The sequence below is a fragment of the Pseudoalteromonas porphyrae genome (assembly GCF_001298125.1).
GTDB classification, from domain to species: domain Bacteria; phylum Pseudomonadota; class Gammaproteobacteria; order Enterobacterales; family Alteromonadaceae; genus Pseudoalteromonas; species Pseudoalteromonas neustonica.
This window is the reverse complement of sequence record NZ_LHPH01000008.1, coordinates 1-57671: the sequence shown is the minus strand read 5'-3', so window position 1 is coordinate 57671 and position 57671 is coordinate 1. Positions and strand designations below refer to the sequence as shown.

Below are 57671 nucleotides of genomic sequence, written 5' to 3'. Positions count from 1 at the left end.
ACAAAACCAATTACCAAGGTGAAAAATCATCCATAGGTGAAAGCGTACAATTTGGCCAACCGGTTATAGAACTTGCTGTGCTGGAGAATATGCAAGTAAAAGCACAAATCGATGAGCCCGATAGCGGTAAAATAACGCCCGGGCAAACGGTTAAAATTACCATTGATGGTAGTACTGAGTTAGTTGTTTCAGGAAAGGTAAAAAGCTTAGGCCGTGTGTTTAGAGAAAAATCATACCAAGATAAACGCCGTATTGTAGATGCAATTATCAGTATTGATAACCTTGATATTAGCGCAATAAGACCAGGCCTAACAGCACGCTTAGAGATAACCACCGCATTACTTGCACAGGCTTTAAGTATCCCTTTAGCTAGCTTACAGTATGATTTACAAGGACCCTTTGTTGAGACTACGGAGAATAATAAACAATTGATAGAGATTAGCCATTTCACTGATAATCTCGCCGTGATTAAAAGCGGTTTACAACAAGGTGATGAGGTGAAATTATGAAAATCCGTTTTGTATTGAGCTTAATTACCACTGCGCTTATATTAAGTGGTTGTTCTAAAGAAAATAAAGTTCAAAATGAGCTGACTTATACCGTCAGCACACATAGCTTTAAAACCGAAGTTGAAGCCAAGGGCCATTTAGTTGCTGCAAACGAAACCCTTATAGTTGCCCCTGCATCAAGTCAAGGACCGCAAACTTTAGCGTGGTTAATGCCTGAGTATAGCCAAGTCAAAAAAGGCGAAGTGATTGCGCGTTTTGATGGGGAGAAAATGCGCCGTCAAAGTCAAAAAATTACCAATCAAACCGCCATGGCTGATGAAGACTTAACGCAAAAGTCAGGCGCAATAGAAAAAGATAAAACAATTTTAAATCATGACATTGTATTGGTTAGTGAAGAAAAACAGTTTGCCGAAGACTATTCAATCGAAGATGAACGCATTATCTCCAAGCTAGAGATCTTAGAGTCACAACAAAATGTTGAGTTTTTAAATGCAAAACATAATTACTATGACTGGCAGGTCGAACGCTTTGAACAAGGCGCAACTGGCGAATTAATGCTGTTAAAAATGAGAAAAGATCAACATCAACAAAAATTAGCATCTTTAAATACTAACTTATCACAACTTGAAATAGTTGCCCCCCATGATGGCTTACTAACCCATGACACTAATTGGCGTGGTGAAAAACCCCGAGCTGGTGAAACGCTATGGCCAGGGCAAAAGATTGCAGCGTTACCCGATGTCAGCCAAATGCAACTAATCCTTTATGTATCTGAGCGTGAGGCCATTGATTTAGCAGTGGGTCAAACTCTAACATTTAAGCTTATCGCTTTACCTGATCAACAATTTAGCGGTGAATTAATTGAAGTGTCTCCTTTTCCAAAATCTATTAAACGTGGCGATCCACAAAAATATTACGAATTAAAAGCAAATATTAATGAACAAAGCGCTGCATTACGACCAGGTTTGAAACTCAACGCACATATTTTGGTTACCCCAGAAAGCGAACGCTTAATAGTACCAAAACAAAGCGTATTTACTGAACAAAATGCCCATTATGTTTACACCGAAGTACACAATGAGTTTATTAAAACCACTGTAAAATTAGGCAAACATAATTTAAGCCACGTTGAAATAGTTGAAGGTGTCGCCTCTGGTAATGTGATCTCCTTAATTAATATGAAGGACGCCCAATGAAATATTTGAGTTTATTTATCGACACCACGTTAGAGCTTGCGCAGCATAAATTACGTACCTTGCTGACTCTATTAGGAATGATTTTTGGTGTGGGTGCCGTTATTGCGATGCTCAATATTGGTGAAGGTGCAGAGCAAGAAGCAATGAAAATGATTGACTCTATGGGCTTGTATAACTTAATTGTTAATGCAAAAGAATTTGATGAAAAGGAATTAAAAGAACAACGTAAACACTCTGCAGGTTTGAACCTTCGAGATGCTCAAGTCGCTCATGCGTCACTGCCTTTCATCACTGATTATGCGGCGCAAAAAACAATTGAGACATACCATATTTTTAGTCAATACAATAAAAGCGATGCGTCCGCTGTTGGTGTTAGTGCAAACTTTTTTGAATTATCACACTTCCAAATTTTTTCCGGTCGTGTTTTAAATCAAAACGATCAACAACAGTTTGCACAAGTGGCTATGTTAGGCGCAAATACCGCCAAACAACTTTTTCCATTAGGTGACGCCCTTGGGCAACAAATTAAAATCAATCACCTCTGGTTTAAAGTCATTGGCATTTTACAATCTCCCTATTTAAAAAAGAAAGAGTTTCAAGGTGTGAAACTAGGCAATGAACAAAATCAAGTGTTTATCCCTCTAAGTACGGCGCTACACCGCTTTAAAAGCGGTTTACTCGATAGTGAAGTAACCAGCTTAAAACTGGCGATTGATAAGTCTGTAGACCCCATTATCGCAGCCCAAGCATTAGAACATCTGCTGCAAAATCGTCACAGTGATATTGATGATTTTGAATTAGTCATTCCAGCCGCTTTATTAGCACAGCAAAAACAAACCCAACAAATATTTAATATCGTTATGTCGTGCGTTGCAGGTATTTCATTGCTCGTTGGAGGGATTGGTATTATGAATATTATGCTTGCAACTGTACTTGAGCGAACCAAAGAAATTGGTTTATTACGTGCTATCGGCGCGACACAAAAAGATATCCGCATACAATTTATTGCTGAAAGCTTCACTATTTCTATTTTGGGTGGTTTATTAGGCGTTGTCTTTGGTATTGGTTTATCTGAAATTATTTCAATCTATTCTCAGTGGGCTGTATCTTGGTCCATGACCGCTATTGTATTGTCTTTTAGTATTTGTGCATTAGTAGGGCTTATATTTGGCGTATACCCTGCAATTAAAGCGTCACAGCTTGATCCTATCGAAGCCCTACAAAGTGATTAATTACTGCAGGTAAACTCACATTCTCCCTCGCGAATTAACAATGAAATTGTTAGCATAGCGTTATTCTAAAAAGAGAGTAACGCTATGAATCATTCATCTCATGCTTTAGTTGTTGAAGGTGGCGCTATGCGTGGGATATTTGCCACGGGTGTACTTGATGCTTTTTTGACTGCCCAATATCAACCTTTTAACCGCTGTTTTGGTGTGTCTGCAGGCGCAACCAACATCGCCGCTTATTTGTGTAAACAACCCAAGCGAAATCACAAAGTAATTACCGATTACTCTTGCAGGCCTGAGTTTATAAATTTATCACGATTTATTCGTGGCGGGCACTTGTTCGATTTAGATTGGTTATGGCAACAGACTATTAAAGATATTCGCCTTGATTTAACAACGTTTCATAATCAATCATGCGATTTTTATATTGTCGCCACTGCAATTGAAAATGGCGAAGCCCAATATTTAAAAGCCACAGCTAAGCAATTAGAACAACAACTTAAAGCATCATGCGCTATTCCAATTGCCTATCGAGATTTTCCGTCTATTGGTGGATTAAAGATGACCGACGGTGGAGTTGCCGATTCAATTCCTATTCGTAAAGCGTATGAAATGGGTGCTAATGAAGTAACCGTGATACTTTCTCAACCGCTTGGCTATCGAAAAAAACCAAATAAAACACCTTGGCTTACAAAACATATTTACAAAGATTACCCTGCACTTATTCGCGCTACGTTAGCACGCACTGAAAACTACAATGCCAGTATCGACTTTATTCACAACCCGCCAGCTAACTGTAAAATAAACATCATTGCACCACCTAAAAACTTCAAAGTTGGTCGTACAACCACTAACACAAAGAAATTAGCTGATGGTTATTTGATGGGCTTTAATGCTGGTCAAAATTACTTAAGCCGTATTTTAGTCACTTAAAAACCAAACTCTTTGTTAGCAACAAAATCCGGGGAATATTATCAATTAAGTGACGTTCTAAGTAGTTTTAGTACCAAATACACAACCGTGTACTTGGTACTCTATCAAGGTAATATTAGATTTTATGTTTAAGTTTAGGTCTACTATATTTTAAATTCATTTACTTGCTGCTGTAACGTCGCTGCCAATATTGCTAACTCCTGAGATGCTTGCGCATTTTGCTGTGAACTTTCACTAACAGACAAAATACTTGCGCTGAACTCATTAATATTACTACTTAGCTCATGCGCAACCATTTTTTGCTCTTCTGTCGCTGTTGACACTTGGGTATTCATATCTGCAATTTGAGTGACCTCTTGATTTATCTCACTTAATACTTGAGACGAATACTGCGCATGGTCAACACTTTCTTGGGCACTGCTTTCAGCATTTCCCATCGACGCAGCGGCTTGTTGCGCCATTTCCTGTAATTTAGTGATCATTTCATTGATACTTGCTGTTGCCTTTTGGGTGTTATGGGCAAGCTGCCTTACTTCATCCGCAACAACAGCAAAGCCTCGTCCTGAATCCCCCGCTCGTGCAGCTTCAATTGCTGCGTTAAGGGCTAATAAATTAGTTTGTTCTGCAACGCCTTGAATCATCATAACAACTTGATTAATATCGTTTGTTTGCGTATTTAATTCATTTATAAGTTGAGTATTATCATTGACTAAATGTGACAACGTTTTTATTGATTCTATGTTATCTGCAACTGCTTGTTGTCCTTGTTGTGCTTTAGTGTCTGCGTTTGTAGCTTTATCAGATGTTGCAAGTGCATTTTGAGCCACCTGCTCAATCGCACTACTCATTTGCGTGATCGCGGTTGCTATCATCGCTGATTGTTGCTCTTGCTCTGTTGCTGTCGTCGCTACTTGATCGCTAATCGAGTTCATTTGTTCAGCAGCAGACGATAAAGTCATTGTCGCGCCCGAAACGTCCGTTACTAACGTATGAATTCTTGCCACCATGTTATTAAAATGTGTTGCTGTTTCAGCAATTTCATCTTCACCCTGAACATTAGCTCGTAATCTCAGATCTGCATCATTTGCAATTTCAGATATTGTGTTACGTAATGACATAAGTGGATTATGAATTGATCGGTATATAAAATAGGCAATCGTCAATAAAATCAATACAAGTAATACAACTGACACTTCCATTATTAAGCTCGTCACTTCATAGCTGTCATTTGCTTGATCTTTGAAGCTATTGGCCTCGTGTAATTGTAATTCTATTAAGGCTTGATAACTTGTACTCAAAGGGTCAAATACATTATAGAGATCACTCACAAATTGTTGCTGAGACACAGATTGAAATTCTTCGTTTGTAATACTATCGAGTAGGTTTTTCAGGTGTGCTTGAACAGGCAAAAGTTTGTTTTCTACGACACTCACTAAGCGCCGCTCTTCATCCGTTAAGTTAGTACTAAGATATGCTTGCCATTCGCTATCTGCAGTATTTTTTGCATCGTTCACTGCACTCAAAAAGTCAGGCTTTGGAATATTTCCTGCTCTATACTTATGAAATAAGTCAACAATATTCACAGCATAATTATCTGACACATTCTTTATTTGCTTAAGTGGAACAACCCTGTCTTCGTATAAATCATCGATTCCTACAACTAAGCTTCCCATTGTATTTATAGAAAATACAGCCGTTAAAATAAATATCAGTACTGGCAGTATTGCCAGTACTCCTAATCGGGTTCGTACTGAGTAATTATTAAGCATAGCGTTCCAAATTTACTTCTATTATTAGAAAAGTATAATACTAATTTTAAAACACACTGGTTTTTTTGCTAATTAAATTATAATAAATTCATCACTAAACTAAACCTACGAATATTTTGCTATAGTATGTTAACTATTATTGACTTACGACTGAACTATGGCTTTCTCATCTTTATTACGCTATACGCTTTATTTATTGTTATTGCTCCCTTTCGCCGCGCAAGCTAATAATGCAGTTGTTAATCTTCATTTAGCCCGACCGAGTATTGTAGAATCACCCACAAATCAATACATTCATGCTTTACTAACACAAAGCTTTGCTAAGGTAGGCAAAGAAGTTAACTTTATTTACTCAATTAAGCCCATGAATAAAAAAAGGATCACTGGAGAGCTTTATAAGCCCGGTGGAATTAATTTAGCCTGGTTATCTATAGAGCCTAGCGCACACAATGATCTACTTCACACATCCTCCCCCTTGTATAAAGGGATACATGGCAAACGCCTATTGATGATTAATAAAAACCAGCAGGCAATCTTCAAAAGGATTTCGTCGCTTAATCAATTAAAGCCGCTCGTAGGGTTACAAAAACAAAGCTGGTCCGACTATAAAGTACTCAAACGAAGTGGCTTAACCGTCAATGGTGAACTAAGTTATAAAAGCATGATAAAAGCATTAGACACAAACCTTGGTGATTATTTCCCTCGCTCTGTGTCCGCAATTGAAGCCGAACTTGCAAAACAAAAACATGTAGATTTAATGATTGAACCAACAATTATGTTGCAATACCCCAGTCATTATTACTTTTATACACACAATAGAAATAAAGATTTATTAATATTACTTGAATCAGGCTTAACTCAGTTACAACAAAGTGGTGAGTTTGAGTTGCTTTATCAACGCTTTTTTGGCGAAAAGGAAAAACGCTTAAATTTATCATCAAGGAAAGTATTTAACTTAGAATAAAAGGCTTAGTTATGGTTACTACTTTGATACGTACGCTTTCCTATCTCGTTGTTTTTATATTAGGTTTTGGTTCTGGTATGTATGCTCTACCCATTATCACTGCGCCGACCTCTCCTAGTAAACTGGAACTAGCAACACATGCTCAAAAGGCAATTTATAGCGGTGAATTTAAAGAAGACCTAGAAGGATCTGATGCATTGCATTTTGGTACGGGTGAAGTTCGTTTAACTAAGCGGATGATTTCGTTTGCGGGCAAATTAAGTCCCGGACCTGACTACCAGCTTTACCTCGCTAATAAATTTATTGATAATGAAACTGAATTTTTAGCACACAAGGGAAGCTTCACACGGGTAGGCAGCGTCAAAACATTTGATGGTTTTATGGTCAAAGTGCCACAAGGCATTAATATTGCTGACTTTAATACCGTTATTATTTGGTGCGAAAGCTTCAATGAATTTATTACAGCTACGCAATATCAATAAGCTGCTAAAAATTAGCGGCTTGGTTCAAAGCCGTCGTAGTGAGGTAATTGTGCATCAAACTCCTCCCAATTAGCTTTAGAACTACAAAAATTGTGGCTAATAGGTCGCTGTGTTATGTCACTATCGAGAATACCTAAGCGTAGTCTTAGACGCGTTATATCGGCTAAGTTTTCACTGTAAACAGGTGAGCCACATTTACTACAAAAATACCGATTTCGACCCGGTTTAAACTCAAACATGCTCAGAGAGTCTTGCCCTTTAGTAATGGTAAAATCGCTTCGCGCTACAAACCCATTAGTTGCATATGCTGTTCCGCTTGATTTTCGACACAAAGAGCAATGACAATGAATAATGCTGCTGATAGGGCCATCGATTTTAATCGCTATTTTTTTACACAAGCAACTTCCTTTGTACATTTACTTTCCCCTATATTTTTTAAAAAATATAACATAAGTAATTATTTTAATGTACAAAAAAAGCCGCCTTTGGAGAGGGCGGCTTTGGAAAATAGCAATCATGGGTGGAAACTGCTAAATCAAGAGCTTTTATGCCACAGCAGCGTCGTTATCACTGTGGCGAATTAAATAATCAAACGCGCCAAGACTCGCGGTTGCACCGCTGCCCATCGCGATGATTATTTGTTTAAAAGGTGTCGTGGTTACATCACCGGCACCAAACACACCGGGTAAAGATGTTGATCCCTTTGCGTCGATTTCTATCTCACCAAATCGTGTTAATGACACATCACTGTTTTTAAGCCACTCTGTATTTGGTATAAGCCCTATTTGCACAAAAATACCTGCAAGACTTATCATTTTGCTCTCACCCGATTCGCGATCAGTGTAGCTAAGCCCCGTTACACGCTTGCCGTCACCTAGCACCGCAGTAGTTTGTGCATTTTTTATAATCGTAATATTCTTTAAACTATTCGCTTTTCGTATGAGTACTTCATCAGCACGTAATGTGTTAGCAAATTCTAAAACTGTGACATGTTCTACGATATTCGCTAAATCAATTGCCGCTTCAATACCTGAGTTACCACCACCGATCACCGCAACCGATTTACCTTTAAATAGCGGTCCATCACAGTGCGGGCAATAAGCAACGCCATGTCCACGATATTGGCTCTCCCCAGGCACATTCATTTCGCGCCAGCGAGCACCTGTTGCAAGTACTAAGGATTTAGCACTTAACACTGCGCCATTTTCTAAAGTGATGTCATAGCCATTGTTATAACTTAGCCCTACAGCACGTTGATTATTCATTACATCCACATTATATTCTTTAACGTGTTCTTCAAGTTGGGCAACAAGTTTGGGGCCTTCTGTTGCTTTGATCGATATAAAATTCTCTATACTTAATGTATCCGCCACTTGACCACCAAAACGTTCAGCAACAATACCGGTATTCAAGCCTTTGCGCGCGGCATAGATGGCTGCGGATGCACCTGCAGGGCCACCACCGACCACTAATACATCAAATTGCTCTTTTTCGTTCAGCGATTGAGCTTGACGAACGCCTGCCTTACTATCAACTTTATTTAAAATCGTACTAAGCGTCATTGCCCCTTGACTAAATAGTTGTCCATTTAAGTACACTGCGGGCACGGCGAGGATATTTCGTTGTTCCACTTCGTCTTGAAATAACGCACCGTCTACCATAGTGGCGGTGATCAGAGGATTAAGAGCTGCCATTAAATTAAGTGCTTGAACGACTTGCGGGCATGTCTGGCAACTCAATGAAATATATACTTCAAAATTCAGTGGTTCACTCAACGAACTTATCTGCGCACGCTGCTCATCAGAGACCTTACTGGGATGGCCGCCACTGTGAAGTAAAGCCAGCACTAAACTTGTAAACTCATGCCCCATAGGTACACCCGCAAAGGTTATTTGGGTTTCTTTTATGGGTGAGTACACCGTCATTGAAGGACGACGTACATCGTTATCTGGGTTATTTCGTACTAAAAATTGATTACTTAATGATGCGATGTCATTCGCTAGGTTTTCTAATTCTGTTGACTTTTTGCTGTCATCCAAAGCGATAAGCAGCTCAACAGGATCTGTTATAGATTCAAAGTGGCTTTTTAATTGATTTTTTATGTTTGTGTCTAACATGGCTTAGCCTTCGTTTTCAGCAAAAGGGTGCCCATCATCACGCTAATGTGCTTAATAAAGTTGTGATGATGGGCGTTTTGGAACACATTAATTATGTGCAACCATATATTTAGATTTTGCCAACTAAATCAAGAGACGGCGCAAGAGTCTCTTCACCTGGCTGCCATGATGCAGGACAAACTTCGCCATCATGTGTTGCAATATATTGCGCTGCTTGTACTTTGCGTACGAGTTCTTTTGCACTGCGGCCAATGCCTAAATCATGAGTTTCGATGATTTTTATTTCACCTTCAGGGTTCATTACAAACGTACCACGTAACGCCAAACCTTCTTCTTCAATCATCACACCAAAACTGCGTGTAATACGCCCTGTTGGATCGCCAATCATTGGATAAGTGATTTTGCCGATAGTGTCTGACGTATCGTGCCACGCTTTGTGCGTAAAATGTGTATCTGTAGAAACAGAATAAACTTCAACACCCATTTCTTGTAATTGTGCGTAATGATCTGCTACATCGCCTAATTCTGTTGGGCATACAAATGTAAAATCGGCCGGGTAAAAGAAGAAAATTGACCATTTACCTAATACATCTTTCTCGCTTAGTTCAACAAAATCACCATTGTGATAAGCCGTAGCGTTGAATGGTTGTAGTTTTGTATTAATCAATGAAGTGCTCATAGTATTCCTCATGGGTATTTAAATAAAAAATAACAACACACTGTGTGTTGGCTTGAGACATACAATAGAGCGTTTGCTTAAATTAATAAAATTGATTGTTTGGATTGATGTAATCGAATATACAGATTGAACTTCCTGCTTATAACGATCGTATACGGGATATGGGCATGCTTTTAAGTTAGCGTTTTTCAATTTCTAAATGGTACAATGGTGTGTTAAATTTGTATTAATAACTCCGTGTAAGGTAAGCCATGAACAAATTTGTTAATCATATTCAGTTAGGTTATTTAGGCCTCGTGCCATTTTTAGGCTGTGTTGGATGGCCTTTACTCGTTGGTAGTAACCAATTTAACATACAATTTTTTACCTTTTATAGTATTGCAATATTAGCGTTTATGGCGGGGAATTTATGGCATGCAGGAAATCAACGTTACAGCGATGCTTTAAAAGCCGTGATACCCGTTATACCACTTGGGTTTTTAGCTTTCGTACCACAAACAGTCACTTTAATATGGTTAGCTGTTAGTTTTTGGCTAGTGTTCTTTTTTGAGAAGTCGAACCCACAATGGCAAACCTACCATGCAGATTATCAAAAAATGCGTTTTGTGTTAACTTCTGTGGTTTTTGTCTGTCACACTTTTGTGATCGGAATAAGTTTATATCCTAACTAACTCGCCCTTTAAAGCGGTTTCATGTACCATCCGCGCACTGCTTTTTAGGATAACTTATGATAGATAAACTTCGTCAACAGCTTGATCAACTCGGTGAAAACTACGTTGAAAAAAATGCCAATTTCAAAATTAAAGTAATCCCTTTCTTTTGTGCCATACACATAAAAAAAGACCATAAGAGTGAAGGCCGACTATCATTTTATTCTAATCAATGGCTTGAAATTGCTTTAGTGGTAATGTTTTTACTGTTTGGTTTGATGATTTTTGATACAGAATCCGGTTTTACAGACGGGCCAATCCAGATTGCGTTTGCTGTATTAATCACTTTTAACTTGATCATAAAACAAATTGCTATTGAAGGCTTAAAAACCCGACTCGCTTTATGCCCTATTAGAGAAAAACCATAATATTTGCTAAAGAGGCTTCGCGAAACAGACATTTTAGTACTATATATAAGGTATAAAAATAACTTTTTTGGCTTTAAATGAAGCATACCAATTGGCTTATCTGTATTTGGGTTGTGGTGTTCATTTGCACATATTTTTTACTTTCTCATGAGCAATCACAATTCGACACGATTGAAGAGTTATTCTGGGCGGGTATCTCTGTTTCACTCACGTTGCAAGTTTATTCCTCTTTAGGTAATAGGGTCTTAATAGGCGCATGGATTTTATATTGCTCAGGACTGATATTTGATTTACTAGATGACTTGTTAGATGCACAGATGTTTCCTTTTCTGATCTTTGATACTACGTTCAAGCATGTTGGTTTCCTATTAACGTGTGCAGGATTGTTTTCGTTAATCACAGAAAAACGCGCAACAATAAAAAAGCTCAATATTGAAATTCAAACCCGTCAAACTTTGCAAGAACAACTGGAATTTGAAGCAAGTCACGACAAACTTACCGCCTTGGGTAACCGACGCGCCTGCTTTGCACGCTTTGATGAACTTAAAGAACACTTTCATCTCATCTATTACTTTGATTTAGATAACTTTAAGTTTGCTAATGATAATTATGGTCATCAATGTGGTGATGAAATTTTAGTTGATTTTGCACAACGCCTTAGTAAGCACTTTACTAAACAAAATTGCTTTCGCCTAGGTGGCGACGAGTTTATCGCTTTTTGTGATGATGAAAATCCTAACATAGATGAACTAAGAATATACTTAACGGCTTTTATGCAACAATATAAAGTTGGTGTGAGTATTGGTTTTGCAGAGCTAAATAACGACGATAACCCCGATCATCTTCTGCATATAGCAGATCAAAATATGTATCGAGATAAAACCAGTAAATCAATGCGTCAGCGCTGTCGAGAAAACGACAGCTAACTTTGTTATATACCCAAGCCACCTCAAGATGCAGAATTCAGCGTTTCACAGAGGCTTAATATCAAGGCGTTACTTTGTAGGAATGGCCGCCCCTTTTAAGAAGGAACAACGATGAGAGTAAGTCGCTGTGAAAAGCCCAACGGGTTGGTTTAAAAGCGATTTATACTGCGTTATTGATTTTAACAATAGAACCACTATTACTTGTAATCAATGCCTTGCCTAAATCACTTTTAATTCCAACGACGCTCGCATCTTGAGGTGGTTTGGGTATACTGGCGCAATCTTGTGTTAAGAAACCATAATTCATGTATTTAAACCCTAACTGGCGTATTCTCACTGTAGGTGATGGTGACCTTTCTTTTTCACATGCGTTATATCGTGCAATTAAACCTAAGAAACTCATTGCCTCAACTTATGATGATGAGCATACAATTAAAACCAAATACACTGACAATGCATTCAGTGACCTTACTGATAATAAAGTAACCGTATTAACTCATTTTGATGTAACGAATAAAGATACATGGCGTCGTTTGAATAATGACACGTTTGACGTCATTATTTTTCAATTTCCGCTGATCCCAGCATTTGCAGGAAAAACTGCTTTTGTTGAAAATACTCAAAAAAATAGCCTAAACACATTAAACCGTGCGTTGTTACACCAATTTATTAAATACGCTTGCGAACTTGCTCTGGATAAATCAGGGCCGATGCTTTGCTATATTACCTCTAAAGATGTGAAGCCCTACTTACATTGGAATATTGAGGGCAGCTTAGTTGCTGGGCTAGATGCGAGTTACTTAGGTAAAATACCTTTTGATATTTCCAAATTCCCTGGCTATAAAATTCGCAATGTTGATAGAGATAAACACGTTAAAGATACCAGTGGTATCACTTATATTTTTAGCCCAAAAAGCAATGCAGATCTTAAGTCAATACTGACCTACCCTGACTACTTAACAGATAATCACTGTGCGCTATGTCGAGCGGGCCCTTTTCATGGCAACGAAGATCACCAAAAACATATTAATGCAAAAAAACATCAGCAAATGCTAGCTTTAGAGCATGAATGGAAAAACTGGTTAACTCATTTTAATAACAAGGAAGAGCTATGAACTTTGTCATCGTCGGAACCAATTTTATCAGCGATACGCTACTGAGTGCGGCACAAACCCTACCTGAATTTAACTTATATGGCGTATGCTCAAGAGCAACAAGCAGCGGTGAAGCATTTTTAATAAAGCATAACCACCATAATGCAAAAGTGTTTACCACTATAGAGCAAGTTTGTAATGATGAAAATGTCGATGTAGTTTATATAGCTGCGCCAAATAGCCTGCATAAATCCTATGCCATTAGCTGCTTAGAATCGCAGAAGCACGTACTTGGCGAAAAACCTTCTGCGGCGAATAGTCATGAGTTAAAAGATATTATTTGCGCCGCTAAAAAACACAACCGCCTCTATATGGAAGCAATGATGACGACGCATCTGCCTAATTTTGAAATCATTAAAAATGCTTTACACAAAATTGGGCCTCCTCGTAAATACATTGGTCAATACAGTCAATATTCGTCTCGTTACGATAGGTATAAAAGTGGTGAACGCCCAAATACATTTTTACCTGAATTCGCCAACGGCGCGCTTGTCGATTTAGGTATTTATCCGCTGTATATTTTAATTGCACTGTGGGGTGCACCCAAGAGTGTACAGGCTAGTGGGGTATTACTGGAGACTGGTGTTGATGGCGCTGGCGATCTATTACTCAATTACGATGATAGACAAGCGGTGATCAGTTATTCAAAGATCTCCCAAGGAGATAACTTTACCGAAATTCAAGGTGAAAAAGGCAGGCTACGCATTGAAGCCGTGTCGCAGCTTAAACGCGTTCAGTTTATAGCGAATGACGGTACTGTTGAGGAACTATCAAAACCATTTGATACACACTTTATGCGCTATGAAGTTGCCCACTTTATTAAAACGGTTAATTCGCAGTTGTGTGAGTCACCAATTAATACGCATCAATTATCGCTCGATGTAATGACCGTGCTCGATAATGCACGTAAGCAATTAGGTGTGAGCTACCCAAATGATAAATCAAAAGTGTAATCTAATCGGTTATCTTTTAAAGAGTTTATTGTTTGCTAACGGTTTAAATTAACGCAGGGGCTAGCAGTACTGTGCCCCTTTCCTAGCCTCATTAATTACCGCCAAAACGGTCACCATTTTTAATCGCAAAACCTTACTACCACTAGTAAAAAAAGGTAAAATGACTAAAACATTACTCTTTGGTTTAAGGATTGCAATGCCGCGTACAATCTCCCCTTTTTTTCTCGCTATTATTTGTGTATTACTGGCAATGGTCACTTTGCAATCTGGTATTTCTATTGCTAAAAACCTTTTTCCTATTATTGGCCCAGAAGGCACTACAGCCCTGCGCCTCGGTTTTTCTGCCATCATTTTATGCTTAGTGTTTAAACCATGGAAAGCATTTCCTCGTCTAGGTCAACGCCTTCCTATTGTTATTTATGGTTTAAGTTTAGGCGGGATGAACATACTATTTTTTCATGCTATTGAGCGTATTCCGCTTGGAATTGGTGTCGCATTGGAATTTACAGGGCCTTTAGCTGTCGCGCTATTATCATCGAGACGAAAACGCGACCTGTTTTGGGTTGGCTGTGCTATTGCCGGGATTTTTATGCTTCTTCCTGATATGACCGGTGAAGAAAGCCTTGATCCTATAGGTGTTTTACTCGCTCTTGGTGCAGGAGCATGTTGGGCGGGTTATATTTTATTTGGTAAAAAAACAGGTAATCAAGGCTCTGGAGGCATGACAGTAGCACTTGGAATGAGTGTAGCCGCCATTGTATTAGTCCCCTATGGTGCAATATCACAAGGTGCTGCATTACTCACCTGGGAAGTGATACCGTTAGGTTTGTTAGTCGCAGTGATGTCGAGCGCCTTGCCTTATACGCTTGAGATGGTGGCATTACGTAACATGCCTGCACAGGGTTTTAGTATTATGATGAGTTTAGAGCCTGCAATTGCTGCAATGGCAGGGTTTATGATTTTAAGTGAACTCTTAAGCATTTGGCAATGGTTAGCTATTTTACTTGTCATTATTGCATCTGTGGGTAGCTCATTATCCGTTAAGCAAGAACCTGCACCTAAAGAGCAAGTATGATTGGCTAATCTGATACTATAATTTCTACTAATAGCACGATAATCTCTCTGGAACAGGCACATACGACCAATTACATACAAGGATGTTAAAATGTTGAACTGGTTAAAAACACATTATCCAAGAGTATCTGGCACACATTAGCTATGATAATCATAATGCTTGTTGCTGGCCCTGAAATCATGATTAGTATGGAGTTAATGGCTATAGTTGAAGTGTTAGGCGCTTCAACATTCGTTGCAATGTATTTTAGCGGGTTAAAATTATTTATTTGTAATTGTTGGAATAGGTTTAAGACATTTGAATCCCATTCTTTTTTCTTTATCCCGTCATTTGATGCTTTAAAACAAATGCCCTCTCTTTTTATTCACGCAATACCCGAGCGCACTATTGTAATTGCTTATCTCTGTGTTCTTATTGGCTGCACATTATGCCTTTATATTAATATTGCTTTCCCGACAACCACAGGCTAACCACATAAAAAGGCTCTAAGTGAGCCTTGATTAGGGTCTGTTGAACTTTGCGGATTAAAATTTGTTAAACCGCGAGGCGATTTGATCACGGTGCAAGGTTTGGAATCGAGTGGGCTAAGTAAAAACCGAGCAAAGCGTGTGCGTCCTGCTCACGCCCCTTACCTAAATACCAGACAGGCTGTCTGCAAATTTAACCTTGAAAGGTCAACAGACCCTAATAAACAATACGGTTTCCCCCTGCATTTTTAGCTCGATACATCGCCTGATCCGCATATTGAATTAGCTGCATATCGCTCGTTCCATTCTCAGGGTAGCTTGCAATGCCAATACTACTTGATAGATCTAAAATTAAGCTTTCAATTTTAAATGGGTGCTTACATTGCACACAGATTTTTTCAGCAATATTATAAATATACTCCCGTTCACTTATACCATTGAGTAACACAACAAATTCGTCACCGCCTAGGCGTCCAACGGTGTCAGAGCTTCTAACACAACTCAATAATCGCTGCGAAATACTTTGTAATAACTTATCGCCAATGAGATGGCCATGGGTATCATTAACATCCTTAAAACCGTCTATATCAATAAATAACAACGATAACTCTACTGCGCTGCGATCGGCCTTTGTTAAGGCATGTTGGATACGATCAAGTAATAACATTCTATTTGGCAGGCCTGTAAGTTGGTCGTGCCCAACCATATATTGAAGCTGCTTTTCAAACTCTTTACGCTCAGTAATATCATGCGCAACTGCAATTCTAACTTGGTGTAGCTCAGACCATCTAACAGACCACAGTATATGTAATACTTGCCCATCTTTACGCACCCAGCGATTTTCAAATCGTGGCCTTGACTCCCCCGATAATAAAACTTCAACCGTGTCGTGGGTGATATCATGATCATCTTTATAAACAAAATCGATCATTGGCTTACCTATCACTTCACTTGGAAGGTAACCAAAGATATTTTCAAATGCAGCACTAACAAAAACAAAATGACCTTTTTTATCAACAACACAGACCGCATCTAGCATCAACTCGAGTACATCTGTTAGACAAAATAATTCATTATTTTTCATTCAGCCATTTTTCCTGTTTAGAATTCGTAGTTTGGTCTACCGTAATCCATGTAGTAAGCAATGCGAAGCTAAGCTTATTTATAGTTTATTATAGAGTAAATTACATATCTTAAACGTACTTTTACTGTTTAACCTCATAATAAGAATCGAATTATAAAATAATGATATGTTGCTCTATATACCCAAGCCACCTCAATATGCAGAATTCAGCGTTTCAAAGGGGCTTAATATCAAGGCATTACTTTGCAATAATGGCCGTCCCTTTTAATAAGTAACAACGATGAGATAAAGTGCCTGTGAAACGCCCAAACGGTTGGTTAAAATAAATAACGCACTTTAAAGGTAAACTGGTCTTGATCGCGTTCTTGCCATAACGTATTTAAGTTACGTAACCATTTATGGGAGCCTACATCATCATCGAAGCTCGCACAACCTCGGTTGTATACTAAATAAATATCAGAATACGCACCTAACTTATAACGTAGCTTTATTTGACTTGTAAAGCGTTGATCAGTAAAGCTATTGTCTATACCTACTTGTTTATTTAGCTGGTTTTGTGAAATATCGTATACTGAATCTGTTTTAGCATCTAAAATAACCCATTGGAAAATAAAGCTTAATTCCAAATTATCGGTAATTAAACCGGCTGCATTCAAATAGCTAACATAAAATTTACGGTCAAACTGCGTAACTTGATCTGGGTCGGTACCAATCACTAACCCGTCACCAATTCGGTAAAATTGGTTGAATTTAACGCTCCAGTTATGATGCGGCATCCATGTCATATCAACGGCGTATTGCTGCGCTAGTCCATCAATACCTTCTTCGTCTAACTGGAAGCTGGCAGCCCAACTAAACTCCCCAGTATAAGGACTACCATAAAAGAGTCGGCTACTAAGTGTGCTGTTACTTTGATAAAGCCCTACACCACGACCAATTAAATCATCCCACCCTGATGTAAAGTACTTAAGTGATGCACTGGCCGTTGCACCATTATCTAAAATAAATGATGCTGTATAAGCTTGTAATGCAGGGAGCTTTAAACCGTTATCGGTACTTTGATAACTGGTATCAATGCTGTGTTTCACTTGGTTTATAAAACCGTCAGAGTAATTAACCGCATGATTATAATTAAGTTCAGTTACTCGCCAGTTATTACGCTGTTTATAACCTAAATCATTATTTTCAAATTGATCATCAAGGCGTAAATAGTCACCTGCAAGGCTTACATTTGGATTAAACTGGTATTTAACATTAGCGCTTAAGCCATAACCTTGTTGATCAATTTCTTGAGTACCATAATCAACTTTACCTTGTTTAATATCTGAAAATAACAGCGCACTTTGTAAAGACCACGTTTCACTTTGATATTGGCTGTCAAATGCCGCTGTTTTTGCTTCACGTGCTAACCAAGGTCGTTCTGTTTGTGTCACTAGCAGCCCTGATTGCCAGTTATCCTGGCGAAAACGTGCTCGACCCACATAAAATTCTTTGCCTGCATCTGATTCTAAATCGTCTTCATGTACCGCAAAACCTGCAAATTGCCAATGCTCACCTTGGTGGACAAAACGCCCGGCAGCATCAATCGGTGTTATCTGCTCTGTACCATCATCACTACCCGCACCAATACGTCGCGTATGAATAAGCCGCGTATTTTGCTCTGCTGTTACATTTAGCACACCAATATCTTGAGTGAAAAACGCTCGTTTATCTGTCGTTAGAGTTTCAACTGTGGAATAGTTAACTACCAACTCATCGCTATCTACTTGACCAAAATCAGGGTTAACCGCCACACTCAATTTTTGATGATGATCGGGTTTGTAAATTAAATCAAAGCCGATATCGATATTATTGTCGTCAGCAATAAAGTTTTGCTCAGACGTTATGTAAGGCACAAATGACCACTGCTGAGAAGTAGGGATCTGGGCCAGTACTTTCGGCATATTTAAATAAAAATCACTCTTACCCGTAGTCTGCTGTTGCGACCCATAGATATGGTTTTTCGCTAATTCATATAATTGTAAAGACACCCCCACGCTCGCCAAATCTTGTTCATCACGGTTTGGCCTAAATGAAACCGTTTGCCAAGGGATAAAAATTTCATTCGTCCAGTAATCAGGGTACTCATAAAAAGCTGACTGCCATACGCCATCCCAATCGAAGTCAGTGGTTAATTGCGGTGTTAATACAGCATCTTGAATGCCTCCACCTAATGTGGCCGAAAACTGATAGGCGCCACTGCCATCCCCTGAAAAATCTATCACAAAACGGTTAAAATCAGCTTGCATAAAGCCATCTTGTAGGTTGTATTGCTTTTTACGGTCGCCTTCTTTTTGAAAGTTTTTAAAACCAATATAAATGCCCTCTTCAGTGGTGAATACGAGTCCCTGTACTTTGTTTTGAGTTACTTCCAGTGTGGCGGGGACTACTTTAAAGAAGTCATGATAAGCCGTCGCGTTATGCCATTGAACCTCGTTCAACTGACCATCTATTTTTATATCTTCTGCGATCACAGACTGGCTCACCAACAAGGCGGCCGACACACTTACTAACGTTTTCATCATTGCATTTACTTTGTGTAATTATTTTCTTTATAAGAACAAAAATACGTGCATAAAAATCTGATTTTTTACTGAATAAAGATGACTAGTCCCTTATCTTTATTGACTTTTATCTGAATAGCGGTATGTTTAGGTGGATTCAAACTGGTAACAAAAAAATGCAGTCAATAGATATAAATAACAACCAAGATCCAACAGCCGAGAAAGTAACTATCTATTATTTTGATGACTTTGCTTTTGACGCACAGCACGATGAACTTAAAAATATTGCAAGCAATCTTGTACAGAAACTAGAGCCTCAAGTTGCACATTTATTGCGGTTGTTTTTAGCCAGCCCAGATCAAGTGATCTCAAAAGAGCTGATCCAACAAAGCTTATGGCCTAACACGGTGGTTGAGCAAAACAGTTTGTATCAAATATTAACTAAATTACGCCGTGTCTTAAATGATTCAACCAAGTCACCTAAGTGTATTAAAACTGTGCCTAAAAAAGGCTATCGGTTTATTGCCAATGTAAGCACTGAGCTGCCAAAACCACTTGCAGATATAATTCCAACAACTAAAAATGAAAAATCTTTAAACCAACCCCCAACTCGATGGATGTGGTTACTCCCTGTAATAATTGTGTGTTTTAGTGCCTATGCATTTTTTAATAGCGATGAACCCGAAATAAAAGTCCCACTTTATCATCTCGAAGATGTCAGTTACGCATTAGGGTTAGAGTTTGATGTAGACGCTCACCCACATGCAGATTTGCTCGCCTACATTAAAGATATAAAAACACTCACGATTAGTAATAAGCAAGGTACTGTGTTATTTCAGCAGCCAAGCACCTATCGTGCTGCAAAGCCTAGTTGGCAAAAAGAAGGAAAATTGCTGGCCTATTGGCAATACCGAGAAGATCAATGCGATTTAAAAATAATCACCCCGCAAGGTGCTATCGCACACAATGGCCCAGCCATCTCGTGTGAATTAGCACAAAAACCTGTTTGGAAAAACAGTAAAGAACTTATTTTAACCATTAAACAACACGGTACTTTAGTCCCGTATTTATATAGATTAACTAATAATGCTCTTATTCCCTTGCCTTTAAAGTTACCTCAAAACAGCATCTATAAAGGCGCTTTAAATGCATGGAATGACAAAACATATTATTTATTAAATCATAAAGACCACACTAGCAGTTTGATTGAGCTAAGCGGTCGTACTGTACTCAACTGGGATTTTCCAATTTGGCTTGCAACGTTTGATCCACAGCAACAAACAATTGTCAGTAACGATGTCAGTCAGCGTCACGGCTTAATAGCAACACGACTAGATAAAACACACTACCCAATATTTAGCACCGCGCAGGGCCTATTTAGCAGTATCTCAATTGATCATGCTGGTGATATGTATACTGCCATTGAGAGCTGGCAGGTAAATATTCGTGATAAAGACAATTTACCTATTTTTTCAACATCAAGCATTGACTACTTACCCGTAAGTAACGCTTTAGGCGAAACTGCATTTATGTCGCGACGCAGCGGTATTTGTGAAGTCTATTTACACAGTGAAAATAACGTCACGCGCTTATCGCAACATAAAGGCTATGAGTATGTGCAATTTTTAGAATGGCGACCTGATCTATCCATGCTAGTTTCAAACCGTGATATGGATATTGCTCTGTACGATCGCCAAGGTATGGTACAACAATTTACCAGCGCACTTGATCAGTCAATTAAAAATTTAGGATGGTATAACGCGGACACACTCTATGCATTTGATGGTAAAACGGTGCATTTATATAATCTGCAAGGTCGCTTACTTTCATCTATTAGTCTTGACGCACAACTTGCTTACTATAATGTTTATAATTCAAGCTGGCTCATCCTTAAAAATAATCAGTTGTTCAATTTAACTGAGCTGACTAATAACATGTTCTTTGGTAATAAATTGACTGATAAACAGCTCGCAAACAGCGTTACTTTAACCAATAAACAATTTAATCAATTTCATAATATACGTATAAAGAACAATAATTTGTATTGGCAATCATCATGGTCAAAGCGCGATCATATTTGGCAATTGAATTTAGCCACTCAACAGATAACTAAAGTGGCCAAAGGCAATTTGATTTGGCATTTTGATATAAACGCCAATGAGGAGCTCACTATTGCTAAAATGGAAGCGCTAGAGGGCGATATTAAACGCTTAACCACCGTTAATTAACTGATCTTGCAGTTAAAAGGACTTAGCGATACACCTGAAATAACTGCTTTACATTTACTTTAGCCTGTAACTTAGCGGCAATTAAATACAACCCAGCTAATTTTCGGTGTATAAAGAGCGCATCAACCGGCGGGGTATGCCACTGCTGTGCATCTGTACTCATTGCCATACCTGCATTTTTCAAACGCATTGCAAGATCACTACTGCCAAAATCATATGCCTGCTCACTTCGTAGTGGCTCACACGCTAACATAAACAAATCAAGTACGTTGTTTTTATAGCTATCAACAATGTCATCTTGAAAATAACCAATAGCCACTGCTGCACTAAAAGCACTCTGGCGATCATTATTACTGGCGGCACTTAAAAGCGCACGATACCCATCGCTGAGCTTATCAGGTACTTCTCGAGTTGCCCCAAAATCAAGTAGCACGATGCGCTCTGAGGCTATTTGATACTGAAAATTAGCGAAGTTAGGATCTGTTTGCATCAGTTTAAAATCAAACAAATCATGGAAAAATAGCGAAATCAAATCACTCGCAATATGGTCGCGTTGAGCTTGAGTCAAACTGTCTAACTCCTCAATCGGCTGTGCCTCAACATACTCCATTGCTAAAATTTTTTTTGTACTGTACTGCTCATATAAAGCAGGCACAATATAGCGTGGTTCGTTCGCTAATAACGAGCCAAAACGTTGCAAATAACTGCCTTCTAGCTGGTAATCCGCCTCAGCGAGTAGCTGCTTTTTGGCTTCTGCCACTAAGGGTTTAATATCAAGGTCTTTAGGCAGTAAACGCGATAGAGTAAGCAAGGTCATCACATTATCAACGTCACTTTGTACGCTTTGTGCAATTCCTGGGTATTGAATTTTTACAGCCAGCTTATTTCCTTGCTCAGTAACCGCATGATGAACTTGACCAATTGACGCTGCTGCAAACGGCCGTAATTCAATATGAGAAAGGGTATCAATCCAATTATCGCCCCACTGCGTTTTTAAAACGCCAATCAGCTGCTTATGCGGCATAGGGTTAGCATCGGCTCTGAGCATCGCCAATAATTTCGCTAATTCTGGGCTCAGTAAATCACCGGCATCCATTGATAATAGCTGCCCCAACTTCATTGCAGCACCACGTAAATGTGCCAGCTGTTTAGCTAAATGCTCAATGTTCTTAGGTTGAAGCAACAAGTTTTTATTATTCCATGACTCGCCTTTGAGCGCGCCCTTCGCACCGGACACCAGCATATTGCCAGCCACTTTTCCTGCCATTGAACCTAGTTTTGCAAACCGTGAAAATCGTGATGTGGGAATTGCACGCTCTTTAGTCATTATAAGTCCTAAAATTTTGAAGTCCTACGTTATTAATACACAAGCTTATGCTGTCGAAACACATTTAAAATTCCGAAAAATTAAAGCTCAACGACTTAAGATCACGTTGATGTAGAAGGTAAAACATCTTTGTTTTTACTGGATAAATAAAATACCCACACAAAAAATATCATAAAAATTAAATCATTAAGCCCATAGATACTATAAAAAACACCAGCTAGAATATCCTCTGAGTAAACGGCCTTTACGCTGTTTTCACTATGCCACAGAATCCAAATAACAACATAAATCAGCTTTTCGACAGCAAAAACAGCCGAAATCCACTTCGCGCTTGAATTACTCAAACCAATGCAAAGATACGCAAGCCCCCACATTACAATCATGAGAAGCCCAAAATTAGACATCACTACGGGATCCGCACTATTAATTGCCGTATTTGTAAAACCACGTGAAAATACCACAACACTGAAGTTCATAAGTGCTGCTAATATAAATCCCCTTTTAATTAATGTATTCTCCATATTTTCCTCTTTCGTTTAATAGCCAGTGAGTTCGGCATAGCCTTTGCCATTAAAGCCGCCAGTCGCTTTAACTCGTCCTTCCCAATATTCTATTGATAATTGGTTTCGAGAGTCCTTTGTAATGCTTTCAATAATGATGGCTTCGCTATTAGCTAATTGGACTTGCCATTTACTTGGGTAATCTCGATTACCCAAACTCACAGTATTAATCACTGTCAATGTAATATCTTGTTGAGGAATTTGAGTTACCTTGCCATTGGCCGAAATTTTACTCCCACTGCAATAATCATAACCTTGATCATCACCACGAATGCAAAACAGCATTAAGCCTTTTTTGTCACCTGATTGACTGCCAACAAGGCTAAACCAATCCCAGCCGCGCTGTTGTTTATCTAGTAAACTGGCAGACCATTCTCTGTCATACCATGCATTTCCCGTGACGCTGTAATGATTGCCCGCAAAAGTTAGCTTGCCAGTTACATTCAAAAATGGGTAACTATAATAATACGATGCATGACCACTTTGCGTTTTTTGGCTGTAACCATTATCACCATGCAAAGTAAGTGGGCTTTGCGCTAATGTCAGTTCAACAGCATAACCCTCTTGCTCAGCTGATAAAGTTAAAGGCAAAAATGTGTTCTCATTACTTTTTAACTGCCAGTTATCAATTGAAGCATTAAACGGCGAGCTTGTTACACTCGCCTGACCTACTCGAGCAAAACGTTCAAAAGCAATATGCTCTTGCTTGCTCTGCATAGCAAAATGAGCAAAATAAAGGTTATTATCCCACCACTGTGAATTAATCTTGCTTGGCATTAACGTACGAAATAATGTCCATTGCACACCAAATGTTTCATTGTTTGCTGTTTTTAAATTAGCAGTGAGATACCACCACTCAATGCCCTGCTTGTTATGAATACCGTGGTCCTGAGGAAAACTAAGGATTTCACTTGGTTTAACAGGTTCCCCTATCGACACTTGTAATGCAGAGCCCATCTCTGTTTTCTTACTTTTTTGCTGTTCAGCTGGTTGGCATGCACATAAAATACATAAAACAAATACACTGAATAGTCTATTTTTTAGCATGCCTTAGTGCTCCTGCGATTCTTGTTTTATTATTCGTCGAATAGGTAAGTAAGCACATACAACTGATACGCCTACAAGCGTTAAACAGGTCAATAATAAATGCATAAAATCAACGCTAAAATGAATCGTCCACCCAAAGGCTATCGGCATGACAAATGCCAGTAAAGCATACCCAAGAGCAAACCCTAAGGGGATCGCAAATAGAGTTGTAACAAGCACGACCCCACTAGTTTGCAGAAGTTTCATACCAAGTAACTGGTATTTTGTAACGCCCAAATGCCGTAAAATAGTAAGCTGTTTTAACTGATTAGTGCTTAAACTTAATAAGCTGGTACATAAGCTTAATAATGCAATCGCTAAAATAAAACTATTGAGTGCCTTAGTGACAACAAACGTGTCTTCAAATAATGTTTTGGCATAGCGCTTAAACTGCTTGTTGTCTAAAATCTGTGTACTATCTTGGTTAAAATCTTCAATTAAACGTTCACTAAACGCCGCAACGGTGGTGCCGACTTTTAACCGAATTGAATAGCCAAAATAGTCACTGTTTAACGCCGTACTCTTGTGTCTTTTCTCTTGCGTTAATAAAGAAATAGCAGGATTACCATAATCATAGAAAAAGCCCGTTATGCGACAGGTGAAACGTGTAGCGTTTTGCTTAAATACAACCTTATTACCCAACGAAAAACCAAACTTAATTTTACTTTGCTCATTGGCTAAACAGCCCTCATTACTAAAGTCATCCTCAGTTACGAGCTTTGCTGAGGTCAGTGAAATATGCTGATAGTGCTGAGAACCTTCACCAAAACTTGCCAACTTAGCAGGAATTTGATCAACGTTGCCCTCACTTTGCATGTAAATACTCAGCAATTTAACGCCTGACTCGCTACTCAACGTGTCCCTTAATGTGCTATCAAGTGATGTTGAACGTAAATAAATGTCTGCGCTGAGTTGTTTTTCAAGATGGGCGTTTAAAGTATTACTAAAGCTTTTTACCATAATTTGCATGCCAATAGCGCTACCGAGTGCGACTAAAATAGCAACAACTGCAATATGTAAATCTTTTAAGTAATAGCGGGTATCACAATGTAGCCACTGAGCTAATGGGTTGCGTATATGAATTGGTAAACATGCAAGAGCAGATAATACTTTGGGAACCATTAATATAAACAAAACAAGAATAGTAAAACACACGAGTAAGGCTTGTAGTTCAGTGCTCGCGTAATTTAATAACCAAATCAACACCACGCACGTACACACTAATAAAGTATAAAAAAGCCGCTCGCCTTTCACTGTTATCTGTTTTGCTTGCGCTAATAATATAACAACCAAGCCTATGATATTTAGTGAAAAACCCAAAAGCACATTAAACCACTGCCAATTAATCACTAGTGCTTTATCCAGCTGATACAAGCCAACTAAGGTGCTGTTAATATCAAGCACAAGTGCATTGGCTATAACATATCCACCCGCGGTACCAAGTAAAGCTGTAAATAAACTCAAAACCATTAGCTCGATCAGTAAGCTAATTTGAATACCTCGCGTGCTACAGCCTAATAAATGTAACTGCTGGAGTAATTTTCTTCGTGCAGATAACGTCAGCTTTATCGCGTTAAAACTTAAAAAAGCCGCCACAATATAGCCAAGCATCGCCAGGGCCGTTAAATTAAAAAAGAATGCCTGCGATAAAATATCAAACTCTTGTTGTTGCACATCTATAAGCTCAGCGCGCCCTGCAATTAACAACTGTATTTGCGCTTGTTGCTGCTGCGTTAAATTCGATAATTCAATAAAACTAAGCTGCCCTTTGGCATCTAATAAATAATCGGCGTTCGCAAGATCTGTAATTGCCCATAAACCAATATCATCGGCAAAATATATATTTGGTTGGTGGCGCTCATTTTGGAATATAAAAGGAAGACGTTCACCTGTTGTGGTCGTGAGACGATCTTTAAATTGGGAATCAACAAGTAGCGATGATAATGCAAAAGGCCCACCAGCCTGCCCGCTGCTAATCTCTGTTTGTTGATATGGTTTGCTGTTTAACCACAATAACGTATCAACACCTTGAATCCCTAATGTGCCTTCACTTGTTGCTATCCTACCTCGTAGTACTGGCTGTGCGGTTGTAATCCCTTTTTGACGAAGCTTAAGCCATATATTCCCGTTAATATATACCTTGCCTGCCAGTGGCTTAATTAGATGTGAAACAGGATTATTAATAAGTGCAGAGGAATTATCATAGCGGTTTTTTGCTTCTTGGTTTAGCCCTGCGATTGCGGTTAATAGTGCACTCCCTAAACTAAAGCCTATAAAAAACAAGGCTATTAACCATGGGTGACGACGATAAAACGCAATATGGGTGGCTAAAATAAGCTTTATTTCGTTATACAAAGCAACCATCTCTTAGTACTTTTACTTCATCAAAGTAGCTCGTTAATTCTTCAGAGTGAGTTACCATAACTAAGTTGATTTTTCTCCTGCGGCATAACTGGGTGAGTAACTTAACAACTTGATGTGAGCGTGTTTGATCTAAGTTGCCAGTGGGTTCATCGGCTAAAATTATTTGCGGTTTGTTAAGCAGCGCTCTTGCAATGCCGACTCGTTGTTGCTCTCCACCAGATAGCTGGTGCACTAAAGAGTCAAGTTTACCATCTAAACCTAACTCATTAACTAAAGTATCAAACCCTTCAACATCTTGATGTGGAAAATTAAGTTTATGCTGAAATAAAATATTTTGCTTCACATTTAAGCACTCAAGAAGTTGATAATGCTGAAATATTAAGCCGATTTTTCGCCTATACAAGGTCAGCTCGTGCTCGTTCATCGATGATAGAAGATGCCCATTAACACTAACGACCCCGCTGTGCGCCTTAATTAAACCCGCTAAGATATGTAATAAGGTTGTTTTACCCGAGCCACTATCCCCAAGTAACGCCAGCTGTTGCGAATTATCAATCGATAAATTAAGGTTATTTATAATACGCTGCTTGTTACTACCATCAGTGCGACTAAAGCACAGATCTTTAATTTCAATCACGATAACTCCTTGTTTATAAATAGCACATTAACGTAATGAGGCTCATAAAACCACCAAAAACCTCAACCTTAATAATCCCTCTTTTTAAACGTTAACCTCAATACGTTATACCAAAAGGTTTAACTCAAGTCCGCTTTGCCTTTTGAAAAGGGCTTTATTAGCAAGTAATCAACACCTGTTCAGACCAGTTAACTAAGTTAATGAAACCATTCATGTTACGTAAATATAATAGGCATTTCACTGTAAAAACAACCTAGTTAAAACGGCGTATTTTTAAATTAATAACTAGCAATAGTGGAGGGTTTACTGCTATAAATACCATACTTTAATTGCATCAATATACACACATACAATCATAAAGGATTTGGTTTGACGCAGTATTTACTTATACCTAATTAAAATTAGGCAACTTGTTGGACAATACATGATTCTTAATAACCGTTCTAAAAGTGCATATAGCTTACACACACCATTTACTTTTAATCTATTAAGCAAATTTGTATTACTACTGGTATGCTGCATGAGCCTTCCAAGTAAAGCGACAACGTTAATGTCTGGCGAGTTGTCTCGGCATTTAAAAGCAACTAACTATGGCGCTAAAGCGGATAACCGCTGGGCAATGCCCGATGCAAAAGAACAAGAAATATTTTATGCTGTTTTCAAGTCATTTTTTGCACAAAATTATCCACTTGCAAGTGAGTTAGCAAAAGACATCGGCTATCGGGTTATAGAGTTTAAAGATACGAAAACCGATAAAAAATATTACTTACTACAAGAAATAGCACAGCTACCTAGCCCTGACTTCAAAGGCGGCGGTACTTTTGTGTACAATCCAGATGGGCTCAATGCCACCTTGCAGGCACCTCATCCTAAAAGAGATACATTTACTGGCACTCAATCAATCGATGCATTTTTATACACTCAAGCAAAGTTATTAATGCTTGCTGGCACCCGAAGAGACAGCAGCCACACATTAAGTACTTGTACAAATGGTAAATACCAAGCAAGCGATGTGGCGCATCAAACAGATTCTTTCTTTAATATTGCGCACAAGTACATATCTGATTACGATGACAGTTCAGTATTTATTCAATATCACGGCTTTGGTAAAACCACGCTAGCCAAGTTGCAAAATCAATGTAATACCGATAATCCACTGATGCTTAATTTGAGCGAAAGTGTCAGATACGCGACCGCTGAGAATGAACATAGCCTGCTACATGAGCTAAAAAGAAACGTTGAAAAAGAGGGTAAAATTAAAGCCTGTGTTTACGGTAATGATACAAAAAGCTTAGGTGGTACGTGGAATGTACAGGCACGTTATACTAACGGTTCAAGTAATACTTGCTCTTCAAGCTCTGTCGCATCTTCAAAGCGTTTTATTCACCTTGAACAAAGTTACTCTGTCAGAAAGTACCACAGGGATGAAATGCAAATTCATTTAAAAGCAGCGCTTGAAGCCTATTTAAAATAACAGCAAATCAAACGCTCATTGTTTAAATTAAAACAATGAGCAATCACAGGCTGAGCTAGGCAAATCACACCCTTTTTTTGGTATGCAGCTCGATGTACCGAGTGTTGGATCGCAGCAATCAACGCTGCATTTATCTTTATCGTTTTTTTTAGGTTTATCGTTTTTCTTAGATTTATTTGCTTCATTTTCATGCAGTTGTTGATAAGCACCTTTACAGTCGGTGAATCGCATTTTGACCAAACGGTAACCACAAAACACGCCATGCTCTTCAATAATGTGTTTAACCGCTTCAGAACATGATACTCCTTGATGAAGAGCGGCATGCGCACACCGAAACCCTTTATAAGGAGAAATTCTTTTTTGATAAAAGCGGATCAATAATAATGCGAAGTATTTCATTTACTGTCCTATAAAAATAATAGCGATTAAAAGCCTGCTAAACGTCCCTTAAAATACAACCTAACACAATAGCCCACACAACTCACTGACATCAATGACGACCACTTAACCCTACTCAAATACTCCCAAGGTGAGTGCTTGTTGAGGTATATATATTAATCACTGACTATTTTAGTTATCGTTTCAACATTAACTTGTTGATTTAAGTCACCTCTAATAACTACTGTTGCAGATATTTTATCTTGAATGGCTTGCCTGTTTGGATCCCAAAAAATTTGTAAAAAGCCCAAAAGCCCAGTTGCAAAACCAGCTCCATATCCGCCATAACGGCCAAATGAATCCCATAAACTTAGGTAGTCTCCATTAAGTGCGACAACTCGAATATTACATAGCTTTTTACCGGGGGTTTGCCCTCTCCATAACAAGGAAAATAACGTAAAATAAACAGCCGCCCACCCAAAACCTAATCCTAAATCTTCAATTATTCCTTTACCCCATTGCAAAATGCTTGTTGATGACTGAGTTTTTTGCGAAGTCAGTACAGGCGGTGTTTTAATTTCTTTATCGAGCTCTTTAGCAGGTCTTTCAACCATAGCCCATAATACAACTCGCGTAATAACAGTGTACTCTTGCTCTGCGATTTCTTGTAATTTAGGAACATCTGCTATTAATTGCTCAAGTGCGCTTTGTTGACACAAAAAATCACAATTTTTTTCATTTTCGGTCTGCTCTAAATAATTCAAAACTTGTTGTTTTTCACCTGACTTTAAAACTATGTCTTGATCTTTATTCACCTTATTAACAACTCTATCTCCTTCAACGTAGTCAATCCCCTCAGAGAGCAATACCAATGAACAAGTAAACAATGCGCTTGCTGCGAGTATCTTTAATACTCTGCGCCAAAATGAAGACATATTCGGTAGATATTTACCTGCAGTTCCTTTATAAAAAGCCATTGCAGCAACAAATGCAATTAATGCAGCGCTGAGTTTAGCCGCTAAGAATATAAGCGCCACATCAATAATTATTGCCACAGCTCTACGCGTAGGGCTTGCCAAAGGTAAACCCAGCAATGCCTGATCAATTTTAAACGCAAACGGTGTTACGATCTCCCTCGTTTCGGTACTTGATAATTCTAATTCAACTATTTCTTTTGCTTTCATAAGCTGTCGCCTTTTATTATTTTTATTACAGCTAAAGCGCCGCACATTAATGCACTTCACATTTATAATAATTTTACCACGTTCAATTAGTAAAAAGAGACTTGTTTATTTACATCTCGAAGTGCAATCTAACAACATCCTTTAATTTAACTGCGTTGAGCTTAAAAACAAAAAACTCAATTTATTACACACAGCTTAAAAAGTGATCGTCCTTAAACTTATCAGCCTAAGGACAATATCCCGCTAAATACTTTTCATCGCATTCTCATATATTTTTAGCACAACACTCCTTGGGAGTATTCGGTTGAGGAATACATAGAATTTATTTTCAAATAATGGAATTTCCCTGATTTTACCTTTAAATAATGCCTTTAATCCCAGCTTCGCTACTTTATTTGCGCTAATTCGATGCTTAGCGCTAAATGTGCCTTTATTATTTTTTGAAGTGTCTGCGCCATCAAAAACAAAAAAGTTAGTATCAGTCCTCCCTGGAGATAAACACGTAACAGTGACATTATCAGCACGTACTTCCAGCGCTATTGCTTCACTAAAACTGGCTACATACGCTTTTGTTGCACAATACGCTGCCATATAAGCCTGTGGCTGATAAGCTCCCGTGGACGCAACATTGAGTATATGTCCACGGCCATGTTGCGTCATATGTTCGGCAAAATAGTGTGTAAGGGTTGTTAACGCAGATATATTTACAGCTATCATGGCGTTAATATCACTCACTTTAAGCGCTAAGTGTTTACCATATAAGCCAAAGCCTGCATTATTAATCGCTATATCAATGACAAGTTTTTGTTTTTCTAGCTCCTCAAGCATTGCTTTTATATCATTGTCATTAGCAAGATCAGCAACAAGTGTTAAGCGTACACTCGGTAATATGCGCGCTATTGACGTTAATTTATCTGCACTTCTGCCATGTAAAATAAGACTATATCCCAGAGCTGATAGTTCTTTAGCGAAAGCCAAACCGATTCCTGAGGTGGCACCACTTACAAAAGCTATTTTCATATTCATTCACCTTTTTTGATTAAGGTGAAATTCTAAAGTCTCCTCTATAGGGGAGAGTCAACGGCTTTTTAAGAGTCCTCTAATAAACATTGGTTATAACGGGCTACGCGAGCTTCCAAGTCAGTCAAACCAACCAGTTTTAACTCAATTTCTTGGATATGCTTAATATGGATCTCTCGTTTTTTATCGATTTCATTTCGTAAAAGATCAATAGGAATAAGCCCATGCTGTGCTTTTTCTGTGGCGAGCGCCGTTAACTCTTTTAAAGTAAAGCCGTAGGTTTTAGCCAACTTAATCATCGTTAATATTTCAATGTAGCTATCATCATAAACACGGTATTTACCGCTTCTTTGTGGGCGTTTTATGAGTGCTATTTCTTCATAAAAACGAATTGTTTTAACGCTAACACCTGATTTTTCTGATAATTTCCCTATAAACATATTATGTTCTCAATTTTACGTGTGGTGGTATTGTATTTTTCTTTCTATATAAACCAATGCGTTAAGGCCTAATCACTTTTCAGTATTAATATTTTTCAATCCACAAAGGTAAAAACACCCTAGGCAATTAATTTAGCTTTGCTATAGCGGTCACAACAGCATCTTCAATAGAGTGCAATTTAAATGGTTTTGAGATAAACATATCCATACCTGCTTCTTTACAAGCGACTTTATCTGTTGACGACGTATTTGCTGTCAAAGCCACAATTAAGGTACTTTCGTGGTTACAAATATTGTCAGCGCGCAAAATTTTAGTGGCTTCTAAACCATCAAGCTGTGGCATCACACAATCCATAAAAATAAGATCATATTTCCTTTGCTTGCATTTTAAAATTGCATCTTCCCCGTCCACCGCAAAATCAGCCTTAATAGCTAATTTTTCTAAAGATGCATCGAGTACAAACCTGTTTATTTGGTTATCATCAACAACCAAGACGGATAGATTGGTAGCGTCTATATCAACATTCAAACGTTGATTACTCTCAATTTGGGCTTCTCCGACAGCAAGTGGAATATCAATAATAAACGTAGTGCCATTATTAAATTCGCTATTTACACTGATAGTCCCATTCATGTAATCAATGAGTTCTTTAACAATAGCTAATCCTAATCCCGTACCGCCTTTACTTCTTTTTGCATCAACTTCTTGAGTAAAAGGTGAAAATAACGAATCCAGAAAAGGTTTTGTCATCCCTCTACCAGTATCACTTATCTCTATATGCAATGCATACTTGTCATCTAGGTCGCTAACATCAGCACTAAATTTCACTTCGCCTTTTTCAGTAAATTTTAAAGAATTACTTAATAAGTTTGAAACAATTTGGCTTAGTCTCGCATTGTCACAATAAGCCCAGCAATCATCAGGAATTGTTATGCATGTTTGAAAATTGACTTTATTATCTTTAAATAAAGGAATGTACAACGACCCAAGATCTACAAATATCGTTTTTAATAAAAAATGGTTTGGTTCAAGCTTCAGCTCTCCATGATTTATTTTTGAAAAATCAAGAACCTCATTAATTATACTGAGTAATATATCGGCGCTTCTCAGTGCTACTTTGAGCTTTTCAACTCTTTTCTCTTCACGATGCTCATCTAAAAGCGTTGTAAGCATGCCTGTAATGCCATTAAGTGGCGTTCTCAATTCGTGGCTTATTTTTGCAAGTAGCATACTTCTGTCTTCTAACATTCGCTCAGCTTCGGCTTTTTTATTCTTTAGCTCTTCGCGAAGCATGACTGATTCGGTAATATCTTGTAAGGTGCCGAACAACCTTATACAACAACCATTTGTAAATTCAGCCTCTCCAAATGTTGAAACCCATATCTCCTTATTATTTGCTGTAGTTAGTTCTAGCTCCAGATGCCATTTATCACCATTTTCAATTGCGGACTCCACAGCTTGGCTAATGCTTTCACGGCTGTTACCCACTTTAAAAAACGCTATCGCGGAGTCTAACTCTGGTACATATAAATCAGGCACCTCATGAATACGGCGAGTTTGTTCACTCCAGATAATTTTGTCTTTAACTAAATCAACTTCCCAAGAACCAATATTTGCCACATTCTCTAGTTTCAACAGTGTGTTATTGTTTTTTAATAACTGTTCATTGGCTATCTTTCGTGCAAATTCGCAGCCAAGCCATTGCGCAAATAACTCAACATAGTCATGCGCTTCTTGAGTAAAAGGCATTGAAGCATTAGGAGAAGAAAAGTTGACAGTACCAAATACTTTAGCGCCAACTTTAATTGGCGCACCAATATACGATTCAAGTTGAAAGTTTAAATAACAGGGATGATTTGCAATGCTGCTTGTTGAAGCTTTGTGGAAGGTAAGCGCCGCATCAGCTGTTAATGTATGTACGCAATAAGTGCCATCTAGATCAAAAACAGTCTCTGGTGTTAAAGAGTCATCGGGTGTGATCACATACAGCACTTTATACGTGCTATTCTCAATTTCACTAATAATCGCAATATCTAAGTTAAAAACATCTAACCCAAATATAAGTAACTTATGTATTTTTTCATCAAAGTTTTTACTCTGATCAGATACGATATCATGGAAACGTCTAAGAAAATTCAATCGAAAATTCCTTATTTTTAATTTTCTTCAAGGTTACTCACACACCAATATGTATTGACTATTAAAACGTAAAGTTATTTATTCCTTTAATAGCGCCAAATAAAGAATTATTAAATTTTAATGTTCTCTAAGTCTACATCAAATCTAGTTATTTTTTAATAATAGCGCAACATACATTAAGTTTTACCTTTTTAAAGTTCATTTTGCCTAAAAAGCATTCTATTCATAGCTTTATATTGATAAGTGGATCGTCGTCCAAGTGGAAGCATAGTGTTATAGCTGCCTGATTGTATTGAATCATACTAAAATAAGCCAAATAAAAACGTTGTGATCCGTGCGTTAAAACTCTCACATATCACGACACTAAGCGACGATTAAACCGTAAATTGATACATAAGTTTCTTCAATTCTTCAGCATCTTGAGACAAGCTGTTACTTGACGCATTAGCGTTATCAACTAACCCGCTGTTCATTTGTATTATGCTATCCATTTGTTTTACTGCACTGTTAATTTGAGCAATCCCACTTGATTGCTCACTACTTGCTGTCGCAATATCATGCATCAAAGTAGCTAAATCTTTAATACTGGCAACAATACTGACTAATGTTTTTCCTGATTGTGACGCTAACTCCATGCCATGTCTTACTTTATCTGAACTATCATTTAAAAGAATTGCTATATTTTTGGATGCGTCCGCACTTCGCTGTGCTAAATGCCTTACCTCAGCAGCTACAACAGCAAAGCCGCGCCCTTTCTCCCCTGCACGTGCAGCTTCAACAGCGGCGTTAAGTGCTAATAAATTTGTTTGAAAAGCAATTTCGTTGATCACCTCGATAATATTTGATATCTCAGCAGAGCTTTTACTTATTTCTTGCATCGCATCGACGGTACTGGTGACAAGTTTTCCGCCTTGTTGGGCTTGACTATCAGTTAAAACGGCGAGCTCATTTGCTTTATGTGCATTTTGAGTATTAATTTGTACTGTTTCTGTGATCTCACTCATAGAAGAGGTTGTTTCTTCGATGGAAGCAGCTTGAGATTCTGTACGAATATTTAAATCACTCATACCTGAACGAATATTATGCGAAGAGTTTGTAATTGTATCTGCGGTTGCCGTTATTAAAGAGACCATTTGAGATAAGTTACTTACACTGATATTTACTGATTGCTTAAGCAGCTCAAATTGTCCCTCATAATTACCTTGCACTTGCTTTGTTAAATTACCTTCAGAAACAGCGTGCATAACCGCTATACATTCGTTTAATGGGGCTGATATTGCATCGAGTGTTCTATTAATACCTTTGACAATAACGAGAAACTCTCCTGAGTGCTTACTTTCTTCAGCTCTACAGTCTATATCACCTAAACTTGCAGCATTTGCTAATTGTGTACTGTCTTGCACCATATTGTGTATAGCTTCAATACTCGTTGCAAGGCTGTGTTTTATTTGTAAAAAATCCCCTCGATAATTAGTACTTAAATCAGTGGGTAGCACTCCAATTGAAATACTATCAAGGTACTTTGTTGTTAACTGTACAGGTTCAATAATTGAATCCAGTGTTGAGTTAAAACCATGTATTATTTTTTTAAAATCACCTTGGTGATGCGTTTCTTCGGCGCGCTTTGAAAGCTGCCCGTGTGATGCAGCCGCCACCAGCATATTTGTATCGTCTATTAACTGTATGATTGCTTTGGTTGATGTCTCAAGACTCTGTTTTATTTCTAAAAATTCGCCATTATATTGTCCGGTTATTACGGTTGGTATATCCCCTTTTGCTATCTGATTTAGATAATCACGGGTTTGATGAATGGGGCTAACAATTGCATCTAACATCTGATTAATACCATCAGCAAGCGTCAACATAAACCCCGTGTAACCAACTGTACTTAAGCGAGATCCAAGCTTTCCTGCTACCGCAGCTTTAATGATACTGTCTATGTGTGACTCAGCTTGTCGTTGCTGAGTTAAATCTGTTAATTCATAAACTATGCCTGATGTTTTACCACTTTCATCAATCACAGGGTTAGCGATAATATTAAATACAATATGAGCAAATGTAACCTCGCAGCACACTTGCTCAGAGTGCGCTTGTTGTAATGTGAAAAGTTGCGCTTGGTTAATAAATAGTTTATCAATCGTTGCCACTTCTAATACGTCTTTATATCCTATGATGTCTTCGTAGGTTGTAAATAACGCGTGGCATTGTTGGTTAGCATATATTATTTGACCACTTTTAGTTGCTAGCATGACAGGTGACGTGGCGTTATCCAATGCTTGCTTTATACGACCATTTTCTTGAGCCTGCTCTCGTTGTTGTTCAACTTTTAGCTTTAAATCACATTGCATGTCATCAAGATTTGACTGCATCGTATTTAAATTAATAAGTAATTTACCTATTTCGTCATGACTACTAACCAAAATAGTATTTGAAAAATTGCCTTTTGCAATTTGTTCAGCAATATGTGAAGCACTTAAAATTGGACTAATAATCAATTTTTGCACGTAAATAGTCATAATAACGATAATAAAAAATGCCAAAACGATTAAAGCGATTGTACTTTGCGTAATAAATTTTTCTTTTTTAATAATGAGCTGTTCAGTTTTTTCACTCACTAACTCATCAATACTATTGTTTAGCTCCTCTAGCAGCATAGCCGATGCCCTATCAATCCCTTTTACTGCTCTATCACCTGCTTGCGTATTAAAATCGGCTTGTTGAAATTGCTCAAGCCCTATCATATATTGCTTACCTAGTTTGGCATGCTCGCTTTTAAACGTTTGTAACTGTTTAATCATCGCTGCAGGTAAGTGAGATGTGTTTATCAAACTATCGGTTAAACGTACGATGTCTTTTTCTCGCGCTTTAAATCGCGTCAGGTATTTGTCATATTGAGGTTCATCAAAGCCACGAATGAGGATATTTTTCCACTCTTGAACTTGCGATTTAAACTCGATCAATACTTGGCTAACTTGCTGGCGTGACTGTAACTCTTGATTTATTAAATCATCTAAATCCTTAGCCACCCCCTTTACAACTGACAATGCAAATAGAGCACCAAACACAATTGCAATAAATGCCCCAATGACAGTCAACATAAGCTTTGATTTAATACTGTTCATAATAACGTATTCCATGTTTATTACTTTTTCATTACACAGTTAAAATGTAGTAAGAAAATAAGCTTTAACAACTATTTATTTAATTCTGATACTGATACTGGTACTGAAGATACTAATTTTATAGATACCTCACCGCGAGTAGTGACGCAGTAAAGAGATAGTTGGTATACTTTGCTCAATTGATGTTAAGGACAAGTACCTAAATGACCACAAAAACAAAAAAAAATAATTTTTTTAGCAATATCATTTTTAATATTATTTTACCTGCGATTATTTTAAGTCGCTTTAGCACTGCTGACACGCTCGGTCCAGTGTGGGCTGTCGTGGTCGCACTGGCATTTCCAATACTATTTGGTTTATGGGAGCTTAAGCAATCTGGAAAAGTTAACTTTTTCTCAGTATTGGGCATCATTAGCGTATTACTAACGGGCGGCATCAGCTTATTGAAGTTAGATCCATCTTATATTGCGATTAAAGAAGCAATGGTGCCGGCTATTATTGGCGTGATTGTACTGATCAGCCAATACACTCCTTACCCTTTAATACGTAAACTTTTGATCAACCCAGATATTCTTGATACAGAAAAATTGGCAAGTGTATTAGAGCAACATAATAATACGGCTGTGTTCAATGCTAAAATGCGCTTGGCTGGATTCATTGTAGCGTGTGCGTTCTTTTTATCTGCAACGTTAAACTACTTTTTAGCAAAAGCGATTGTAGTGAGCCCCGCTGGCACTACCGCTTACGCAGAAGAACTAGGCCGTATGACATGGTTGAGCTACCCCGTCATTGTACTGCCAACTATGGTTATGCTTATTGGCGCGATTATTTTTACATTTATGCAAATTGGTAAATTAACAAAACAATCAATTGATGAATTTATCTTGCCCTAATACATTATGACCCACTGATATTAAATGGTGGGTTTATTTGATGTTCCTTTTTCTTCATACTATTTCATTTTATTGCCTATACTCTGTGTGACATTAGTTTTTTAGCTAACTTAACTACAGGGTATAAGGGAATAGTATGGCCTCAACACGCTCCTCATTTAATCTATTAACCTCGTTACGTGCCAAATTGATCGGTGCTTTTTCTGCAGTGATGATCATTCTTGCCATTATCGGTTTAACCTCCTTTTTCGCATTAAAGTCCGCCTCTGATGGTTTTAAAGATTATCGCGAACTAGCACGAGATAGTAATCTTGCCGGAATTTTACAATCAAATATGCTTATGGTGCGTATGAACGTAAAAGATTTTTTGCTCACTGGCAGTAACAAAGATATTGAACAATACACACAATATTTTAATGATGTTGATGCCCTACTCAAAAAGGCCAAAACCGAAATTAATAACCCCCAAAGAGCTGAAATGGTTTCAGAGTTGAGCTTAGAAATAAATACCTACAACGCAACTTTTGACGTAATTAAACAATACAGAGTTGAACGAAACATATTGGTTAATGAACAACTCAATACCCTCGGCCCACAAATGGAGAAAGATCTCACCGATTTAATGTTAAGCGCTTCAAATAGTAACAATATTCAAGTCGCACATTTGGCTGGGCTGGCAATGCGCAACTTGTTACTTGGTAGACTTTACGTTATTAAATTTCTAGAAAGCAATGAAGAAAGCGCTGCGCAACGTGTACGCCAAGAATTTTCAGCATTCGATACTCAAATTGCACAACTTCAAACGGCCTCTGCTGCTGGCAATAGCCAATCCTTGATCAATAAAGTAAATGATAATCGAAATAGCTATTTAGATGCTTTTGAGCAAACCGTTAATATTATTAATGATAGAAACGATAAAGTAACCAATACCCTTGATGTGATAGGGCCTAAATTTGCAAGCTTGGTTGATGATCTAAAGCTCTCAGTTAAGCGTGACCAAGATCAACTTGGCCCACAGTTAAAAACTAAAAACGAAAATGCAATCAATCAAATTGTAATCTTCTTTAGTGCCGCTTTAGCGCTCAGTGCTGTTATTGTGTTTTTCTTAACGAAAGTCGTTATGAAGCAACTTGGCAAAGATCCTACTGAGCTTGAGCACATTGCACTGGCTATTGCTAAAGGTGATCTAGACCAAGAATACGACGAACACAAACCCGAGGGAGTGTTCAAATCAATGTTATCAATGCGAGATAACTTAAAGATCGGTCGTGACAAAGAAATGCAAGAACGTCGTATTGCACAGGTTAATGCGCGCATTAAAAATGCGCTCGATAACGCCAGTTCAAGCGTGATGATTACTGATAAAGATCATAATGTCATTTACATGAATGATGCCATAAATACGATGTTTAGTAATATCGAGAAAGACATCCGCACAGAGTCACCTGGCTTTAATGCAAAGCAAATCATCAATACTCCACTGGCGACCCAGTTTGATTATTTTAAAACTATACAAAACGATATCAATCACTTAACCAATGTTTTTAATGGCCAATTTGTTATCGGTGGCCGTACTTTTATTTTGGTTGCAAGCCCTGTGATCGTTGATAACCAGCGTGTTGGTACCGTTTTTGAATGGGAAGATAAAACAGATTGGCTCACACAAGAACAAGAAAAAACACGTATAGCATCTGAAAATGCCCGTGTAAAATATGCCTTAGATGGCTCATCCGGCCGAGTAATGATCACCGACAAATCATACAATGTGATTTATCTAAATGACGCTATAAAAACCATGTTTGCAGAGGCTGAAAATGCAATCCAATCTGTGGTTTCAGACTTCACTGTACAGGCAGTTTTAGGCGCAAAACTCGATACTCACTTTTCGCACTTCAGTGATTTACTAAACCAGTTTGATGATCAACAAAGTAGTATTAAAACAGAGCTTATTATTGCGGGTCATACTTTTAGTATTGTGGCGAGCCCTGTAAATGTTAATGATGAACGCGTAGGTACCGTTATTGAGTGGGAAGACAAAACACAATGGCTTGCACAAGAACAAGAAAAAACACGTATCGCATCTGAAAATGCACGGGTTAAATACGCCCTTGATAGTGTATCTGGTAATGTCATGATCGCAGATCCTGATCTGAATATTATCTATGCCAATAACGAATTAAAAACAATGTTTAATAATGTTGAAGCAGATCTTAAAACTCACATAAACAATTTTGATGCACAAAACCTCTTTACCTTAAGTATTGAACAGTTTTATCTTGAACCAGAGCAACAAAAACACACCTTTGAGGCACTAACAAGTACATACCGTAGCACAGAGCATATAGGTAACAGTGTCTTTGCACTCACGGCAAATCCTATTTTTGTTGATAATCATCGCATTGGCACCGTCCTTGAGTGGGTTGATAGGACTGCTGAAGTAAATATAGAAAAAGAGATAGACACAATAGTTCATGCTGCATCGCACGGCGATTTAAGTAAAAAAATAGATATTCAGGGTAAATCAGGATTTTTTGAAAAACTGAGTACCGGATTAAACTTACTCGTAGAGACCGTAGAAGTTTCTGTTAACGATGTAACCTTAATGCTTGGTGCAATGGCACAAGGGGATTTATCAAAACGTATAACCAATGAGTACGCTGGTACGTTTGGTCAATTAAAAGAAGATACCAATGCAACAGCAGATAAATTAACCGAAATTATTTTTGGTATTCGCTCTGCTGCTAGCAGTATTTCTCAAGGTGCTAACGAGATAGCTCAAGGTAATGCTGATTTAAGTCAACGTACTGAAGAGCAAGCAAGCAGTTTGGAACAAACTTCTGCAAGCATGGACGAAATAACTGAAATAGTGCAACAAAGTGCGGTCCGTTCAGAAGAGGCTAACGATCTCGCCCAAGAAGCAAAAGAACGAGCGGAATCAGGCGGCAATATTGTTAGCCAAGCAGTTAGTGCGATGCGCGAAATAAACGACTCAAGTAAAAAAATTGCCGAGATTATTTCTGTGATTGACGAAATAGCCTTTCAAACAAACTTACTAGCATTGAATGCCGCCGTAGAAGCCGCAAGAGCGGGTGAACAAGGTCGAGGGTTTGCAGTCGTCGCTGGTGAGGTAAGAAACTTAGCACAGCGTTCATCTAGTGCAGCAAAAGGTATTAAAGATCTCATTCGTGATAGTCAGGTCAAAGTTGCCGAAGGCACCGAGCTGGTCAATCGTTCGGGTGATACATTACGCGAAATAGTCGAATCCAATGCTAAAGTCCGCGATATGATGCAAGAGCTTGCAGAATCAGCGAGACATCAATCTGATGGTATACGACAAATAAACTCAGCCGTTACTCAAATGGATGAAATGACGCAACAAAACGCAGCACTTGTTGAGGAGGCTGCCGCTGCCGGTGAATCAATGGCAGAACAAGCAAGAGGAATGAATGAAACAGTTGATTTTTTCAGAACTTAAACGAACCATTTAAAGGCTTTGAGTATAATTATGCAACAGAGCCCATTGAGCTTTTAAAATTGATATTCGCAATCTTTGGGCTATTTAATCGCGGCACGGAGTTTGTAATGCAACCCTAAAAAGCTCCCCCTAATAACACCTCTCTTTTAAAGTAAGGTGTTATTAGGATACTTGCTTCAGACATCTAACTATATGCTTTAATAAAACGTGATACGCAGTCTTGAATATACGTATCAGGTGGTAACTCTCCTTCTTTAGCCTGGCCTAAAGCATGGCGCATTTTCCAATCCCCTTGTGTCATGCCTAATAACTGTAAAGTAGCAAATGTTGAATTTTCAATATTGAGCAAGCCCTCTTGCGCCATACACTGCAAGCAGGTTTCAACTTGCTGTAGCACCATTTTTGGTGCAGCTTCATAGAAGAACACACCTAACTCTGGGTATTCATCTTTATGTGCAACACATGTGTCGTACACTCTCAGCGCTTCTGGCGAAAAGACTAAAGCAATAAAATTAGTCACTACTCGTAAAAGATTCGATTCAACACTTTGTCCGACATCAAATTGTTCTTTTCGTAAATTAGACGATGAACAATGTGCCGTTATTGTTTCAACAAACAAGTTATTTTTATCTTTAAAGTGGCTATAAACAGTTTGTTTAGAAACCTCAGCCAATTTAGCAATTTGATCCATGCTGGTATTAGGAAAGCCTTTATCCATAAATAATGTGGTTGCAGCTTTAATAATCTGCTGTCGTTTTTGTTCTGAACGGCTCAGGGTCGTTATTTCCATTATCACCTCAAATCAAACTAGACAGTCTAGTTTGATTGGTTTATATTTATTCAAAATTAGACTCATTAGTCCAATTCTAAATCATTCTGCGTGTGTAGCAAAGTGCTGCACGTTTAATACGTATCTAATACAGGCTCATTTAGCGTGACTACAATATGGATATACCGATGAAAAAACACCTGTTTGGAGCAATAATTTTACTTGCCCCCTTTTTAAATAACGCTCAAAACCTTGTCCATGTGGCAGCTTACACGGTAAAAAAACAAGCTGGCTATAATCAAACGCGCACGCTCAGCGGTCAAGTTATTAAACAACATGACGCCAAATTGAGCTTTGAATTTTCGGGTAAGATTGAACAAATATATTTTGACCAAGGGCACACAATTAAACAAGGTGAGGTCATTGCACGTCAAGATACACAGCTTTTAGCCATTGAAAAACAAAAACTACACGCCCAAAAACAACGAACTCAAGCACAGCTTACATTAGCTAAACTGGAAAAAAACCGTTTAATAGAGCTTGATAAAAAAAATTACTCGGCCACCTCCGCCCTTGATCAAGTTAAAACGAATATCGCAGTACTTAATGCCGAACTCACAGGAATAGAAGCAAGTTTAAATGAAGTAAGTATTCGCACTCAAAAAGCGCATTTAACAGCTCCCTTTAATGGTATTTTAGGCCAACGCTTTGCATCACAAGGCGAGATTGTCGCAGCAGCTACACCCATTGTTCGTTTAATCGAAAACCAACACGCGCAAGTAAGCATAGGTATTCCACTCACATTAAAAAGTACCATTAAAAATAGCATGGATATTGAAATAGCAGGGCAAACCTTTGCAGCACAATCACTCAGTAAAGGTGCGAGTATCGACTCACGAACGCAAACCTTAACCATGCGCTTTTCATTACCTAACCACGCAGTGGTTTACTCCGGTCAGTTAGCAAAATTAGCACTGCATCAATATCAACAACAAACCGGTTTTTGGGTGCCACTAGATGCCCTTGCAGATGGTATTCGTGGTACTTGGCAAGTTTACCAAATTACAGACAACATTTTAAAACCTATCATAGTTCAACTTTACTATGCTCATGATGGTTACGCATTTATTGGTGCGCCACTGCAAGATGGCGATCAAATTGTAGCCAATGGCATGCATAAGTTATCAGCTAATATTTTAGTTAATATTGTTGAAAATAAACCGACTAAGGTGCTGTGATGATCCAGTATTTATTTAACCATGGCCGCTTTCAGGCGTTACTGGTTGCGCTGCTTATTGTTAGTGGTTTAGCCGCAATTAATGGCCTACCGCGTACTGAGGATCCGCGTATATCGAATCGTTTAGCTATTGTTACCACAGCATTACCCGGCGCCAGTGCCGAGCGTGTGGAAGTGCAAGTCAGTGAAAAAATCGAACAACGACTTAAATCACAAGCCGAAGTAAAACATGTATCGTCTATTTCTCGCCCAGGATTGTCGGTCATTACCGTCGAATTAAAAGATGAGATAACCCATGCACCACCGGTTTGGTCACGGATGCGTGATTTACTCGGTGATGTTCGCAGTCAACTTCCCGAAAACGCTGCACAGCCGCTACTTGATGACGAGCGCGGATACGCTTACACCCGAATTGTATCTGTTAATGCACGCGACGACTCTATTACAATGGCAACACTTAATCGCTACGCTAAAGAGTTACAAAACCAATTGCGTAACGTCTCCGGCGTTGAGCTTGTACATATATTTGGCCAAGCCGAAGAAGAAATTCGTGTTACTGTCGATCAACAAAAAGCCAGCCTTGCTGGTATTTCGCAAGCTCATATTCATGCAGCAATAAAGGGCGCTGATGCAAAAGTGGCTGCGGGCACATTAACCAATGATAAGTCACAAATGCAAATAGAGGTTACAGGTGCTTTTGATTCTGTTGCACGTATTGGTGCAATTCCCGTCAGTAGTAATCACACTGCTAGCCAATATCAACTCTCTGATATCGCAGACATATCACGCACAATTAAAACCCCAGTCAGTGAAATTGCATTAATTGATGGTAAACCAGGCCTATATATCGCCATTCGTATGTTACCTAAATTACGTATTGATAAATTTTCAGATAAAATCGATGTCGTTGTACAACAATTTGAGCTAGAACTGCCCAATCAAATTGAACTACAAAACATTTTTGATCAACGTGGTTATACCCAAGAACGCTTAGGTGATTTACTCGGTAATATTGCCGTAGGTTTTATACTTATATTAGCTGTATTATTTATTACCTTAGGCTTCAAAGCCGCGTTAATTGTAGGTACTGCATTACCGCTCACGGTATTATTCACCCTGGTAAGCATGCACTTATATGGTTTACCCATCCACCAAATGTCAGTCACCGGTTTAGTTGTTGCGCTGGGGATTATGGTTGATAACGCCATTGTGATCACTGATGCAGTACAGCGCTATCGTCAGCAAGGACTCAATGCTATTACTGCAGTTGAAAAAGCCGTGGCACATTTTTGGCTACCGTTACTTGGCTCAACCCTCACCACGATTTTAGCGTTTGCACCTATTGCTTTGATGCCCGGTGCTTCAGGAGAGTTTATTGGCGGCATCGCCCTAAGCGTGATTTTTGCGTTGATTGGTTCGTACATAATTTCCCACTCATTGGTTGTAGTATTTGCTGGGCAATTTATAAATAACGAGCAACGAACAGGCATATTTTATCAAGGTATACGCACACCAAAGCTCAGTAAACGCTTTGCAGCTACATTAAAATATAGCCTAGCAAAACCAAAACTCACATTGCTGCTAGTGTTTATATTTCCCGTTGCTGGCTTTTTCGGTGCAGGGCAACTCACCGAGCAATTTTTCCCGCCTTCAGACCGCGATATGTTTCAAATTGAAGTGCACTTTGCCCCGCAAGTAAGTATTGAATCCACCCGTCAAGCAATCAAAGAAATGGACGCCCACATTCGCAAGTCCCAAGGAATAGAAAAACTTGATTGGATGATAGGCACAAATTTCCCAAGCTTTTATTACAACATGATGCAGCGTAACCGCGGCGCAAATAATTACGCGCAAGCGATGGTCAAAGTCACCGATTTTAGGCGTGCTAATGAATTGATCACCGCGTTACAACATCAGCTAGACAGTGAGTTTCCACATGCGCAAACACTGGTAAGAAAACTCGAACAGGGCCCACCATTTAATGCGCCAATTGAAATGCGAATTTACGGACCTAATCTCGATACTTTGGCCGATCTCGGGCAACAGTTACGAACCCAATTAATCGCCCATAACGATATAACTCATACCCGGCCAACACTCTTATCTGGCTCACCAAAACTGTGGCTAAATACTGATGAAGCCGCTCTTACTCATGCAGGACTGAGCCTCAGCGGTATGGCAACACAATTGCAAAGCCAGTTTAATGGAGTGGTCGTAGGTAGTATTATTGATAACACAGAAACCGTCCCTGTCCGCGTTAGAGTCGCGGATAACCGCAGAGACGATATTAGCGCCTTATTTAGTACGCAATTAAATACAGCAGCCAACGCCACTCAATTAAACACTACACAGCCGCTATTGGTTGAATCATTTGCCAGTGCAACATTAAGCCCATCTCGCGGATCTATAGCTCGTCGCGATGGTGAGCGAGTTAACATTATCGAAGCCTATTTAGCAACCGGCGTATTACCGCAAACGGTATTGAATGATGTAACCGCAACAATTGCACAATCAGGCTTTGTGTTACCTCATGGCTACAGACTAGAGCTAGGTGGTGAATCACAAAAACGCAATGAGGCGGTCGGTAAATTACTCGGGCAAGTGGGTATTATAGTAGTGTTATTGATCACCGTGCTGGTTATGTCATTTAACTCATTTACGACCACCGCATTGATTTTAATCAACGCCTTGCAAGCAGCTATGCTTGGTTTGCTTAGTGTATTTATTGCCGGCTACCCGTTTGGTTTTACTGTAATCATCGGTTTATTAGGTTTAATGGGATTGGCTATTAACGCTGCTATTGTCATTTTGTCAGAGCTCAACTCGCTTCAAGCACTTACTGACAAAAGCAAAATCGTTGCCGCAGTAATGACCTGCTCACGCCATATCAGCTCTACCACAATAACCACCGTTGGTGGTTTTTTACCGTTAATACTTGCTGGCGGTGGCTTTTGGCCACCATTTGCCGTAGCCATTGCAGGTGGAACGGTGTTGACAACAATGCTATCGTTTTATTTTGTCCCTGTGGCGTATTATTTGCTGTCTAAGCGAAAAGTACATCAAAGCCAAATAGGCCCTTAACTTCTAAGTAAAACCTGTACGTTATGGCACATTTATTGTTCGTAACGTACTATGGCGCAAGTAACACACCGCTTTAAAAGGTGGCCATTAGTCTACTGTTCGTCACCTACTTAAAAATTTATTCATAAAAATAAAGTGAGCTATTTTTATTATTATGATCATAAACCTCAAATTGTTTACTTGCATTTATTGCAGGGTGTTCAATAATATAGCTATAGCTTATTTAAAAAAGTGCTCCGAGTGATCTTTTTAAAACATAATCAATTTTATTCATTTGTGTGGTGCATATTTTTTTCTTTCTTTTTACTCGCGACTTTATTCAATAACTCTGTAACAGCTGCACCATCAATACATGGTACAAAACTTACCGACTTTAAATACGCACAACCTTTATTTACAACAATTGATGACAACGCAAAGATTGTTAATGGCGCTATAACAAGTGGGATTGAGGCTAATAACGGCATTTTCTGGTTTGGCACCCAAAATGGATTAGTGAGTTTTGACGGCGTCAGCTTTACGCGTTTTGAACATCAACCCGGTAATAAAAATTCCCCCGCAGCTGATTACATAGTAGCTATAGCTCAAGATCAAGACGGGGGCATATGGTTAGCAACCCGTACTTCTGGTTTAACCCGCTTTGATCCTATTAGCAATGAATTCATTCACATCAGTACTCAAAGCCAAAACATGGCATTGATGAGCAATACCTTACGCACGCTTAAAATAGACAGCAATAACCAATTGTGGGTAGGCCATGAGTTAGGTGTAGAAAAGCTCGATCTTAATTCAAAACAAAGTACTCATTATATTTTGCCCACACAAGGGGAGATCACATATCACTTTTTTGAAACTAACGATGGCGCTATTTGGGCATGCTCAACTAAAGGTGTGTTTGTAAAGGGTGTAAATGATACTCATTTTTCAAGTATTTCTCAGTTAAAAAACTTAGACATACGTTCAGTATACCAAGACCCGACGGGGACATATTGGCTTGGTAGTCGAAGTGGTTTATGGTTTTGGGATGGTGTAAGCGATCCTGTTTCAGCGAGTAGTGACAATTCACACGTTAATAGTAATGCTTATGTACGCTCTATTATTGCCTTAGATAACAACCAAGTGTGGGTTGCAACTTACGGTGAAGGAATTTGGGTATTTAACCTAGAAACAAAGCAATGGTTAAATACCTACAAACATGATCCTTCAGTTGCAACAAGTTTAGTTTATGATGAAATTGGCACTTTATTTTTAAGCAAAAATGGAACAATTTTAATAGGCACTTGGGGGGCTGGCCTACAAATATTGAATAGTAATACCGTGAATAATTTTGCAATGCTTCGCTATACTTTACTCCATGATAAAGGCTTAAGCTATGCTAATGTCCGCACAATTTTTGAATTAGAAAATGGCACAATACTTGTCGGTACTACGGGCAATGGTGTTGATGTTATTGAACCTAAAAATGGCCGGTTAAAAACAATTAACTCTGATCTCTCTGGTAAAAAAATCAGCAACGTCGTATCCCTTGCTGAGCAGAAGGATGGGACTTTATGGGCGGGAACAACATCGTCAGGGCTGGTAAAAATACATTTGAAAGAAGGTCATTTCTCACAATTAGAACTCACTGGGTTAGAGAAAGGCGCTATTTTGCGACTGTTGGTGCTCAATGATCAATCTCTAGCCGTTGGGACAGCTAAAGGTGTATGCATTATAAAACGAGGTAGTCGTCATTGTGAATCTCTGATAAAAAAATTAGACGGCAAAAAGATGAATGATACCGTTACGTCCATGATTCAAGATAACGCTAATTCGCTTTGGATCGGTAGCCATAATGGCCTTTATCGTAAAAGAGCGGATCAAACTGTGCTTGATCACTTCCAAACAGATAACTTATCACAAGGACTTAGTCATAATTACGTATTAGGGATGGTAGTTGATCAAGCAAATAATATGTGGCTCACCACCAGCACTGGTTTTGACAAAGTGACTGATTTGGAGCAAATACAACCAATATTTAATCAGATGAAAGGCGAATTTCCAATCGGTAAGCAATCACCTGGTGCTAATATGCTGATTGATAAAGATCAACGAATTTGGAGTGCCACTAGTATCATTGATTTATCGACAAAGCAGTTTCGCCTTCTAAATAATGGCTACGGTGTAGACATTGGGGTTGCTTGGTTAGGATCGTATACTAAATTGCGCAGTGGGTTAATGGTATTTGGCGGTACAAAGGGCGTGCTTATAGTCGACCCAAATAAGTTTCCTTTTTCTATTACTCCGAGTAAATTGAATACAGTACGTCTAAAGGTCAATGGCGAATCAGCCCCTTTATCTCGCTTAAATAACCTCATCTTAAAACCTGAGGAGGCAAGTTTTAATATACAGATAGCGGTCAATGAATTACTTCACAAGTCAATTGTTTACGAATACCAATTATTACCAGATCAGCCTCAATGGCGACTTATTGATGCCGATGCTCCTTACGTACAATTAAGTAAGCTTTCCCCACAAGACTACACCCTAACAACACGGGCATATTATAAAAATAATACAGCACAGATCTCCCCTTCAGTACTCTCTTTTACTGTACAACCGACGTTAATACAAACACTGTGGTTTCGTTTATTAATTGTGGGTATTTCACTCATAATTTTGGGGCTCATTTTTCGCTGGAGAATTGGTATAGTCAAGGCTAAGGCAATAAAGCTTGAAGAGCTTGTCAGTCAACGTACACGCGAAATACAAGTAATTAATCAAATCGGACAACAATTCACACTCCAATTACTCTTGGATGAATTACTCAATGATATATACGCACAAATCAATGAAATTTTTCAAGCCGATCGTTTTGGAATTGGTATTATCAATAATGATAAAAATTGTTTAGAATTTAACTATGCAGTTGAGCGTGGGGTTCGTTACGTTGCTTATGAACGTTCAATGGAGGAACCAGGACAACTTGCTGTCTATGCCGTTGAACACAATCAATCTGTATTAATAAATGACTACGACACTCAGTTTCACCACTATTACCCTGAACAAGATAATGCTAATCATCAACTACACAGTGGTAGCAAAGAAATAAAAGCATTATCAATGATGTATGTTCCGATGCAACATAACGGAAAAATGCTGGGTGTAATTAGTATTCAAAGTGTTAAGCCCAATAGTTACCATGCACATGATTTAACATTACTAGAAAGCTTAGCGTCATATGTAACAATCGCATTGTCCAATGCACAGTCTCATCAGCATTTATTGGAAATGCACCAAACATTACAAAATAATATTGAAGAATTAAAACATACCCAAGAACAGCTAATAATGCATGAAAAAATGGCTCAATTAGGACAATTAGTTGCAGGGATTGCGCATGAAGTAAACACCCCTATTGGAATAACCATTACTGCTTCTAGTATATTACAAGATTATACGCATCAATTGCAAAAGCACTTTTCGGCGAATACTTTATCTCGCAGTATTTTTAACCAATATTTTGAGCGCGCGGATCAAAGTTTAATACTAATAAAAACAAACGCAGAACGTGCCGCAGAGTTAGTACAAAGATTTAAACAAATTGCCGTAGAGAACTCCTTTGAAATAGCTGAATCAATAAACATAGAAGAGTTTATTTACGACATAATCAAAAGTCATACAAGCACAATTGCAGCAAAAAAAGTTCAAGTAGATATAAATATTGTAAATAAAGGAAAACTGATTAGTTGCCCTAACGCTTTAAGTCAGGTTTTGTTTTGCATAATAAACAACAGCTTAACACATGCATTTAATGATGTGAGCAACAAGGTAATTCATTTCAAAATTGAGTTCACACAAACGCAATGCTTAATTGACATTGCAGATTCTGGAGTGGGTATTGCAGCTGATGCAATAGATAAAATTTTTGATCCGTTTTATACAACAAACCGATCACAGGGGGGAACAGGTTTAGGTTTAAGTATCGCGTTTAATTTAATACATCAGGTTTTACAGGGCACTATTGAATGCGAAAGTGAAATAGGAGTTGGCACTACTTTTTCACTATGTCTACCAATAAATATACGTCACAACCTTGAACATGAAGGTCAGTAGTACATCTTTCCCTTATTCATTTAATTGAACAATTAAGCAATAAGGCTATATAAGTATTTGCTGTGCTAATGAACTTTGCAAAACCCCATGCTGATATTTAGTTTTATAAAAAACAAACTCTAACACTTGTTAGAGCCGATTATAAAGCCTTTAAAAAATCTATCGGCTAGCTAAAACAATCAACATTAAATATATAAAGAGCTTTCATTTTTACTCGGTTACGACAGGCATCGCTTTTACAGGTGCTTCGTCACTCAGTAAATATCTATCAAGCCACTGCTCTTGCTCCCAAAGTACATGCAGCAAACTCTTACGAGCACGGTATCCATGCGCTTCGTATGGCAACATCACTAAACGGGCATCTTTGCCTAACCCTTTTAGTGCGGCATACATACGCTCGCTTTGCATTGGGAAAGTGCCTGAATTAGGGTCTTCTTGCCCATGGATCATTAGCATTGGTTCGTTAATTTTCTCAGCATGAAAAAACGGTGACATGTTTGCGTAAACGTCTTGAGCCTGCCAAAAATCGCGTTCCTCACCTTGAAAACCAAACGGCGTTAGTGTGCGGTTATAAGCGCCACTTCGAGCTATACCGGTTTTAAATAAGTCACTGTGAGCTAATAAGTTTGCAACCATGAAGGCACCGTAGGAATGCCCTGCTATCGCAATTTTATCTTTATCCGCAATGCCTTTTTCAACCAGGACATCAACGGCAGCTTTTGCACTTGCCACTAATTGCTTTCTAAATAAGTCGTTTGGCTCTTTGCCCTCAACACCTACAATAGGCATTTTAGGGTCATCAAAAACAGCAATCCCTTTAGCAAGGTAAGGCATTGGGCCCCAATAGCCTATATATGTAAATTCATACTCAGACTCACGTACTTGCGATGCCACTGCTTTATCTTTATATTCCAGTGGGTAAGCCCACATTAGTACAGGTAAAGTACCTTGTGTTTTATCATAACCTGGCGGTAAGTATAATGTACCTGATAACTCCACTCCATCATCACGTTTGTAACGTACTAGCTCCTTGGTTACACCTTTAAATGCAGGGTAAGGGTGCTCAAAGGTCGTAAGCTGAGTTAAGGTGTCCTTGCCTAAATCACGAATAAAAAAGTTTGGCTGCTCTTTTTTTGATTCTCTGATGGTGATTAGTTTTTCACCTTCGTCATCAAGCATCGCACGCACACGCTCATAATATGGTGCAGCAGATTGCCACAAGCGCTTGCTGCTATTTGTTTTTATATCATATTGATCTAAAAATGGTACATTACCTTGTTCTGATGCGCCATTTCCGCGTAAGAATATATAACGTCCGCCGACTACTTTGATTACGTTTTCGCCTAAATCATTACGCTCATAAATTGCATTACCGGGATCTTTATAAGCATCATTGTAGCTTCGCTCAGAGAACAAAATACGGTTTTTATCTGCGTTACGAGGTTGGATGACATAAGTACGTAATTGGCGATCGCTAAAACGCCATTCACTAAGCAACGCAACATTATCGTTGGCCCATTCAATACCCGCAAATCGACGTTCAACTTTAGCAAATAATTTAGGCTCACGTTTAAACGGCGAACGTAAACTATAAATGTGATCATGATGAGGCACATCTGTCTTCATATCGCCACCATCTTGCGCTTGTGCCCATATAACTTCAGCTCCTTGATCAGCACGCCATTGAAAGCTTCGGCGACCCGTTCGTACACTATCATAACCCTGAGGAATATTGTCAGCCAGAGCCTGCTTAGCAAGTTCAGCTAACGCAAAACCTCGCATCCCCAGTATTTGCCATGTTGTCGCAAAGCGACTGTAAGGTACTTGATAGGAAAAAGGTTCATCAATGCTCGCAACTAAAATGTTCGTTGAGTCTGGTGAAATTGAAAATGATTTAAATAAACCCGCTTTCCCTATTGCTGTCGCCACACCACTGAGTGGAATATAGGTAAGTTGACCTTGCCCATAAAATTTAAACTGTTGTTCATCAAACGGGCTCGTCAATAAATTTTGATAAGTACGAGCAGGTGCTTTTTGGCCACTACTTTGTTGGATAACTGGCACCACACTGTCTGCATCACTAACCAAACGCGACTTACCGATATTAACAGCTGCATTAGCAACAATTGCAGTACTATCCGGCAGCCATTGGTATGGTGTTGCTGTTAATACTGAATTTAATGCAACTCCCGCAAGCTCACGCGCTTGTTTGGTTTGCGTGTTGTAAACCCACAAATGAGCCTCGGTAGGTTGCTCAACAATAAACGCAAGATATTCGCCATCACTTGACCATTTAGGTGAACGGATCACACCTTGTGGTAAATTATTAACTTCAACTACAGCACCTGTTTCAATGTGTTTTAATTGTAAGCTACTAAACTTTGAGCGAGGACGAGAGCGTGAAAAGTTAGCTGGGTTTAGTTTTATACCTGCTAACTTCACCTCTTCTTTTGCTAAGTCGTCCAATGTTTCAACACGTTTACGGTCAAATAATGCAAGCCATTGCCCATCCGATGATAAATAACTACTAGGCGCTAACTTTGCATCTACTAGTGCAGCTAAATCACTTGAAGGGGTTTGATAACCTTGTGTGCTATAGCTTGCACTGCTAAAACAAACACTGAGCCCGAGAGCAAATAAAAGCGTTATGCCTTTCATTTTTTATCCTTGGTATTTTTTATTAGGTGTGTATCTAAACATGTTTCGTAAAATCCATAAAGTTTTTGCGTTCATTACTAGGCTAAATTGCGTTAAACTCCCTAATTGGTCCATATAATCACTGTCTCGTAATCTAAATGAAAAATAAAACCGACAATATAACCATTTTTGACGTTGCCAAAGAGGCACAAGTTTCCAAGTCAACGGTCTCCTTAGTACTCACTCAAAGTGACAAAGTCAGTGATAAAAGTAAAGAAAAGGTATTGCAAGCAATTGATAAGTTAGGTTATGTATATAATCGCGATGCTGCTGCACTGCGCAGTCGCCGTTCTAACTTAGTGGCGCTAGTCATCAATGACTTAACCAACCCCTACTCTGCTCAGCTAGCTGTTGGGCTTGAAAACCATATTCATGCGCTTGGTATGCTGCCTATGTTGGTAAACACCGCAGAAAGTGTTGATCGTCAAACACAAGTTGTTAAAACACTTAAAGAGTACAACGTCGCCGCTTTTATAATGTGCCCGGCACCAGGAACTACACAACAGTGGGTTGATGAACTTATTAACAGTGGCTTTCCTGTCATTCACATCATGCGAGAAGTTCCCTTTTGTGCAGCCCCAACGATTTTACCCGATAACAAAAAAGGCAGCCACCTAGCCACCACCCATATTCTGCAACAAGGTATTGAAGACATTGCGTTTATAGGTGGAACCGACGATATCTCAGATTATCATGAACGTTTAGCTGGTTTTAAAAGCGCCTTACAATATTTCAAAATCAGCGATGATAAGCCATGCCTAAATGCAGTAACTAATCGCCAAGGCGGACGCGATGCATTTAACTCGCTGTATGCTCAATACCCTGATACAAAAGCAATCATTTGTTTTAACGATGTCATTGCTTATGGTGTTATTGAAGCGATCCGCGAGCAAGGCTTAATCCCAGGCAAAGATATAAAAGTTGTCGGCTTTGATGACTTAGCTGATTCATGTTTAATGTCACCTTCTTTGAGTAGCGTGACCATCAATGCAAATGAGATAGGCAAGCGAGCCTGCCACGTGTTGCAAGAATTACTTAGCCACGGCACGCCTGCGGTAAGAACATTAATCGACGTACACCTAAAAGTAAGAGATTCAAGTCAATGAAAAAAGTATTAGTAATTGGCTATGTGTGGCCAGAGCCCAATTCATCAGCGGCAGGCACGCATATGATGTCGTTGTTAAACACATTTACAGCCCAAGGTTGGGACGTTGAATTTGCCAGCCCTGCACAAAAAACTGAGCACATGGTAAACCTTAGTGATTTTGGTATTAGTAGTACAACTATCGCTCTCAATTGCGCTAGTTTTGATGAATATGTTGCACATTACGCCCCTGACATTGTCATGTTTGACCGTTTTATGATGGAAGAGCAATTTGGTTGGCGCGTAGATAAATACTGCCCTACAGCATTAAAAGTACTCGATACAGAAGATTTACAGTGTTTACGTAATGCCCGCCATGAAGCACATAAAGGAAATAGAGCGTTTGATCACAGCGATTTACATTCTGATATCGCAAAACGGGAAATTGCTGCTATTTTACGGTGCGATTTAAGTTTAATTATTTCCAGTTATGAAATGCAACTTCTTGGTGATGTGTTCAAAGTAGATAGCTCGCTATTGCATCATTTGCCTTTTATGGTCGATTTAGCTGCACTGCCAGAGAAAACTAAATCGTTCGATGAACGTGAACACTTTATGACCATAGGTAATTTTCGCCATGCCCCAAATTGGGACGCAGTTTTATACCTGCAACAAATATGGCCACTGATCAGAAAACAGCTACCACACGCGCAACTGCATATATATGGCTCATATCCGCCACCAAAAGCCACAGCCCTGAACAATCCCAAAACAGGATTCTTAATTAAAGGCTGGGCAGATGATGCATACGAGGTTATGCAAAGTGCACGCGTATGCTTATCACCTATTCGTTTCGGTGCTGGTATTAAAGGTAAGTTACTAGAGGCGATGATAATGCAAACACCAAGCGTTACAACGTCTATCGGCAGTGAAGGCATGCATAATGATCTGCCATGGAATGGGTCTGTTGAAAACGATCCACAACATTTTGCTGACGCAGCTGTTGCTCTTTATCAAGATAGCGTTTTGTTTGCACAAGCACAAAACGCGGGTGCGGCTTTATTAGAAACACATTACGATAAACATCCGCTGGCAAGTCAATTGGTTGAAAAAATTCAAAGCATCACTCAACAGCTCAAAGCTCACCGTGAAAGCAATTTTACGGGCCAAATGCTTAAACACCACACGATGCGCAGTACTCAGTACATGGCACAATGGATTGAAGCAAAGAACAAGTAAACTAAGTTAAGAAAAAACTAGACAGGCGGGGATTAGTGTTTAAAATCGCCGCCAATTACATAGGCAATTTAAGCTACATTGTCTATATTTTTTAACTGAACAATTTAACCTTTGGTTCAAACATCATTTGAAAACCGCAACGTTTACTGAAAAACGAAAATTTATCGTTAAGCTTGGCAAAATGCTCCATAAATATGGCACTCCAGCTTATCGACTCGAAGCCCATTTAATGGAAGTGTCAACATACCTTGATCTTAAATCATCGTTTGTTATGTCCCCCACATCCGTTACTTTTGTTATCTGGACTGACGGCCACGAAGACGAATACACTCACGTTGCACGTGTTGACCCTGGCGATCATGATTTAGGTTCACTCGCCGACACCGACGACCTTGTGAATCAGATGCTAAACGGCGAACTAACTCTGCAAGAAGTTGACCTTCAGCTTGATGCCATTTTTGTTATGCCCAACCCTTATAATAAAGTAACAACCGGTATTGCTTTTGCTACCTCTGGTGGAGCTTTTGCAATGCTAATGGGCACTAGCTGGAATGACGTATTCTGGTCTGCGACTTTAACATTAGTTGTTTATTTATTTGTAATGTGGTCAAGCCGCTCCAAAAGAGTAGCGCACATGCTTGAACCACTCGTTGCCATCGTCTCTGCTATTTTGGCATGTGCGATAAGCGTTTACTTAGATGTGGGCATTAATATACGGCTAGTCGTGCTGTCAGCCATCATTGTGTTTATACCCGGGCTTGCATTGGCATTAGGGCTTGCAGAACTCGCAGCAAGACATTTAGTGTCAGGTACAGCGCGCGTCATGGACTCATTTATGTTGTTGTTTAAGCTTTATTTTGGTGCCTTTATTGGTATTGCGATAGGATTTGCTATTTTCGGTCAGGTTGATTTTGTACCGCCAGAGCCTTTACCAAAATGGACTGCATGGCTAGCAATTCTACTTTTATGTAGTAGCTTAATCGTTATTTTTAGAACTAAACTCAAACATGCTTCATGGTCGATTGCGTCAGGTTTTATTGCTTATGGCACAAGTATTGGCTCTGCGATGTATTTGGATTACACCTTAGGGACATTCGTAGGGGCATTTTCTGTCGGTGTTTTTAGTAACTTATTTAATCGTATCGCTAATGCACCTGCGTCTATCGTTGCTATGCAGGGCCTAATAGTACTAGTACCGGGGAGTAAAACCTATATCGGGCTAAATTCACTTATTGAAGGGCAAGATTTTGTTTATGCTGAACATATCGGGCAGCAAACATTTCTAATCTTTATGTCACTCGTAGCTGGCTTAATCTTTGCTAACGTAGCATTACCACCGAAAAAGAGTTTGTAACACACACCCGAGTCATTTAAATGCAAGTTCACATAAAACCAATCCATTGCGCATTTACAGTGACTTGGGAGCTACTCCTAAATCTATATCAGTTATTCCCAGTTCATTAAATAGATTAAAAAGACTCATTTAAAACTTAACTTATTCGAGTCGAAAACAATCCAAATTTTATTAAATACGTGACCATTCTCGCAAATTATATAACTTACTGTGACAGTAATTACTGATATACGCCTTGTATGGGGTCAAGTGGTAGTTCAATGCACAGCAAGTGTCTAAGGTTATCAATTTATTTATCAACATAAGATATTTTAAAAGTCACGTATGACTTCGTATTCCTCTTTTTAATGACCTACCCCATGGCAAAGCTTTTCGCTTAGGCTCAAATTCGCTTTGCGATGAGGGGGATCTTATACCAATCTGGATAAATGTGGGGTCTATTTAATTCGTTAAATTGTTCAAATATTTATCCAGATTGGTATTGATTAGCTTACTCTCACTTGCAAGCCCAGAGAATTAAAACCAAAGAGATTAAAACCTTCAATAGCAACCAATCACAATGTCACTCGATATATAATATAAAACCATAAATACAAATCAAGATTAGCAACAACCCTCTTCTACATATTTTA

The 57671-nt window shown here is 38.7% G+C and carries 42 protein-coding genes (1 of these 42 running past the window's edge); 22 read left to right on the top strand and 20 right to left on the bottom strand.

Annotated elements, in window-relative coordinates; all coding sequences use genetic code 11:
• From ADS77_RS09050 to ADS77_RS09035, 4 genes are all read left to right on the top strand, one after another.
• A protein-coding gene (locus ADS77_RS09050) for an efflux RND transporter periplasmic adaptor subunit (protein ID WP_054453984.1) crosses the window boundary here: on the top strand, nucleotides 1-509 show its final stretch. 661 nt of this gene lie to the left of the window's left edge; the window shows 509 of its 1170 coding nt (coding positions 662-1170); the start codon falls outside the window, past its left edge; the stop codon is at nucleotides 507-509.
• Nucleotides 506-1705 carry an efflux RND transporter periplasmic adaptor subunit gene (locus tag ADS77_RS09045; RefSeq protein WP_054453982.1) on the top strand — a complete coding sequence of 400 codons (1200 nt, stop codon included), beginning with the start codon at nucleotides 506-508 and terminating at the stop codon, nucleotides 1703-1705. The genes ADS77_RS09050 and ADS77_RS09045 overlap by 4 nt, the downstream gene beginning before the upstream one ends.
• Entirely contained in the window at nucleotides 1702-2937 is a 1236-nt protein-coding gene (locus tag ADS77_RS09040; protein ID WP_054205025.1) for an ABC transporter permease, read from the top strand. Before ADS77_RS09045 ends, ADS77_RS09040 begins: the two co-directional genes overlap by 4 nt.
• 84 nt (nucleotides 2938-3021) lie before the next feature.
• The gene (locus ADS77_RS09035; RefSeq protein ID WP_054205026.1) at nucleotides 3022-3867 is read left to right on the top strand and encodes a patatin family protein; all 846 of its coding nucleotides are present in this window, start codon (nucleotides 3022-3024) and stop codon (nucleotides 3865-3867) included.
• A 143-nt stretch (nucleotides 3868-4010) separates the two neighbouring features.
• Here the strand turns inward: ADS77_RS09035 and ADS77_RS09030 are convergent, their stop codons facing one another.
• A complete protein-coding gene (locus tag ADS77_RS09030; protein WP_054205027.1) occupies nucleotides 4011-5636 on the bottom strand; it encodes a methyl-accepting chemotaxis protein in 1626 nt (541 codons plus the stop codon).
• 157 nt (nucleotides 5637-5793) lie between these two features.
• Here ADS77_RS09030 and ADS77_RS09025 point away from each other — a divergent pair, with 157 nt between their 5' ends.
• Nucleotides 5794-6600, top strand: coding sequence for a transporter substrate-binding domain-containing protein (locus ADS77_RS09025; RefSeq protein ID WP_054205028.1), 807 nt, complete (start codon nucleotides 5794-5796; stop codon nucleotides 6598-6600).
• A gap of 11 nt (nucleotides 6601-6611) precedes the next feature.
• Nucleotides 6612-7082 carry a DM13 domain-containing protein gene (locus tag ADS77_RS09020; RefSeq protein ID WP_054205029.1) on the top strand — a complete coding sequence of 157 codons (471 nt, stop codon included), beginning with the start codon at nucleotides 6612-6614 and terminating at the stop codon, nucleotides 7080-7082.
• Nucleotides 7083-7093: 11 nt separating this feature from the next.
• Here the strand turns inward: ADS77_RS09020 and ADS77_RS09015 are convergent, their stop codons facing one another.
• The 3 genes from ADS77_RS09015 to ahpC form a co-directional block, all read right to left on the bottom strand.
• Nucleotides 7094-7498, bottom strand: coding sequence for a GFA family protein (locus ADS77_RS09015; protein ID WP_054453980.1), 405 nt, complete (start codon nucleotides 7496-7498; stop codon nucleotides 7094-7096).
• Between the two features lie 129 nt (nucleotides 7499-7627).
• Nucleotides 7628-9199 (bottom strand): alkyl hydroperoxide reductase subunit F, encoded by a 1572-nt coding sequence (gene ahpF / locus ADS77_RS09010; protein ID WP_054205031.1) that lies wholly within the window; start codon nucleotides 9197-9199, stop codon nucleotides 7628-7630.
• Between the two features lie 109 nt (nucleotides 9200-9308).
• Nucleotides 9309-9878 carry an alkyl hydroperoxide reductase subunit C gene (ahpC, locus tag ADS77_RS09005; protein ID WP_054205032.1) on the bottom strand — a complete coding sequence of 190 codons (570 nt, stop codon included), beginning with the start codon at nucleotides 9876-9878 and terminating at the stop codon, nucleotides 9309-9311.
• Nucleotides 9879-10129: 251 nt separating this feature from the next.
• Between ahpC and ADS77_RS09000 the strand changes: the two genes are divergently transcribed.
• The 3 genes from ADS77_RS09000 (at nucleotide 10130) to ADS77_RS08990 (ending at nucleotide 11882) form a co-directional block, all read left to right on the top strand.
• On the top strand, nucleotides 10130-10549 hold the full coding sequence (locus tag ADS77_RS09000; RefSeq protein ID WP_054453978.1) for a DUF3429 domain-containing protein: 420 nt from the start codon (nucleotides 10130-10132) through the stop codon (nucleotides 10547-10549).
• A 56-nt stretch (nucleotides 10550-10605) separates the two neighbouring features.
• Entirely contained in the window at nucleotides 10606-10956 is a 351-nt protein-coding gene (locus ADS77_RS08995) for a hypothetical protein (RefSeq protein WP_054205034.1), read from the top strand.
• A 77-nt stretch (nucleotides 10957-11033) separates the two neighbouring features.
• Nucleotides 11034-11882 (top strand): GGDEF domain-containing protein, encoded by an 849-nt coding sequence (locus tag ADS77_RS08990; RefSeq protein ID WP_054205035.1) that lies wholly within the window; start codon nucleotides 11034-11036, stop codon nucleotides 11880-11882.
• Between the two features lie 160 nt (nucleotides 11883-12042).
• Here the strand turns inward: ADS77_RS08990 and ADS77_RS22350 are convergent, their stop codons facing one another.
• On the bottom strand, nucleotides 12043-12189 hold the full coding sequence (locus tag ADS77_RS22350) for a hypothetical protein (protein WP_161803877.1): 147 nt from the start codon (nucleotides 12187-12189) through the stop codon (nucleotides 12043-12045).
• Here ADS77_RS22350 and ADS77_RS08985 point away from each other — a divergent pair.
• From ADS77_RS08985 to ADS77_RS08975, 3 genes are all read left to right on the top strand, one after another.
• Nucleotides 12188-12997, top strand: a complete 810-nt coding sequence (locus tag ADS77_RS08985) for a class I SAM-dependent methyltransferase (RefSeq protein WP_054453976.1) — start codon at nucleotides 12188-12190, stop codon at nucleotides 12995-12997. The two genes, ADS77_RS22350 and ADS77_RS08985, sit on opposite strands and share 2 nt — an antisense overlap.
• Complete coding sequence (locus tag ADS77_RS08980) at nucleotides 12994-13989, top strand: Gfo/Idh/MocA family protein (RefSeq protein ID WP_054453974.1); 996 nt, start codon at nucleotides 12994-12996, stop codon at nucleotides 13987-13989. The genes ADS77_RS08985 and ADS77_RS08980 overlap by 4 nt, the downstream gene beginning before the upstream one ends.
• A 196-nt stretch (nucleotides 13990-14185) precedes the next feature.
• Nucleotides 14186-15064, top strand: a complete 879-nt coding sequence (locus ADS77_RS08975) for an EamA family transporter (RefSeq protein ID WP_054205070.1) — start codon at nucleotides 14186-14188, stop codon at nucleotides 15062-15064.
• 684 nt (nucleotides 15065-15748) lie between these two features.
• On the opposite strand, the gene ADS77_RS08965 is transcribed toward ADS77_RS08975, so the two are convergent.
• Both ADS77_RS08965 and ADS77_RS08960 read right to left on the bottom strand, forming a co-directional pair.
• Nucleotides 15749-16615 (bottom strand): sensor domain-containing diguanylate cyclase, encoded by an 867-nt coding sequence (locus ADS77_RS08965; RefSeq protein ID WP_054205039.1) that lies wholly within the window; start codon nucleotides 16613-16615, stop codon nucleotides 15749-15751.
• A gap of 317 nt (nucleotides 16616-16932) precedes the next feature.
• Nucleotides 16933-19179: a DUF5916 domain-containing protein gene (locus tag ADS77_RS08960; protein ID WP_235575744.1), complete on the bottom strand. Its 2247-nt coding sequence runs from the start codon at nucleotides 19177-19179 to the stop codon at nucleotides 16933-16935.
• A 155-nt stretch (nucleotides 19180-19334) separates the two neighbouring features.
• Between ADS77_RS08960 and ADS77_RS08955 the strand changes: the two genes are divergently transcribed.
• On the top strand, nucleotides 19335-21386 hold the full coding sequence (locus ADS77_RS08955) for a transcriptional regulator (protein ID WP_054453970.1): 2052 nt from the start codon (nucleotides 19335-19337) through the stop codon (nucleotides 21384-21386).
• Nucleotides 21387-21408: 22 nt separating this feature from the next.
• Here ADS77_RS08955 and ADS77_RS08950 read toward each other — a convergent pair whose 3' ends face one another.
• The 5 genes from ADS77_RS08950 to ADS77_RS08930 all read right to left on the bottom strand — a co-directional run bounded on the left by ADS77_RS08950 (nucleotide 21409) and on the right by ADS77_RS08930 (nucleotide 27360).
• The gene (locus ADS77_RS08950) at nucleotides 21409-22713 is read right to left on the bottom strand and encodes an ABC1 kinase family protein (RefSeq protein ID WP_054453968.1); all 1305 of its coding nucleotides are present in this window, start codon (nucleotides 22711-22713) and stop codon (nucleotides 21409-21411) included.
• 101 nt (nucleotides 22714-22814) lie between these two features.
• Nucleotides 22815-23234, bottom strand: coding sequence for a hypothetical protein (locus tag ADS77_RS08945; RefSeq protein ID WP_054453966.1), 420 nt, complete (start codon nucleotides 23232-23234; stop codon nucleotides 22815-22817).
• A 15-nt stretch (nucleotides 23235-23249) separates the two neighbouring features.
• Nucleotides 23250-24320 carry a lipocalin-like domain-containing protein gene (locus ADS77_RS08940; RefSeq protein ID WP_054453963.1) on the bottom strand — a complete coding sequence of 357 codons (1071 nt, stop codon included), beginning with the start codon at nucleotides 24318-24320 and terminating at the stop codon, nucleotides 23250-23252.
• A 3-nt stretch (nucleotides 24321-24323) separates the two neighbouring features.
• Nucleotides 24324-26723, bottom strand: coding sequence for an FtsX-like permease family protein (locus ADS77_RS08935; protein WP_054453962.1), 2400 nt, complete (start codon nucleotides 26721-26723; stop codon nucleotides 24324-24326).
• Entirely contained in the window at nucleotides 26707-27360 is a 654-nt protein-coding gene (locus ADS77_RS08930; RefSeq protein ID WP_054453960.1) for an ABC transporter ATP-binding protein, read from the bottom strand. Before ADS77_RS08930 ends, ADS77_RS08935 begins: the two co-directional genes overlap by 17 nt.
• 520 nt (nucleotides 27361-27880) lie before the next feature.
• On the opposite strand from ADS77_RS08930, the gene ADS77_RS08925 reads away from it, so the two are divergent.
• Nucleotides 27881-28834: a hypothetical protein gene (locus ADS77_RS08925; protein ID WP_152960599.1), complete on the top strand. Its 954-nt coding sequence runs from the start codon at nucleotides 27881-27883 to the stop codon at nucleotides 28832-28834.
• Nucleotides 28835-28861: 27 nt separating this feature from the next.
• Here the strand turns inward: ADS77_RS08925 and yidD are convergent, their stop codons facing one another.
• The 6 genes from yidD to ADS77_RS22920 all read right to left on the bottom strand — a co-directional run bounded on the left by yidD (nucleotide 28862) and on the right by ADS77_RS22920 (nucleotide 37133).
• Complete coding sequence (gene yidD, locus ADS77_RS08920) at nucleotides 28862-29233, bottom strand: membrane protein insertion efficiency factor YidD (RefSeq protein ID WP_054205047.1); 372 nt, start codon at nucleotides 29231-29233, stop codon at nucleotides 28862-28864.
• A gap of 155 nt (nucleotides 29234-29388) precedes the next feature.
• Nucleotides 29389-30396 carry an RDD family protein gene (locus ADS77_RS08915; protein WP_054205048.1) on the bottom strand — a complete coding sequence of 336 codons (1008 nt, stop codon included), beginning with the start codon at nucleotides 30394-30396 and terminating at the stop codon, nucleotides 29389-29391.
• Between the two features lie 243 nt (nucleotides 30397-30639).
• The gene (locus ADS77_RS08910) at nucleotides 30640-31416 is read right to left on the bottom strand and encodes an SDR family NAD(P)-dependent oxidoreductase (protein WP_054453959.1); all 777 of its coding nucleotides are present in this window, start codon (nucleotides 31414-31416) and stop codon (nucleotides 30640-30642) included.
• 68 nt (nucleotides 31417-31484) lie between these two features.
• Nucleotides 31485-31856: a MerR family transcriptional regulator gene (locus ADS77_RS08905; RefSeq protein WP_054205050.1), complete on the bottom strand. Its 372-nt coding sequence runs from the start codon at nucleotides 31854-31856 to the stop codon at nucleotides 31485-31487.
• Between the two features lie 127 nt (nucleotides 31857-31983).
• On the bottom strand, nucleotides 31984-33996 hold the full coding sequence (locus ADS77_RS08900) for an ATP-binding protein (protein ID WP_054453957.1): 2013 nt from the start codon (nucleotides 33994-33996) through the stop codon (nucleotides 31984-31986).
• A 374-nt stretch (nucleotides 33997-34370) separates the two neighbouring features.
• Nucleotides 34371-37133: a methyl-accepting chemotaxis protein gene (locus ADS77_RS22920; RefSeq protein ID WP_316244665.1), complete on the bottom strand. Its 2763-nt coding sequence runs from the start codon at nucleotides 37131-37133 to the stop codon at nucleotides 34371-34373.
• Nucleotides 37134-37321: 188 nt separating this feature from the next.
• Here ADS77_RS22920 and ADS77_RS08890 point away from each other — a divergent pair, with 188 nt between their 5' ends.
• Nucleotides 37322-38011: a VC0807 family protein gene (locus ADS77_RS08890; protein WP_054205053.1), complete on the top strand. Its 690-nt coding sequence runs from the start codon at nucleotides 37322-37324 to the stop codon at nucleotides 38009-38011.
• Between the two features lie 136 nt (nucleotides 38012-38147).
• A complete protein-coding gene (locus ADS77_RS08885) occupies nucleotides 38148-41486 on the top strand; it encodes a methyl-accepting chemotaxis protein (protein WP_054453954.1) in 3339 nt (1112 codons plus the stop codon).
• A 184-nt stretch (nucleotides 41487-41670) separates the two neighbouring features.
• Here the strand turns inward: ADS77_RS08885 and ADS77_RS08880 are convergent, their stop codons facing one another.
• Nucleotides 41671-42276 (bottom strand): TetR/AcrR family transcriptional regulator, encoded by a 606-nt coding sequence (locus tag ADS77_RS08880; RefSeq protein ID WP_054205055.1) that lies wholly within the window; start codon nucleotides 42274-42276, stop codon nucleotides 41671-41673.
• A 167-nt stretch (nucleotides 42277-42443) separates the two neighbouring features.
• Between ADS77_RS08880 and ADS77_RS08875 the strand changes: the two genes are divergently transcribed.
• The 3 genes from ADS77_RS08875 to ADS77_RS08865 all read left to right on the top strand — a co-directional run bounded on the left by ADS77_RS08875 (nucleotide 42444) and on the right by ADS77_RS08865 (nucleotide 50665).
• On the top strand, nucleotides 42444-43493 hold the full coding sequence (locus ADS77_RS08875; RefSeq protein ID WP_054205056.1) for an efflux RND transporter periplasmic adaptor subunit: 1050 nt from the start codon (nucleotides 42444-42446) through the stop codon (nucleotides 43491-43493).
• Nucleotides 43493-46573, top strand: coding sequence for an efflux RND transporter permease subunit (locus ADS77_RS08870; RefSeq protein WP_054453952.1), 3081 nt, complete (start codon nucleotides 43493-43495; stop codon nucleotides 46571-46573). Before ADS77_RS08875 ends, ADS77_RS08870 begins: the two co-directional genes overlap by 1 nt.
• Before the next feature lie 240 nt (nucleotides 46574-46813).
• Nucleotides 46814-50665 carry a two-component regulator propeller domain-containing protein gene (locus ADS77_RS08865; RefSeq protein ID WP_054453950.1) on the top strand — a complete coding sequence of 1284 codons (3852 nt, stop codon included), beginning with the start codon at nucleotides 46814-46816 and terminating at the stop codon, nucleotides 50663-50665.
• A gap of 210 nt (nucleotides 50666-50875) precedes the next feature.
• Here ADS77_RS08865 and ADS77_RS08860 read toward each other — a convergent pair whose 3' ends face one another.
• Nucleotides 50876-53323 carry a S9 family peptidase gene (locus ADS77_RS08860; RefSeq protein ID WP_054453948.1) on the bottom strand — a complete coding sequence of 816 codons (2448 nt, stop codon included), beginning with the start codon at nucleotides 53321-53323 and terminating at the stop codon, nucleotides 50876-50878.
• 137 nt (nucleotides 53324-53460) lie between these two features.
• Between ADS77_RS08860 and ADS77_RS08855 the strand changes: the two genes are divergently transcribed.
• From ADS77_RS08855 to ADS77_RS08845, 3 genes are all read left to right on the top strand, one after another.
• A complete protein-coding gene (locus tag ADS77_RS08855) occupies nucleotides 53461-54468 on the top strand; it encodes a LacI family DNA-binding transcriptional regulator (protein ID WP_054206709.1) in 1008 nt (335 codons plus the stop codon).
• Complete coding sequence (locus ADS77_RS08850) at nucleotides 54465-55685, top strand: glycosyltransferase (RefSeq protein ID WP_054453946.1); 1221 nt, start codon at nucleotides 54465-54467, stop codon at nucleotides 55683-55685. Before ADS77_RS08855 ends, ADS77_RS08850 begins: the two co-directional genes overlap by 4 nt.
• A 127-nt stretch (nucleotides 55686-55812) precedes the next feature.
• Nucleotides 55813-57039, top strand: a complete 1227-nt coding sequence (locus tag ADS77_RS08845; protein WP_082355644.1) for a threonine/serine exporter ThrE family protein — start codon at nucleotides 55813-55815, stop codon at nucleotides 57037-57039.
• The last annotated feature ends 632 nt before the right edge of the window (nucleotides 57040-57671 follow it).

Coding starts and splice junctions, on each gene's coding strand:
- ADS77_RS09045 (WP_054453982.1), top strand. CDS start 506: ATGAAAATCCGTTTTGTATTGAGCTTAATTACCACTGCGCTTATATTA.
- ADS77_RS09040 (WP_054205025.1), top strand. CDS start 1,702: ATGAAATATTTGAGTTTATTTATCGACACCACGTTAGAGCTTGCGCAG.
- ADS77_RS09035 (WP_054205026.1), top strand. CDS start 3,022: ATGAATCATTCATCTCATGCTTTAGTTGTTGAAGGTGGCGCTATGCGT.
- ADS77_RS09030 (WP_054205027.1), bottom strand. CDS start 5,636: ATGCTTAATAATTACTCAGTACGAACCCGATTAGGAGTACTGGCAATA.
- ADS77_RS09025 (WP_054205028.1), top strand. CDS start 5,794: ATGGCTTTCTCATCTTTATTACGCTATACGCTTTATTTATTGTTATTG.
- ADS77_RS09020 (WP_054205029.1), top strand. CDS start 6,612: ATGGTTACTACTTTGATACGTACGCTTTCCTATCTCGTTGTTTTTATA.
- ADS77_RS09015 (WP_054453980.1), bottom strand. CDS start 7,498: ATGTACAAAGGAAGTTGCTTGTGTAAAAAAATAGCGATTAAAATCGAT.
- ahpF (WP_054205031.1), bottom strand. CDS start 9,199: ATGTTAGACACAAACATAAAAAATCAATTAAAAAGCCACTTTGAATCT.
- ahpC (WP_054205032.1), bottom strand. CDS start 9,878: ATGAGCACTTCATTGATTAATACAAAACTACAACCATTCAACGCTACG.
- ADS77_RS09000 (WP_054453978.1), top strand. CDS start 10,130: ATGAACAAATTTGTTAATCATATTCAGTTAGGTTATTTAGGCCTCGTG.
- ADS77_RS08995 (WP_054205034.1), top strand. CDS start 10,606: ATGATAGATAAACTTCGTCAACAGCTTGATCAACTCGGTGAAAACTAC.
- ADS77_RS08990 (WP_054205035.1), top strand. CDS start 11,034: ATGAAGCATACCAATTGGCTTATCTGTATTTGGGTTGTGGTGTTCATT.
- ADS77_RS08985 (WP_054453976.1), top strand. CDS start 12,188: ATGTATTTAAACCCTAACTGGCGTATTCTCACTGTAGGTGATGGTGAC.
- ADS77_RS22350 (WP_161803877.1), bottom strand. CDS start 12,189: ATGAATTATGGTTTCTTAACACAAGATTGCGCCAGTATACCCAAACCA.
- ADS77_RS08980 (WP_054453974.1), top strand. CDS start 12,994: ATGAACTTTGTCATCGTCGGAACCAATTTTATCAGCGATACGCTACTG.
- ADS77_RS08975 (WP_054205070.1), top strand. CDS start 14,186: ATGCCGCGTACAATCTCCCCTTTTTTTCTCGCTATTATTTGTGTATTA.
- ADS77_RS08965 (WP_054205039.1), bottom strand. CDS start 16,615: ATGAAAAATAATGAATTATTTTGTCTAACAGATGTACTCGAGTTGATG.
- ADS77_RS08960 (WP_235575744.1), bottom strand. CDS start 19,179: ATGATGAAAACGTTAGTAAGTGTGTCGGCCGCCTTGTTGGTGAGCCAG.
- ADS77_RS08955 (WP_054453970.1), top strand. CDS start 19,335: ATGCAGTCAATAGATATAAATAACAACCAAGATCCAACAGCCGAGAAA.
- ADS77_RS08950 (WP_054453968.1), bottom strand. CDS start 22,713: ATGACTAAAGAGCGTGCAATTCCCACATCACGATTTTCACGGTTTGCA.
- ADS77_RS08945 (WP_054453966.1), bottom strand. CDS start 23,234: ATGGAGAATACATTAATTAAAAGGGGATTTATATTAGCAGCACTTATG.
- ADS77_RS08940 (WP_054453963.1), bottom strand. CDS start 24,320: ATGCTAAAAAATAGACTATTCAGTGTATTTGTTTTATGTATTTTATGT.
- ADS77_RS08935 (WP_054453962.1), bottom strand. CDS start 26,723: ATGGTTGCTTTGTATAACGAAATAAAGCTTATTTTAGCCACCCATATT.
- ADS77_RS08925 (WP_152960599.1), top strand. CDS start 27,881: ATGAGCCTTCCAAGTAAAGCGACAACGTTAATGTCTGGCGAGTTGTCT.
- yidD (WP_054205047.1), bottom strand. CDS start 29,233: ATGAAATACTTCGCATTATTATTGATCCGCTTTTATCAAAAAAGAATT.
- ADS77_RS08915 (WP_054205048.1), bottom strand. CDS start 30,396: ATGAAAGCAAAAGAAATAGTTGAATTAGAATTATCAAGTACCGAAACG.
- ADS77_RS08910 (WP_054453959.1), bottom strand. CDS start 31,416: ATGAAAATAGCTTTTGTAAGTGGTGCCACCTCAGGAATCGGTTTGGCT.
- ADS77_RS08905 (WP_054205050.1), bottom strand. CDS start 31,856: ATGTTTATAGGGAAATTATCAGAAAAATCAGGTGTTAGCGTTAAAACA.
- ADS77_RS22920 (WP_316244665.1), bottom strand. CDS start 37,133: ATGGAATACGTTATTATGAACAGTATTAAATCAAAGCTTATGTTGACT.
- ADS77_RS08890 (WP_054205053.1), top strand. CDS start 37,322: ATGACCACAAAAACAAAAAAAAATAATTTTTTTAGCAATATCATTTTT.
- ADS77_RS08885 (WP_054453954.1), top strand. CDS start 38,148: ATGGCCTCAACACGCTCCTCATTTAATCTATTAACCTCGTTACGTGCC.
- ADS77_RS08880 (WP_054205055.1), bottom strand. CDS start 42,276: ATGGAAATAACGACCCTGAGCCGTTCAGAACAAAAACGACAGCAGATT.
- ADS77_RS08875 (WP_054205056.1), top strand. CDS start 42,444: ATGAAAAAACACCTGTTTGGAGCAATAATTTTACTTGCCCCCTTTTTA.
- ADS77_RS08870 (WP_054453952.1), top strand. CDS start 43,493: ATGATCCAGTATTTATTTAACCATGGCCGCTTTCAGGCGTTACTGGTT.
- ADS77_RS08860 (WP_054453948.1), bottom strand. CDS start 53,323: ATGAAAGGCATAACGCTTTTATTTGCTCTCGGGCTCAGTGTTTGTTTT.
- ADS77_RS08855 (WP_054206709.1), top strand. CDS start 53,461: ATGAAAAATAAAACCGACAATATAACCATTTTTGACGTTGCCAAAGAG.
- ADS77_RS08850 (WP_054453946.1), top strand. CDS start 54,465: ATGAAAAAAGTATTAGTAATTGGCTATGTGTGGCCAGAGCCCAATTCA.